General features: G+C 69.3%; 33 protein-coding genes, 2 tRNA genes and 1 CRISPR repeat array. Of the genes, 15 read left to right on the forward strand and 20 right to left on the reverse strand.

The genetic code is table 11. The features are described from left to right. Positions 1-40: 40 nt before the first annotated feature. Positions 41-2,140: direct repeats of the CRISPR family, unit length 29 nt; unit sequence CGGTTCATCCCCACGGGCGTGGGGAATGC. Between the two features lie 104 nt (positions 2,141-2,244). The 8 genes from cas2e to cas3 all read right to left on the reverse strand — a co-directional run bounded on the left by cas2e (position 2,245) and on the right by cas3 (position 11,264). Then, positions 2,245-2,541, reverse strand: a complete 297-nt coding sequence (cas2e, locus tag ABTU92_RS24185) for a type I-E CRISPR-associated endoribonuclease Cas2e (RefSeq protein ID WP_408094173.1) — start codon at positions 2,539-2,541, stop codon at positions 2,245-2,247. Next, complete coding sequence (cas1e, locus tag ABTU92_RS24190) at positions 2,522-3,502, reverse strand: type I-E CRISPR-associated endonuclease Cas1e (RefSeq protein ID WP_408094174.1); 981 nt, start codon at positions 3,500-3,502, stop codon at positions 2,522-2,524. The genes cas2e and cas1e overlap by 20 nt, the downstream gene beginning before the upstream one ends. 3 nt (positions 3,503-3,505) lie before the next feature. Continuing rightward, entirely contained in the window at positions 3,506-4,276 is a 771-nt protein-coding gene (cas6e, locus tag ABTU92_RS24195; RefSeq protein ID WP_408094175.1) for a type I-E CRISPR-associated protein Cas6/Cse3/CasE, read from the reverse strand. Beyond that, positions 4,273-5,070, reverse strand: a complete 798-nt coding sequence (gene cas5e / locus ABTU92_RS24200) for a type I-E CRISPR-associated protein Cas5/CasD (protein ID WP_408094176.1) — start codon at positions 5,068-5,070, stop codon at positions 4,273-4,275. Before cas5e ends, cas6e begins: the two co-directional genes overlap by 4 nt. Positions 5,071-5,073: 3 nt before the next feature. Next, on the reverse strand, positions 5,074-6,174 hold the full coding sequence (gene cas7e, locus ABTU92_RS24205; RefSeq protein ID WP_408094177.1) for a type I-E CRISPR-associated protein Cas7/Cse4/CasC: 1,101 nt from the start codon (positions 6,172-6,174) through the stop codon (positions 5,074-5,076). Between the two features lie 10 nt (positions 6,175-6,184). After that, positions 6,185-6,805 (reverse strand): type I-E CRISPR-associated protein Cse2/CasB, encoded by a 621-nt coding sequence (gene casB / locus ABTU92_RS24210; protein WP_408094178.1) that lies wholly within the window; start codon positions 6,803-6,805, stop codon positions 6,185-6,187. Beyond that, on the reverse strand, positions 6,802-8,475 hold the full coding sequence (gene casA / locus ABTU92_RS24215; protein ID WP_408094179.1) for a type I-E CRISPR-associated protein Cse1/CasA: 1,674 nt from the start codon (positions 8,473-8,475) through the stop codon (positions 6,802-6,804). The genes casB and casA overlap by 4 nt, the downstream gene beginning before the upstream one ends. A gap of 77 nt (positions 8,476-8,552) precedes the next feature. Further along, positions 8,553-11,264 (reverse strand): CRISPR-associated helicase Cas3', encoded by a 2,712-nt coding sequence (cas3, locus tag ABTU92_RS24220; RefSeq protein ID WP_408094180.1) that lies wholly within the window; start codon positions 11,262-11,264, stop codon positions 8,553-8,555. A gap of 1,089 nt (positions 11,265-12,353) precedes the next feature. Here cas3 and ABTU92_RS24225 point away from each other — a divergent pair. Further along, positions 12,354-13,334, forward strand: coding sequence for a tyrosine-type recombinase/integrase (locus ABTU92_RS24225; protein WP_408094181.1), 981 nt, complete (start codon positions 12,354-12,356; stop codon positions 13,332-13,334). A gap of 1,579 nt (positions 13,335-14,913) precedes the next feature. Here the strand turns inward: ABTU92_RS24225 and ABTU92_RS24230 are convergent. Then, a tRNA-Tyr gene (locus ABTU92_RS24230) sits at positions 14,914-14,998 on the reverse strand. A 436-nt stretch (positions 14,999-15,434) separates the two neighbouring features. Between ABTU92_RS24230 and rlmB the strand changes: the two genes are divergently transcribed. After that, positions 15,435-16,316: a 23S rRNA (guanosine(2251)-2'-O)-methyltransferase RlmB gene (gene rlmB, locus ABTU92_RS24235; protein WP_408094204.1), complete on the forward strand. Its 882-nt coding sequence runs from the start codon at positions 15,435-15,437 to the stop codon at positions 16,314-16,316. A 39-nt stretch (positions 16,317-16,355) separates the two neighbouring features. On the opposite strand, the gene ABTU92_RS24240 is transcribed toward rlmB, so the two are convergent. The 3 genes from ABTU92_RS24240 to ABTU92_RS24250 all read right to left on the reverse strand — a co-directional run bounded on the left by ABTU92_RS24240 (position 16,356) and on the right by ABTU92_RS24250 (position 18,325). Further along, positions 16,356-17,030, reverse strand: a complete 675-nt coding sequence (locus tag ABTU92_RS24240) for a hypothetical protein (protein WP_408094182.1) — start codon at positions 17,028-17,030, stop codon at positions 16,356-16,358. A 24-nt stretch (positions 17,031-17,054) separates the two neighbouring features. Beyond that, positions 17,055-17,648, reverse strand: coding sequence for a hypothetical protein (locus ABTU92_RS24245; RefSeq protein WP_408094183.1), 594 nt, complete (start codon positions 17,646-17,648; stop codon positions 17,055-17,057). Between the two features lie 140 nt (positions 17,649-17,788). Beyond that, positions 17,789-18,325 carry a hypothetical protein gene (locus ABTU92_RS24250; RefSeq protein WP_408094184.1) on the reverse strand — a complete coding sequence of 179 codons (537 nt, stop codon included), beginning with the start codon at positions 18,323-18,325 and terminating at the stop codon, positions 17,789-17,791. A gap of 427 nt (positions 18,326-18,752) precedes the next feature. Between ABTU92_RS24250 and ABTU92_RS24255 the strand changes: the two genes are divergently transcribed. Together ABTU92_RS24255 and ABTU92_RS24260 are read left to right on the forward strand one after the other, a co-directional pair. Continuing rightward, complete coding sequence (locus ABTU92_RS24255) at positions 18,753-20,354, forward strand: MFS transporter (RefSeq protein WP_408094185.1); 1,602 nt, start codon at positions 18,753-18,755, stop codon at positions 20,352-20,354. 269 nt (positions 20,355-20,623) lie between these two features. Beyond that, complete coding sequence (locus ABTU92_RS24260) at positions 20,624-22,174, forward strand: ArnT family glycosyltransferase (protein ID WP_408094186.1); 1,551 nt, start codon at positions 20,624-20,626, stop codon at positions 22,172-22,174. A gap of 11 nt (positions 22,175-22,185) precedes the next feature. Here ABTU92_RS24260 and ABTU92_RS24265 read toward each other — a convergent pair whose 3' ends face one another. Together ABTU92_RS24265 and modA are read right to left on the reverse strand one after the other, a co-directional pair. Beyond that, a complete protein-coding gene (locus ABTU92_RS24265) occupies positions 22,186-22,947 on the reverse strand; it encodes a phosphatase PAP2 family protein (protein WP_408094187.1) in 762 nt (253 codons plus the stop codon). A gap of 151 nt (positions 22,948-23,098) precedes the next feature. Next, complete coding sequence (modA, locus tag ABTU92_RS24270; protein ID WP_408094188.1) at positions 23,099-23,887, reverse strand: molybdate ABC transporter substrate-binding protein; 789 nt, start codon at positions 23,885-23,887, stop codon at positions 23,099-23,101. 406 nt (positions 23,888-24,293) lie between these two features. Between modA and ABTU92_RS24275 the strand changes: the two genes are divergently transcribed. From ABTU92_RS24275 to speB, 4 genes are all read left to right on the forward strand, one after another. Continuing rightward, positions 24,294-24,367: transfer RNA gene (locus ABTU92_RS24275), tRNA-Gln, on the forward strand. A 179-nt stretch (positions 24,368-24,546) separates the two neighbouring features. Then, the gene (locus tag ABTU92_RS24280; RefSeq protein WP_408094189.1) at positions 24,547-25,467 is read left to right on the forward strand and encodes a lipase family protein; all 921 of its coding nucleotides are present in this window, start codon (positions 24,547-24,549) and stop codon (positions 25,465-25,467) included. Positions 25,468-25,697: 230 nt separating this feature from the next. Beyond that, positions 25,698-26,261, forward strand: coding sequence for a pyruvoyl-dependent arginine decarboxylase (locus tag ABTU92_RS24285; protein WP_408094190.1), 564 nt, complete (start codon positions 25,698-25,700; stop codon positions 26,259-26,261). A gap of 174 nt (positions 26,262-26,435) precedes the next feature. Continuing rightward, positions 26,436-27,341: an agmatinase gene (gene speB, locus ABTU92_RS24290; RefSeq protein ID WP_408094191.1), complete on the forward strand. Its 906-nt coding sequence runs from the start codon at positions 26,436-26,438 to the stop codon at positions 27,339-27,341. Positions 27,342-27,440: 99 nt separating this feature from the next. Here speB and ABTU92_RS24295 read toward each other — a convergent pair whose 3' ends face one another. From ABTU92_RS24295 to ABTU92_RS24305, 3 genes are all read right to left on the reverse strand, one after another. Further along, complete coding sequence (locus ABTU92_RS24295; RefSeq protein WP_408094192.1) at positions 27,441-29,165, reverse strand: S10 family peptidase; 1,725 nt, start codon at positions 29,163-29,165, stop codon at positions 27,441-27,443. Positions 29,166-29,421: 256 nt separating this feature from the next. Continuing rightward, positions 29,422-29,946 carry a hypothetical protein gene (locus ABTU92_RS24300; RefSeq protein WP_408094193.1) on the reverse strand — a complete coding sequence of 175 codons (525 nt, stop codon included), beginning with the start codon at positions 29,944-29,946 and terminating at the stop codon, positions 29,422-29,424. A 279-nt stretch (positions 29,947-30,225) separates the two neighbouring features. Further along, on the reverse strand, positions 30,226-30,678 hold the full coding sequence (locus tag ABTU92_RS24305; RefSeq protein WP_408094194.1) for a DNA polymerase III subunit chi: 453 nt from the start codon (positions 30,676-30,678) through the stop codon (positions 30,226-30,228). A gap of 106 nt (positions 30,679-30,784) precedes the next feature. On the opposite strand from ABTU92_RS24305, the gene ABTU92_RS24310 reads away from it, so the two are divergent. Beyond that, on the forward strand, positions 30,785-31,066 hold the full coding sequence (locus tag ABTU92_RS24310; protein ID WP_408094195.1) for a hypothetical protein: 282 nt from the start codon (positions 30,785-30,787) through the stop codon (positions 31,064-31,066). Beyond that, positions 31,063-31,503, forward strand: coding sequence for a type II toxin-antitoxin system VapC family toxin (locus tag ABTU92_RS24315; protein ID WP_408094196.1), 441 nt, complete (start codon positions 31,063-31,065; stop codon positions 31,501-31,503). The genes ABTU92_RS24310 and ABTU92_RS24315 overlap by 4 nt, the downstream gene beginning before the upstream one ends. A gap of 2 nt (positions 31,504-31,505) precedes the next feature. On the opposite strand, the gene ABTU92_RS24320 is transcribed toward ABTU92_RS24315, so the two are convergent. Continuing rightward, positions 31,506-32,999 (reverse strand): leucyl aminopeptidase, encoded by a 1,494-nt coding sequence (locus tag ABTU92_RS24320; RefSeq protein ID WP_408094197.1) that lies wholly within the window; start codon positions 32,997-32,999, stop codon positions 31,506-31,508. Positions 33,000-33,493: 494 nt separating this feature from the next. Here ABTU92_RS24320 and lptG point away from each other — a divergent pair, with 494 nt between their 5' ends. From lptG to rsmA, 5 genes are all read left to right on the forward strand, one after another. After that, positions 33,494-34,588, forward strand: a complete 1,095-nt coding sequence (gene lptG, locus ABTU92_RS24325) for an LPS export ABC transporter permease LptG (protein ID WP_408094198.1) — start codon at positions 33,494-33,496, stop codon at positions 34,586-34,588. Continuing rightward, positions 34,588-37,065, forward strand: coding sequence for an LPS-assembly protein LptD (locus ABTU92_RS24330; protein WP_408094199.1), 2,478 nt, complete (start codon positions 34,588-34,590; stop codon positions 37,063-37,065). Before lptG ends, ABTU92_RS24330 begins: the two co-directional genes overlap by 1 nt. A gap of 248 nt (positions 37,066-37,313) precedes the next feature. Next, entirely contained in the window at positions 37,314-38,252 is a 939-nt protein-coding gene (locus tag ABTU92_RS24335; protein ID WP_408094200.1) for a SurA N-terminal domain-containing protein, read from the forward strand. After that, positions 38,249-39,298 (forward strand): 4-hydroxythreonine-4-phosphate dehydrogenase PdxA, encoded by a 1,050-nt coding sequence (gene pdxA / locus ABTU92_RS24340; protein ID WP_408094201.1) that lies wholly within the window; start codon positions 38,249-38,251, stop codon positions 39,296-39,298. Before ABTU92_RS24335 ends, pdxA begins: the two co-directional genes overlap by 4 nt. Before the next feature lie 10 nt (positions 39,299-39,308). Further along, positions 39,309-40,226, forward strand: coding sequence for a 16S rRNA (adenine(1518)-N(6)/adenine(1519)-N(6))-dimethyltransferase RsmA (gene rsmA / locus ABTU92_RS24345; RefSeq protein ID WP_408094202.1), 918 nt, complete (start codon positions 39,309-39,311; stop codon positions 40,224-40,226). Between the two features lie 93 nt (positions 40,227-40,319). On the opposite strand, the gene gmk is transcribed toward rsmA, so the two are convergent. Further along, positions 40,320-40,940, reverse strand: coding sequence for a guanylate kinase (gmk, locus tag ABTU92_RS24350; protein ID WP_408094205.1), 621 nt, complete (start codon positions 40,938-40,940; stop codon positions 40,320-40,322). Between the two features lie 86 nt (positions 40,941-41,026). After that, on the reverse strand, positions 41,027-41,914 hold the full coding sequence (locus tag ABTU92_RS24355; RefSeq protein WP_408094203.1) for a YicC/YloC family endoribonuclease: 888 nt from the start codon (positions 41,912-41,914) through the stop codon (positions 41,027-41,029). Positions 41,915-42,182: the final 268 nt, after the last annotated feature.

The following is a 42,182-nucleotide window of genomic DNA, read 5'->3' on the forward strand; positions in this document are numbered from 1 at the left end:
GGGAATGCCCGCTACCACCCTAGCGGCCCGCGGGATCGCGCGGTTCATCCCCACGGGCGTGGGGAATGCAGGGAGCGGACGACATTCACGGCCGGCGGCGCCGGTTCATCCCCACGGGCGTGGGGAATGCGGCCGGGGCACGAACGACACCAGGTCGCAGACCGGTTCATCCCCACGGGCGTGGGGAATGCTACGTCGGTCCGATCGGCGGGGGCGGGGTGAACGGTTCATCCCCACGGGCGTGGGGAACGCCCCGACGACGCCGGGCTTGATGACGTTCACCACGGTTCATCCCCACGGGCGTGGGGAACGCTCGCTCGCGGAACTCGGCATCCCGGAGCAGTTCGGTTCATCCCCACGGGCGTGGGGAACGCTCGTCCGTCAGCCCGCCAAGCGGGTTCTCGAGCGGTTCATCCCCACGGGCGTGGGGAACGCTGGTGAGGTCGACCTGCATTTCAGCATTCCATCGGTTCATCCCCACGGGCGTGGGGAATGCGCCGTGTGCGCGGTCGTCGACGCCTCCAGCGTCGGTTCATCCCCACGGGCGTGGGGAATGCCCGTCGGTGGTGCGGGGCGGGTCGGCCAGCGCCGGTTCATCCCCACGGGCGTGGGGAATGCGCGGAGTGACGGCCATGGCCCTGCCCCGTCACCGGTTCATCCCCACGGGCGTGGGGAATGCCCGCTACCACCCTAGCGGCCCGCGGGATCGCGCGGTTCATCCCCACGGGCGTGGGGAATGCAGGGAGCGGACGACATTCACGGCCGGCGGCGCCGGTTCATCCCCACGGGCGTGGGGAATGCGGCCGGGGCACGAACGACACCAGGTCGCCGTTCGGTTCATCCCCACGGGCGTGGGGAATGCTCGTAACGTTTCGCCGCGAGCTTGCCGGCCTCCGGTTCATCCCCACGGGCGTGGGGAATGCACGTTGGGACGGGCGCTGGATACGCTGCGGGACGGTTCATCCCCACGGGCGTGGGGAATGCAACTTGCGCCGGGACACGACGGTCCCCTCCCGCGGTTCATCCCCACGGGCGTGGGGAATGCTCATCCCCGGCATCGGACGGCCCGGTGTCGGCCGGTTCATCCCCACGGGCGTGGGGAATGCACGACATGCTCGTCGACCATCTCGGCGCGCGCCGGTTCATCCCCACGGGCGTGGGGAATGCTTGACGAGCGAGAAGTGAACGCGATCACCCTTCGGTTCATCCCCACGGGCGTGGGGAATGCCGAGCAGATTTGCTTGTCGTCACGCCACACGACGGTTCATCCCCACGGGCGTGGGGAATGCTTCTTCAGCTCAGCCGGCGGAATGCCCTGATCCGGTTCATCCCCACGGGCGTGGGGAATGCGTGGAAGCCGCGGGTCAATCATCAAGATCAGCCGGTTCATCCCCACGGGCGTGGGGAATGCGGTCGAGTTCGGCCCCATCAGGTCGATCTCGGCGCATCCCCACGGGCGTGGGGAATGCCTTCTGCCGCGCGAATGCGAGCGGCTGCAGGGCGGTTCATCCCCACGGGCGTGGGGAATGCGATCAGCTCCCGAAGCGGGTGAGGCAGGACGGCGGTTCATCCCCACGGGCGTGGGGAATGCGTCTTCCTTATTCCAATAAAAGATAACAGAAACGGTTCATCCCCACGGGCGTGGGGAATGCGAGGCGCGCCGAGAGGAGGGCGGGCGATGAATCGGTTCATCCCCACGGGCGTGGGGAATGCTCCTGGTCGACGCCGCAGGCCCGCTGCAGCACCGGTTCATCCCCACGGGCGTGGGGAATGCGGTAGGGGAGCGGCATGGTCAGGTCCTGACGGCGGTTCATCCCCACGGGCGTGGGGAATGCATCGCGGCGCGCACCCGGGCGATTACGTCGGACGGTTCATCCCCACGGGCGTGGGGAATGCGATCCAGCCGCGACCTGCCCGCGATGGATCGCCGGTTCATCCCCACGGGCGTGGGGAATGCGACGCAGTACGTCAGGCCGCGAGCGCGGCGAGCGGTTCATCCCCACGGGCGTGGGGAATGCCGGGTCGAGCGGCCGTGCGGGGTGATCTCGATCGGTTCATCCCCACGGGCGTGGGGAATGCGTCTCGCGGACACAGGGCTCGGCGATGTGAGCCGGTTCATCCCCACGGGCGTGGGGAATGCTCTTCCAGCAAGCCATTGAGGGCTCGTGGTTCTTACGATGTCAAACAGCGCACCGACGATTTCGGCTCATCTTCCGCCCGGCGCGGTAGCGACTCCCACCGAGGTCAGGCAGTAGGTCTCGACGCAGGCGACAGGAATTTCACGAGCTTGAAGCCGTCGAAGTCGACCGGCTCGCGCCTGTTCGTCCCGACCGTGTCGAACTCGAATCCGGCGTCCGTCGGCGCGCTCCAGGCGATCACCGCGTTGCCATCCCCGATCGAGGCCTGAACCAGCTTCCAAATCCGCTCGCGGGTCCGTCGAGAGAACACGCCGACATAGACGCCCGCACGAACCTCGAGCAGCCAAACCGCAAGCCGCCCCCGGAGCCGGTCCGGGGCGTTTTCAACCACGATGACCAGCATCCCCGGAGGGCTCCCCGTCGCTGAAGGCCGGCGGCATCGCTTCTTCCGAAGGCTCGGGCATGGGCAAGCCCCCCGCCGACAGCACCTCCTCGATCGAAGGGATGATTCGCGTCAGCAGGTCGGTGCGGCGGAAGGCATCGCGACAGGCACGACGGACCTGCATCTCGATCGAACCGGCAATGCGCCCCTGTCCGGCCTTAGCGGCGATTTCGAAGGCGACCGGCACCACGGTTTCGAACTTGAATAGGTCGGCGATGTCGTAGACGAAGGACAGTGGCTTACCGGTGTGCAGAAATCCGATCGCCGGCGCATAGCCGGCCGCCAGAACAGCCGCTTCTGCAAGCCCGTGCAGGCACGACGTGGCCGCCGAAAGGCATTTGTTCGGAACGTCGGAGGCATCCCACGCTTGGGGGTCGTAATCACGACGCCGCCACGCGACGCCGTGCTGTCGAGCGAGCAGCGCATACGTTTCCCGGACGCGCACACCTTCGATGCCACGGAGTTGGTCGACCGAACGGCGCTCGGGCGCAGCCTCGCCGAAGCGTTTCGCATACATCGCGCGCACGACCTTCAGCCGGGCGACGTCGTCCAGCGCCAAACGTGCCTGATAGAGCAGCCTGTCCGACCGCGCCCCGCCGGGCTGTCCGGATGCGTAGAGGCGCACCCCGGCTTCGCCGACCCACACGAGCAGCGTTCCGGCTCGTGCCGCGAGCGACACCGCGGCATGGCTCACTCGCGTCCCGGGCTCCAGCATGATGCAGGCAAACGCGCCAACTGGAATGTGGACCCGCACTCCATTCGCGTCGAGTGCCACGAAGGCCCCGTCGAGGACGTCGATTTGTGCCCGCTCCACGAAGATGATCGAGGAGCGTTCCTTCAGCGGGAGCGGACGCGGCGGTTCGAGCCCGGGGAGACCTTTGCCGGACCCCGTGGAACCCTGACGTTCGGAGTCTCCCGTCATCGCTCACGCTCGCCGGATCAGCATCAGCCCACAGCCATAGGCCTTGGCCCGACCGAACCCCTTGGAGATCCCGGCGAGGAGTGCCGTCGGATCGGAGACCGTCAAAACCCCGGCGTAGTCGATCAGGCCGAAACGCGCTGTTCGCCTGCCGGGCACCGCCGCCGACTGAAATCCGCTGGCGAGCAGCGCGACCGGCTCCTCGTCTATATCGCAGGCTGCGCGGTCGAAACCTGGCGGAGCATCGGCGTCCGGCTCGAGCTCCGGGTCGAACCGCTCCAGGATCTCGAATCCGGCCGAAAGCGCCTGTCGTCCCAACCAGCGGCGTGCCGCGTCCTCGACAGCGCGCGCCTTCTCCGCCTGAGAGACTTTCTCCGGCAGGCGCATGACGGCCATCGTCATCACGTCGTAGCGCCCCTTGGTCCCCGTCTTCGGATTCTCGGCCTGGATGGTCGGATTGGCGTGGAGCTCGAAGCGGAGCCGGTCACCGGGCGCGAGCTCGGGCGCGAACGGCTTGGTTTCGATCTCGAACAGGCGGGCTTCCGAGCGGGGTGGACGCGCCGAAAGGACCAGGAATGTCGGTCGTCCGCCCGGTCGGGTCGTCTCACGAAACAGGAAATCCCGTCGCGCATCGGCGTCGCCGGCGAACAGCGACCACACGAGATGGTGTGTGGCCTCGAGGCGCCGGTCGGACTCTTCTGGAAGCAGGATCCGCTGCAGCGTGGCGACGTCGGGATCTCGCCTCAGCTTGGCTCGGGTGAGAAACAGGCTGGTCATCGCGTCCGGTCCCCCGTCGCGACGGCCTGACCGACCAATTCCACACGGGGGGCGAATTGCCAGCGCCGGCGATCGGCGACCGCGTCACGTCGGGTCTCGCGACGCGTCACCGTAAAGCCGAGCACCGGAGCGAGACCGACATCCGCAGCGATCGGCATCGGCGCCGGCGCGCTTGCATCGACCGGCCGATCCTTCCGGAACAGCGACTTCAGAGCGGCGCGCTCAGGGATCGCCTCCTCGGCGACGTCGTAGGCCATGAACGCCTCGATCACCGTCGCTGCCTCCACGACGCGGGGTGATGGCGGCAATCCCAGCGGACACGATCGCCGACCCGCGGACAGCCGCCAGGTCGGGCGCTCCAAGGCGCTCGCGACCTCCTCGAGCGGCACCGGGGCGCCGTCCCGCGCCACGATCAGCACCGTGAAGGCCGCATCGGTGAGATAGTCGCGCCGGGTCAGCTTGGTGCCGAGATCGCCGACTGCGAGCTCCTCGGCCCGCGTGGTGGGTCGCCGCCCTGCGCTCTTGGCAGCTTTCGAGACCGCACTGGCCGATGGAACCTGCACGGTGTGGTAGTCGGCCAGCAGTCGCCCCGCCAAGTCGGTGCGCACAGCAATGTCGTAGCCCTCGGCGAGGGCCGCCTGGCGCGGATCCGCCCGGGGTATCCCGAGCGCGGCGGCAAGGAGACCGATCACGGCCGATCGCGTCGGTCGCGACGCGGTCCCCCGACGCTCGTCGACGGCAATCTCGCCGAACGCCATCATCGGCGCGGCGAGCGTGAACACGAGGACCTGCATGGCTCACGGCTCACGCGCGAAGCGGACGAGATCCGCGAGCGTCGCAGTTCCCCCCTCGCTCGGATCGACGCAGTTCATCTCGAGCGTCCGCACGCCCTCGGCACCATAAGCTCGCTCGAACTTTTCACGGGTGGTGCGGAGTTCGCGGACAGAGGCGGCGAGATAATCGTTGACGCCTCGCTCGGCTCCGATCGGCCGCACGAAGGCGGCCGCCAGCGTGCGCGGCGCGGCGTCGCCCTTCTCGGCGAGAATGAACGAGGTGCGAGCGAGGCTCGCATAGCTCGCCCGCTTGCCGGACGGACCGACCTGGGCAGCGGCCTCCACCAAGGCCTCGATCGCCGTGCCGGTCAGTGCAGCATTGCCATCGAGATTGCGTCGGAGCAGGTCACGGTCGACGCAGATGTAGAGATAGAACACGCCCGATCCGAACCCCGCCTCGCCGACGAATCCTGCACCAGCGTCTTCGGAGGGGCGCTTGAGATCGTCGACTGCCGTGTAATAGTCGTCCTCGATCACCACGCGATGAGTGGTGAACGCATGCGACACGGCGACCGCCGCCTCGCGATTGAACTCCGGCGCATCGGCCAGCATTCGGCCGAACATGGCGATATCGGCGGCCGTGTCCGTCTTGCGCAGGAGGGCGAGGACGAGCGCTTTCTTGTCCGGAGCATCCTTCGTCTTGGCCGCACGCGCCTCGGAGAACTCGATCGCGGCCGCTCGCTCCTCCGGGGACACGAATGCGAGCTGCTCGGTGTAGGTCGGATTATCGTCTTTCTCGCTCTTCACCTTGCCGAAGGCGCCGGCGATCTCGCGAGCGATCGCACGCGCCTCCTCCGCCGACGTCCCCTTCGACAGCAGATGAGCTTCCAACACGGCGCCGAGCCGCTGGGTGCGTTCGCCACGGTGTCCGTCGAGCTTCTTGGCGAAGACATCGGAGGTGCGCCAGGCGCGCTTGAGAGCCTGCGACGAGACGCGCAAGCGCGCCTCTCCACCGATCACGGCACTCTTCGGCCGTCCGGTGTCGTCACGGTTGAGATTGGCGGGCGGATAGAACGTCAGCAGATGAAGCTGCAGAAAGCGGGCGGTCTGGGCAGTCGTAGCCATCTAGGGGCCCTCAAGCAGAGACGAGATGTTCGGACGAATGGGATGAAGCCTCCGGGTCGGATGTCGCTCCTCGCTGCGGCGAGGCTATCCCGGCACCGTAGTATTCGAACGCGAAGTCGCGACGCGTCTCCTGCCGATGCCAGCCGAGCACGACGCTTTTGATGTCCTCGACATTGGCCGCGCCACCGAGCAGATCCACCGCGCGGCGGAACTGGCGAGCGAGCTCTGCAAGATCTTCGGACGTCGGATCCGGGCTGTTGGCCGTGCTCATCAGACGCTTGAATCGGAGCACCGAGAGCACCGGCTTGTTGTCGGCTTCGGGCCTCTGCGGATCAGTCGGCATTCTGGAGAAGCCGATCTGCCGAGCGAACGTCTTGTTGCGCCCGGTGTCCTGACGCACGGCGGCGAGCACCATGGCCAGAGCAGCAACCCGTGACAGGTCGTGCCGGCGGCGACGTCCGAGGTAGCGGAACAGTCGCAGCGTGGCCTCGTCGATCACGGCAGCGTCGAAGTCGGCCCGCTTCAGCCGTGCCTTGGCAGCGCGATCTCGCTTGTCCAGGTCACGCCACCAATCCTGCGCCCTCGTCGTCTCGACTGGTGCGTTCAGGTCGCCAGCGGTTTCGTCGCTCATGATGTCGGCTCCTCGGCGCCTTTGCGGCGGCCCTTACGCGGTTTCTTCTCGGCCGAGACTTCCGTTGGAAGCCCGAGTGCACTGAGCAACGCAGCGCCGTCCCGACCGTGTCCCTTCAGCATGAGGGTCAGCGACAGTCGGGCGCGCACTGCCTTGGCGAGCGAGCGAGTGTCTATGTCCGAGAGCGGCACCGCCTCGTCGAAGAGGCGCGTCGCCGTCGGCTGCAGAACGTCATCGAGAAATCGTCGCGCCAACGGCTCGGCGAAATCCGGTTGATCCGGGTCGGATTCCAGTCGGCCGGCCGCATCGTCGATCACGCCGAAAAAGGCCGTCTGAGACTCGGTGAACAGCCTTTCCCGTAGAGACGCCCGTGCGGTGGCATCGGACTTATCGATGCCGAGCGCGTCGCCGACGAACCTCGCCATGGACAACGCCACGACTTCCGCCGCCGAGACGAGACGTCGTGCGAACATGTCCAGACGCTGGGATCCTGGGCCGGCAAACAATGGCATCTCGGCTTCGACAAAGCCGCGAGCCTTCATGTTGTCCATGTCGTAGCCGCAGGCGAGCAACCGGGCCGCTCGCGATTGCCGCAGCAACCCGAGCCGGGCTCGCGATGCCGCGACACACGTTGCTCGCCGGCGAGACGCCGTCGAGTCGCTGTCGGCGACGAGATCGACCCAATGCCGGTAGGTGATGCCGTCCGGCTGAGGGTGCGTGTAGAACCACGCGACGTCCGTGGGTTTGGGCCGATACATGGGCGAGAGGGGATGCGGCACTGCCGCGTAGCTCACGCCCCAAGGACGCGCCCGATAGGCCTCGACCATCACCGCGTCCTGGCCACCCGTCAGGGCGCAGAGCTCGTCGGTGGCCGCAGGACGAAAGTCCAAGCGAATGCGCCGCGGCATACCCCAGAAGCACTGGCGGCCATCCGGGTCGATATCGGCCGGCGTCGTCGGCGGCTTCTTGTCCTCCGAGGTTCGGGTCGGCGCGAGCCAGGGGAAGACCAGATGCAGGTCGCCGTCGGCGGGGCCCGGGTAGCTCGGAACATTGAGCCAAAGAAGATGCCAAAGTGAGGCAGGCGTCGCAGGGAGTGCGAGGGTCGTGAGTGGACCGCCGCCTCGCATCGACACTCGGTTCCCGGCTCCACCAGCCGGAGCCTGACTTTGCAGGGTGAACAGGGCAATTGCCGCGGTCGCACGAGCCAGCGCAGGAATTCGGCCGCGCTTCGTGAAGAGGTCGAGATTCTTCTCGACCGTGTTTTCGCCCGGACTGTCGATCAGAAGGCCAGCAATGCTCTGCGGCTCGGCGACGAGGTCCTCGTGATCTTGCAGGAATCGAGGTCCCTCGCCGTCGAGCACGAAGGCATGCGCGAACGGTGCGAACGACGCCTCCAATTGATCGGGCGACGGTGGCGATCGCCAGCGATCGATCCACTCGTGATCATCGCTGGGTGGGCACGCGGTGGCGAGAAGCCCGATCATGAGCTCGCGGCTCGCGGCGTCGAAGTCCGCGCGCTGCCAGTCGAACGCGACCACCGGCTCTGTCTCGATGCGGTCGGTGATGTCGCAAGGGCGGATCCAATCCCGCCGAACGGCCCCACTCCTCGAGTCTCGTCGCACAACAGGGAGCCAAGGTTGATCGAGAAGCGAGAACGCTTTCGCTACCATTGATTGACAATTCCGCCTGGACAATGCCGGACTGGCCGTGAGAGGGTCGCGAAATACGCGAAAACGTCAAGCCAAAGCTAGGCTTTTCCCCGGCTTCCCTTGTCTGGCGCGGCGCCTACCGAAAGCCCGGTTTCATTGTGATACCTCGCTGAAACGATGCGATTTCGTCCATCGATCAACGATATTCCCCAATCCGGATCGACCAGGGGGAGAACGACGGCCAAATCGTGCCGCCCTCGCCAAGACGCTTCGATTGCTGCGGCAGCAGCCTCGGCCGGCGATCCCGGCGCTCGTCCGGCTGCGCGAGCCGTGAGCACCGAGAGCTCGGACAAGCGCCATGCGTGCCGCTCGTCTGAATCGGCGATCCAAGGACGCAGGACATGCCCGTCCCAGCGCGCCAGTCGGAACGTCGTCATGGGCTCGGCCAGACGCGTCGGGACGTCGAGATCGTCACGCCAGACGTGAGCACTGCCCCGCCAATAGCCGTCACGGAATTTGAGGACGTTCTGGCCAGCGTGACCGGCTGCCGCCAGCGCTTTACCCAACGAGTCGTTTCGCTGCCGGATCAGCCCCGCGGGTATCCGCGCGTCGGCATCCGGCCCGTAGACCCCTTCGACCAACGGCCGCAGATCATCCGGCACCTTCAGCATGCCGCGGTCGAACAAGTCACGGGCGGAGAGCCACAGGAGTGCGTGGTCGCGGTAAACCCACTGCGCCCTCGGGAACATGGCACCCAGCCAATTTGGTGAGGGGTCGTCATGCGGCAACGGAGAGACGACCTCGAGGACTGGCCCATCGAGCACCCTAGCCCGGTTGCTGTGGCGCCAAAGCCGCCCCGCGCGTTGGATCATTAGGTCGATGGGCGCGAGGTCGGTCACCATCGCATCGAAATCGAGATCGAGCGACTGCTCGACCACCTGCGTAGCGACTAGCACGCGCCCACGTCGATCGGCTGCATTGCTGTCTCGTCCGAACCGCGCGACCACCTCCCGCTCAATTGCGAGGCGATCCCCAAGGGCGAACCGGGCGTGGAATAGCTGTGCGGCGACCCCCTGCTCTGCCAGCAGCGAAACGGTGTCGATGGCGTCATCGACGGTGTTGCGGATGTAGGCGACGGCGGCCCCGGCCCGGGCGTGCTGGACGACCCGCTGGACTGCAGCCTCGGGACCATCGATCCGGGTCACCGCGATGGTGCGGGCGAGGTCGGGACGGAGCACGATGGGGAGCTCGTGGGCCTTGTCGCCGACTGCAGTCGCGAGCGGATACTCGGAGGACCAGATCGAGACGCACGCCTTTTTGGTTCCAGTTCGGCCCGCTGAGAAGGCCGTTGCGAGCTTCGACTTGATGACGGTCGGCAGGGTCGCCGAGAGAACGACGGTCGAGCCGCCAAGGGCCGCCTGAAACTCGATCAGTGTCGCAAGCTCCTCCTGCATATAGCTGTCGTAGGCATGCGCCTCGTCGATGATCAGGATCCGCCTCGACAGGCCCAACTGCCGGATCGGTGCGTGCGTCGCCGGCAGCACCGCCATGAGGGCTTGATCGATCGTCCCGACACCTAGGTCGGCAAAGAAGGCCCGGCGCCTGTCCTCCGCGATCCAGCGGGTGCATTGCGCGCTTGCTGTCTCATCGCCTGCGTCGCCACCGTAGCCGCGGTCCTCGCGGCTACCGAGGTCGAGCACTGGACGGAAGCCTGGGTGCAGGGCGGCAGCCGAATGGGCGAGCGCCAGGCTCGGGGTGCTCTCGTCGGAGAATAGGCGGCGATAGAGTTCCGCCATCCGGTCGAACAGCGCATTGGCCGTCGCCATCGTCGGCAGAGCCACGAACACGCCGCTGCCGCGTCCAGACTGCATCAGCCGATGCGCGAGCACGAGCGCGGCTTCTGTCTTCCCGGATCCCATCGCGTCCTCGAGCACGTAGAGGCCCGCGCCATCCACGAGCTCGATGGTCTCGGCCCAGATCTGCGCCGAAGTTGCTGCAAACGACGACCTCGTCAGACCCGCGAATCCTGAGATCGATGAAGGCTCCGCTGCGACGAGTCCGGCTTCCGCGATAGCTTTGTGCGCCATGGGGCGGGCGATCTCGGCCAGATAGTCTTCGAGGGAGCGATTACCGGGCGCATAATCGAACCAGCGGACATTCGAGCCGAGCCAGTCGGCAAGCGCCACCAGCCCGGCGAGCCGCCACGACAATGTGCTCGCGGCACCAGGTCGAAGGCGAGGCAATGCGGCGGCACCGAAGAGCTCGCGAATTGCCGACGTGAAGCTGCGTGCTGCAGCTGCACCTTCCGGACGAAAGACGGTGATCAGATCGTAGCTCGCATCGCGGATCCGACCATGATGAAAAAAGATCGGGTCGAGCACCGCGGTCGCGTCAACCGGATCCGCGACAAGCGTGTCGAGAATGGCGCGCAGACCCTCGTCCTCGGCGGACAAGAGAGCTCCCCCGAGGTCGTGCCGGTAGGGACTCGGTCGCGCAGTTGTTTGGAATACCGCGGGGAGAAGATCGGGAACCTTCGCCTGGAACGCCCAGGCGAACTTTCCGACGTCATGGAGCGCGACGAGTGCCGAGAGAGTTCGAATGATGTCGGAGTGCTGGTCCGGCGAAGCACTGAACGCCGCCGCCAACGATCGCGCGACGTTTTCCCATTTCCCGAGCAGCGCCTCGAATGCGGCCGCAACATCGAGGGCATGGTAGGCCAACGGGTGATACCGAGGACCAGACTCGTTGCACGGCGACGCCTTTCCCCAAAACGTTGTGAACGAGCAGTCCATCCTCTTGCCTTCAGCCATCGCGGGAGAGAACGCAGCAGGAGCGAGCCCTTGCGCATCGCAGCAGCCCAGCTGTGACGCAGGTCATGTGGAGGATCAACCTCAGGCTCAAGGCTGCGAAAACAACAATCCCCAGATCAAGTCGATCTGCAAATCAAGACTTTCCAGAGAAGCTTTCTCCCCCCCGGCCCACAGATCTAAAATCGTAGGCAAGGAGGAGAATGTTAGACTTTCCGTCGAAGGTGGCAGGGAATCTTGAAGCATTCGTCATGCCCGACTTGGCGATGTCCATTGACCAAGTCATCAATTCCGTTTCCCGATCCAGAGGATCACATGGTCGTCGGCGAACCGACGCCCGGCCAGTCGCATGCCATCTCAACGACTGGTCGGAGGAAGATGCGGCAACGCAGAGCTTCCATCTTTTTTGTGCGTTCGCAGTCGATGACTGCCGGTGCGACCGCCACAAGGCGTCCTGCCAGGCAGGGGAGCGCATGTCGCGATGGCCGTTCGCCTGCGGGGGCTCATAGCCGGCGTCCTGTATTCGCCGTGCCGTCTTCTCAGACCCGCTATGCCGCCGTCAACGCATCGACGACAGTCAGACATTCAGTTCTTACTTATTATGAATGCGGCACTCTCGAGCCGCAAGCACGAAGTCGAGACTGAAGGCGCAAGTGATGACTATACTAGGTCACTCGCTCAGCCTCGGCAGAGTTCGGCATGATGTGGTTTTAAGCTCCCGTATCCGCCATAGGCACCGGGAGGCGCGAGCTCAGAATTTTTTTTCATCAGCCCGGCGCGTCCGACGCTATAGATCGGAGATGTCTGGTCGCCCTGCGAACATCACCCAAGCCGATATTGCTCGGGCAATCCGCGCTGCGAAGAAGGCTGGCGCATGCGCGCTGGAGGTCCGCCCCGACGGATCCATTCTGGTCTTGCTCACCGACGCTCCGCCGATCAGCGGATTGCGACCTGAAGCCTTGGACGATCTTCCCGAAGTTGTGCTCTGATCGCGACATGCCTCGATCTCGTCCCCCTCGCCTGCATCGTGAGACGACACGCCACGGCAAAACTGTCTGGTATGTCCGCGTCGGGCACGGACCGCGAGTCCGTTTGCTGGTCGCGCCAGGGGAGCCCGGGTTCGACGAAGCCTATCAGGCCGCGATCAAGGGCGAGGTCGCGGCTCAGTCGCAAAGCAAGACGTCTGCTGGCACTCTCGCGTGGTTGATTGCGCGCTATCGAGAGACGTCGGCATGGACTGAGCTGTCACTGGCGACACGTCGGCAGCGAGAGGCCATTTTCAGGCAGATCCTCGAAACCGCCGGGCACGAACCGATCACACGCATCACTCGCAAGGCCGTCGTTGCCGGACGAGACCGACGGCGGGACACGCCTGCCCAGGCCCGGCACTATCTCGACACGATGCGCGGCCTGTTCCGGTGGGCAGTCGATGCCGATTTCTGCAAAGACGACCCGACGGCGGACGTGAGACCGCCGAAGGCCAAGCGCAGCGACGGCTTTCCGGTCTGGGAGCCCGAGGATGTCGCCAAGTTCGAAGCCCGTTGGCCGATCGGGACACGCGCGCGGCTCGCATTTGATCTCTTACGTTACACTGGCCTGCGACGCGGTGATGCCGCGCGCCTCGGAAGGCAGCACGTTCGCGATGGCGTGATCCGGATCAAGACGGCCAAGACCGGGCAGATTGTCACGATCACGGTGCTCCCCGCACTCGCCGAAACCTTGGCGGCCGGGCCTGTCGGGGACCTCGCCTTCATCGTGGGAGATCGAGGGCGTCCCCTGACCAAAGAGAGTTTCGGAAACGAGTTCCGCGAGTGGTGCGCTGCCGCCGGTGTGACAAAGTCGGCGCACGGGCTTCGCAAACTCGCGGCATCCGTGATGGCCGAAAACCGCGCAACCGTTGCCGAACTCGAATCCGTGTTCGGTTGGTCCGGTGGCAGAATGGCGTCGCTCTACACTCGGTCGGCGGACCGCGAGCGTTTAGGCCGTGCTGGTTCAGTCAAGCTCGCCAGAACTGGAAAGGCTCAACCTGGTAAGACGGATGGCGCCCGAGGCGTCCGTCGAGACAGTGAGTAGCCTCGAGCTCCGAAGCTCACCCGCCTCGGCGCCTGGTTCAGGGCGTGGTGCCGCCATGGTGCCCGCTGGCGTCTCGGCCGCCGAAGAGCGGGACTACACGAGGACGTCGTCAAAGACGCCTGCAGCGCTTCCTGGGCCTTCAAAAGCACCACGCCACCCGGATGCGTCTGGGTGATCTTTTAGCGGCTCCCGTGCCAACGGCCCCGGGTCCCATGGACCCCACCGGTTCCTAAATCCCTTCGCCCGACCCAAGCTACGCGCGGCCATTCCTAAGCCGCGGAGCGCTGCACCGCGTGGCAGCGATTGTGGCCGCATAGGGGTCCGGGGTGTTTCGCTCCACGGCCACTGCGACCCAAGCCGCCCAGAACCGCAGTGTTTTGCCGAACAGCCTCAGCGCGGCCCGAACTCTCCGAAGCTCGAGAGCGTTCCCCGGAGCTCTCCGTCACGTGCCGCGGAGTGTCCCTCGACGTCCGGAGCAATCGCCGCTTCGACGTCGGCGAAGTTGGCAGCCCGTTCCTAAATCTCCGGACGTGGCAGCTCGGATGGGAAAGTTAGACTCCAGCACGTCACCTCTGTTCCGGGTCGCCGTTGAACTATCCGGGGCTCCGACGTCGCACGCGGGGGTCTCGCTGGACGATGCTCGCCAGGCGGCATGGGTGCGGCGTGTCGCTTTGGCGACGAGTTCGAAATCGCTCTCTCTCCAAGCGGTGAAATAGATCCGGCTTGTATTTCGTGACTCGCCCTTCTGTCGGCGTGCAGGGGTGGCGTGGGCCCCTCCCTCGGGGCCGAGACCAGACCTTTCGGCCTGGCAGGCCGTCGGCCATATCGATGGACTAGGAACTACTTTCGGCTTTCCGATGACAGCAAAATTGCAGGCGGATTACAGTAATTCTCTGGACAAACGACAAGAGACTAACGCGTCTCCGACCGGAACACAGGACGCCTTTCTGTAATAATTACAGTTGGCTGGCCGCGAAGCGGTCGACCGCGCCGATCGTGCCGGCTGGTGCTTGAGACCTACCTGTGACGCCCGAGTTCGCCCCCGGCGTCGACCGGGAAATCTCCTTGAAAGTCTCGGTCAATCGACTATCTTCTCGCTCGTGCGGCGATCGAGCAATCGATGCGACCGTTTCCCCGCAAGGGGAGGGGCTTACCCGTAAGGGAAGCCATCTTGTGGCGACCGGGCGACCGGTGTGTCCATTGCCCCGAAAGGGGCGCACTCAAACCAAGGCCGTCCCTGAGGGCGGCCTTTGGTGTTTCTGGAGCTCGCCGGGGCGTCACTGGTGCGTCCTCCCCACGAAGCGTCTCTCTTCATGAGTATCGAGTTCTGGGGCACGACCGGCGGGCTCGGGAGGGGCATCTGGGGCCGAAGGAGGCCAGGCCTACGGTCGTCGTCGTCGAGCCCGACGCCAGGGCCGGACTTAGCTCGGAGGGGACTTCAGATCGAACTCCCGCCCCGAGTATCGCGAGCATTCCGATGTCGGCGGAACGGAAGTAGCACATTCTATTCCCGCACCCACCGCAAAGGTGCGGGATCCAGCTCGATTGTCTCAATGAAATCAGGAGGTTAGAAAGCGGATGGTGGGGGAGGTAGGACTCGAACCTACGAAGGCATAGCCAGCGGATTTACAGTCCGCCCCCTTTGCCGCTCGGGACACTCCCCCACGTCGCGCTCGGCAGCGTCTCGGTCCACGGTCCGGCCACGGTCGAGGTGTCCGGAAGACCGGCGGGTGCGCCGCGCGTCGGGCCGTTCTTATGGGTGGCCGTCCCCCGGGTGTCAACACGAAAAAGCCCGGTCCGCAAAGCCGGTCCGCACAGTCCCGCGGACGGTCCGGGCGGCCCCGCCGATCGACGGCCGCCACCTTCGGCGATCCCACAGTGGCGCCGTGCGCCCCGCCCCGCTATGCAGTCCCGACCCATCCGTTCCAGAGACCCGAGCCGGACCCGACCATGACCGACCGCGACCGCCCGCATAAGCCGTTCCGATCCGGAGGCGGGTCGGCCGGAGCCGGATCGCGCGGTGGCGGCAAGCGGCCGTGGCGGCCCGAAGGCGGGCGGCCCGAAGGCGGGCGCGGCGAAGGCGCGCGCGCCACCGGCGCGGTGACGCCCTGGCCCAGCAAGGACGATTCCCGCAAAGACGATTTCCGCAAGGACGGCGCGCGCAAGGCCGGGCCCGGCAAGGACCGCAAGGCTCGTTTCCCCAAGGACGGCTCGCGCAAGAAGGCGGCGTTCGCCCGGCGCGGCCGGCCGGAGCCGCGCGACCGCGACGGGCCCGTGATTCTCTACGGCTGGCACACCGTGAAGGCGGCACTGGAAAATCCGGCGCGGCGCTTCCGCCGCCTGCTGGCCACCGAGAACGCCGCCCACCGTCTCGCCGAGGAGGGCGTGCCGACGCCGGTCGCTCCGACCCTGGTGCGGCCCGACGAGATCGCCGCGATCGTCGGCCCCGAGGCGGTGCATCAGGGCCTGCTCGCCGAGGCCGACCCGCTCGACTCGCCCGACATCGCCGAGCTGCCGGCCGAGGGCCTGGTGCTGGTGCTCGACCAGATCACCGACCCGCACAATGTCGGCGCCATCATGCGCTCGGCCGCCGCCTTCGCAGTCGCCGCCGTCGTCACCACGGCGCGCCACAGCCCGGAGGCGACCGGCGTGCTCGCCAAGGCCGCCTCGGGCGCGCTCGACATCGTGCCGATCGTCACGGTCGGCAATCTCGCCCGCGCCCTGACCACGCTCAAGGACAACGGCTGGATGACGGTCGGGCTCGACAGCGAGGGCACGGCGGATCTGGCCGATACGGCCCTGCGCGGCCCGCTGGCACTGGTGCTCGGCGCCGAGGGCAAGGGCCTGCGCCAGCTCACCCGGCAGACCTGCGACGCGGTCGCCCGCATCGACCTGCCGGGACAGATCACCAGCCTCAACGTGTCGAACGCGACGGCGCTCGCCCTCTATGTCGCCCACACGCGGCTGAAGGCCGGCGCCTGACCGGGCCGGCCGGCGCGCCGGCCGGCCGAACGGGCCGCCTCACCACGGCTCCACCGTGAAGAACGCGATCGGCCCGGCACCGAGGAGCGCGAGCTTCGCCCGCGCCGCGAGGGGGACGGCGAGCCGCCGGAACGCCGGCCGTCCGACGAACAGCGCCCAGCCGCGCGGATTGACGTAGACGATCCGGATTGTTCGTGGCTCGGCCGCGGCTGCCTGCTCGAGCCGGTCGGCGACACGGTCGAGCACGTCGCGGCCGAACGGATTGTAGAAGAACAGCACGAGGTCGCCGTCGGGCGGCTCGAACGCGGCCGCGTCCTGGTGGACCACGCTCAAGTCGCGGCAGGCGAGCTTCTCGGCTGGCCAGGCCGCGATGTTGTCGCGCGCCTCGGCCACCAGGCTCGCCGAGAACTCGACGCCGATGCAGCGGCGGAACGGCCGCCCGGCCGCGGCGAGCAGCGCCCGGCCACGCCCCGCCCCGTAGTCCACGAAGGTGGTCTCGGCCGGATCGATCGCCAGCGCGTCGAGCGCCCACAGCAGCGGCAGGCGCGGAAACGCCTCGTAGCGACGGTCCTGGACCGCCGCAGGCGCCCCGACGACGTCGGCCGCCGCGACCGTGCGGGCGCGCCCGCTCGGCCAGCGCTCGAGCTTGTCGCGGGCGCGGTCGTAGACGGCGTGATGCAGCAGAACCCGGGCCTGGCGCCAATAGTAGCCCACGCGACGTGCCGGCTCCGTCGATCCTCAGCGACCGGGCGAGCGCGGCGCCTTCGCGGCCGGGCTCTTCGACACCGAGCCGGTGGCGACCGGATCGCTCGCCGGGCCGTCGATCACCTCGGCGCGGGCGACCTTGCTCACGTCGATCACCTTGGCGCGCGGCGCCGGCCGCACCTCGTAGGCGCCGTAGGGCGGCGCCCCGGCGACCCGCTCGGCGACGCCGAGATCGCTCGGGCCGACATAGCCGTAGCGACGCGGCCCGGACCATCGCTTGTAGGGGCGGTGAGCCGGTCCCCAGGTGTAGGGATAGCGGATCGTGTAGGCGTAGCCGCCCTCCGAGAAGGTCGGCACCGCATAGATGCCGGGCCCGCGATAGAGCGGTCCCTGGTCGACGACATACATGGGACGGCGCGCATCGGAGGGGTCGAGGACGTAGCCGGTGGGCGGAACCGCCGGCGGTACCGGCGCGGCGCCGTAGACGACCACGGGTCCGCCGACGCAGCAGCCCTGAGCGAGCGCCGCGCCGCTTCCGACCACCGTGACGGCCCCGACCACCGTGACGGCCCCGACGGCCGCCGCGGCGACGACCCCGAACCTCAGACCCTGAACGCTGCGACGCATGACCCGTCCCTCTGGTCGTCACTGTGGCCGGCGGACTCGACTCCGCCGCCGCAGAAAACCCTACGCCGGACCGACCGGCTCGCAAAGCGGCCGCTTCGCCGCGCCGCCCTGCCCTGAACTGCCCCGACCTGCCCTGCGGCTCAGCGCCGCCCATCCGACCGCGGCCGCGGTCGCGGCGGCGGCCAGGGACCGGGACCGGGCGCCGGACCCGGACCGCCCCAGGGCGGCGTCACCACGAGGCCGCCCGGCATGTTGTACGAGTAGTCGGGCGGCATGATCGTGACCGGATTGTCCTCCGACTTCGCCGACCAGCCCTGATGGAACTCCTGCGCCGGCTTCGGCGGCTTGCCTTTGTCGGGATCGTATTCGAGCCGGCCGAGCCGCGGCAGCTCGCCCGAGCTCGGATAATAGGGTCGGTGACGCCCGACATACGGTCCGGGGCTGCAGCACAGCGGCTGGATGACGGTCGGCCCGATCCAGCCGGCCCGGTAGAGCCCCCAGTCGCCCTCGACCACTGCGTAGGACGCCTCACGCCCGTTAACGAAGACCGGGACGTCGCGCCGGCCCGGAATGACGATCACCGGGCCGTTGTCCTGGGCGACCGCGGGCGTCGCGACGACGGCTGTCGACAGAGCGAGCCCGACGAGCCCCGCTTCGATGATCCGCCTGCGATCCATGCCCCCTCCTGTCGCCATCGGCGCGTCGGTCGTCGCGACAGGCGTCGCGCGACACTCCCGGCGCGGATCCCGCCCGCTCGTCCAGCACAGCGGACAACTTTTGAGATTCCCCTCGGTTCACCTCGCAGGGGCGGCGATTTCACCCTTTAACCCTAACGATTGCAGACCTTTCCCGGCCTGCACGAGGGCGCGCGCGGCCCGCCGGGCCGGCGCCGGGCGAGCGGCCGCGGCCCGCGGCGCACGGCGGCCGCTTCGACTTTCGACTATCCCGCGAAGATCCGGAGAGACTTTTCGGCCCCGCGCGTCCTACACCTTGGGTCGGGCGGACCGGTCCGGCCGACCGCTCCAAGCCAGAAGAAACGACACGTCGGAAACGCCGAGGGCCAGGACGATGCATAGGAGCCGGATTTCGGCGCGCGGCGCCGGCATGACGAAGGACGAGAAGTTCGTCATCTTCGCCTCGTCGCTGGGCACCGTGTTCGAGTGGTACGACTTCTACCTGTACGCGACGCTGGCGCCGTTCTTCGCCGCGCTGTTCTTTCCGCCCGGCAACGACACGGCCGCCCTGCTCTCCGCCTTCGCGACCTATGCGGCGGGCTTCCTGGTGCGCCCGTTCGGGGCCCTGGTGTTCGGCCGCATCGGCGACCTGGTCGGGCGCAAGTACACGTTCCTGGTCACCATCTTCGTGATGGGCGGGGCGACCTTCCTGGTCGGCCTGCTGCCGACCTTCGAGACCATCGGCTGGGCGGCACCCGTGCTGCTCGTCGGGCTGCGGCTCATCCAGGGCCTGGCGCTCGGCGGCGAGTACGGGGGCGCCGCGACCTACGTGGCCGAGCACGCGCGGCCGCGCAACCGCGGCTTCGCCACGAGCTTCATCCAGACGACCGCGACGCTCGGCTTCTTCATGGCGCTGCTGGTGATCGGCATCGCCCGCCTCGCCATGGACGCCGACAGCTTCGCCTCGTGGGGCTGGCGCATCCCCTTCGTCGTCTCGTTGGCGCTCCTCGTGCTGTCGATCTGGATCCGGCTGCGGCTCAATGAGACGCCGATCTTCCAGCGCATGAAGGAGGAGGGCAAAGGCTCCAAGGCGCCGCTGACCGAGAGCTTCTTCCGCTGGCCGAACAACAAGTACGTGATGCTGGCGCTGCTCGGCGCCACGGCCGGCCAGGGCGTCGTCTGGTACACGGGCCAGTTCTACGCGCTGTTCTTCCTGCAGATCACGCTGCAGCTCGACTACGTGCTCGCCTACATGCTGGTCGGCCTGTCCCTTCTGATCGGCACGCCGCTGTTCATCGCGTTCGGATGGTTGTCGGACCGCGTCGGCCGGCTGAAGATCATCCTGCTCGGCTGCCTGCTCGCCGCCGCGACCTACATCCCGCTGTTCCAGGTGCTGACGCAGGCCGTGAACCCCGACCTCGCCGCCTTCCAGGCGCGCTCGACCATCACCATCTCGGCCGACCGGACAGACTGCCGCGTCCACGTCTTCGTCGGGCCGTGGTCGGACTTCTCCGACTGCGACCGCGCCCAGGACTTCGTCACCAAGCGCGGCGTCTCGTTCCAGAAGGCCGACGCGCCGGGCGGACCGGTGACGCTGATCATCGGCGAGACGCGGGTCGAGGGCTGGGACCAGCCGCGCTGGGAGGCGGCCTTCGCGACCGCCGGCTACCCGCCCTACGCCGACCCGGCGAAGGTCGACTGGGTGATGGCGGAGCTCGTGCTGCTCGTGATGGTGCTCTACGTCGTCATGGTCTACGCGCCGATGGCGGCGTTCCTGGTCGAGATGTTCCCGACCCGCATCCGCTACACCTCTATGTCGCTGCCCTACCACATCGGCAACGGCTGGTTCGGCGGCATGCTGCCGTTGCTGGCCACCGCCATCGTGGCGTCGACGGGCGACATCTATGCGGGCCTGTGGTACCCGATCGCCGTCGCCGGCATGACCGTGCTGGTCGGCGCCATCTTCCTGCGCGACACCAAGGACGTCGACATCGCCACCGAGTCGGGCGTCGACATCTCGCGACGGGGGTGAGCGCCCGTGTCCCGGACGCGGTGCGGCGCGCAGCGGTGCACCGTGAGCCGGGACCCAGGGGCGGTACGACAAGCGGCCGACGAGGCCGGAACGGCAGGTGATCTGCCGTGCCGCCCCTGGGCCCCGGCTCTGCGGCGCATCAGGCCTTTGGCCTGCTGCGCCTTGTCCGGGGCACGCACGCCCCGGCACGACCATGCCGTCGCCCCTTCATTGAATCGCCCGGACCCGGCTGGTAGACGGGGCGGCCCGACAACGCCGCGACCGGACCGATGCCAAGCGCCCTCTCCCTCAAGACGCCGATCGACGCCGTGCGACCCGCGACGGGCGTTCCCGCGCCGGCCCGCAAGCCGCTCGACCATCTCCCGCTGCTGGTCGTCATCCTGCTGGCGCTGACCGCGCTGCGGCTGGTCGGGCTGCGGCTGTCGATCGTCGACCTCTTCTACGACGAGGCGCAGTACTGGTCGTGGGCCCAGAACCTCGCCTTCGGCTACTACTCGAAGCCGCCGCTGCTCGCCTGGATCATCTGGGGCACCGAGCGCGTCTGCGGCGAGGCCGAATGGTGCGTGCGGGCGCCGGCGCCGATCTTCTATTGCGGCACCAGCCTCGTCGTCTACGCGATCGGCCGCGCCCTCTACGACGAGCGCACCGGCTTCTGGGCCGCGCTGATGACGGCGCTGACCACCGGCGCGGCGTTCTCCTCACGCATCGTCTCGACCGACGTGCCGCTCCTGTTCTTCTGGGCCGTGGCGCTCTACGCCTATGTGAGGCTGCTCGAGGCGCCGCGCTGGCGCCACGCGCTCCTGATGGGCGTCGCCACCGGCCTCGGGCTGCTCGCCAAGTACGCGATGATCTACATCGTGCCCGGCCTCGTCATCGCGGCGATCGTCAGCCCGCGCGCCCGCGCGCTGCTGCGCGGTCCGCATGTGTGGGTGGCGCTTCTCGTCGCGCTCGTCGTCGTCTCGCCCAACCTGATCTGGAACGCGGCGACCGGCTTCATCACGTTCAAGCACACCGGCGGCCTCGTCATCGGCGAGGAGGTGCGCTGGAGCGCGCTCCGGGCGCTCGAGTTCCTCGGCGCCCAGTTCGGCGTGTTCGGCCCCGTCATCTTCGGCGTGATGATCGTCGTCACGGTGCGGCTTCTCCGCGGGCGGCTCCCGGAGGCCGACCGGGTGATGATCGCCTTCTCGCTGTTCCCGATCGCGCTCGTGACCGCCTTTGCCGTCACCGTGCACGCCTATGCGAACTGGGCCGCCGTCGCCTTCGTGTCGGGCGTCGTCGTCGCCGCGGCGACGCTGGTACGCGAGCGCGCCTTCGGCTGGATCACGACGAGCCTCGTGATCGGCGGCGTGACGCAGGCGCTGCTGCTGGTCGGCGACGTGGTCGCCGACCGCGTCGCGCTGCCGCTCCTGAAGAACCCCAATCCGTATTCGCGCACGCTCGGCTGGCGCGACTTCGCGGAGAAGGCCGGCGCCGCGGCGCGCGCCGCCGGCGCGACCGCGATCGTCAGCGATTCCCGCGGCGATCTCGGCGCCCTCCTCTACTATCTGCGCGACGCCGGAATCCCGGTGCTGTCGTGGCGGACCGAGGAGATTCCCTCGTTCGATCTCGGCACGCCTTACGGTCCGCGGACCTCCGGCCCGGTGCTGCTCGTCACCGTGTGTCGCGACCAGGCGCGCATAAGGCCGCATGTGGCGACCGTCGAGCCGCTCGGCCTCACCCGCACCGGCGAAGGCACGGGCGGCCCGCGCGGCTTCCATGCCTTCCGGCTCACCGGCCCGAAGGACCCGCTGCCGCCGCTCGCCGTGTGCCCGTGGCCGTGACCGACTGATCGTCAGGCGGTCCGCTCGCCGGGCCGCACGATCAGGGCGTGCAGCACCCACACGGTCAGCGCCGTGATGACGGCCGACATCAGCACGTCGGACGTGAAGTGCCCGCCCATGGCGATGCGCACGCCGCCGACCGCGAGCGCCCAAAGAAGCACCGCGACGATGCCGAGCGGGCGCCAGCGCGCCGGCAGCAGCACCGCGACGGCGAGCAGCCACATCGCGCTCGACATCTCGCCCGACGCGAACGAGCAGTTCGAATCGCAGCGGCCGAACGGGCTCCACCACGGCACGAAATCGAGCGTGCCGCCGAACTGCGTCACCTCGATCGGCCGCGGCCGCCCGCCGAAGGGCTTGAGGATGCCGTTGATGATCAGGCCGGGCGCCACCGCGAGCGTCGCCAGCACGAACAGCGAAGCGCGCAGCGACAGCGCCTGCGGCAGCCGCGCCGCGGCGACCCGTGGGACCGCGAGCCATAGGATCAGGATCACGCCGGCCGAGATCGCGACGGCCCGCACGATCGTGTCGTTGACGTCGCGGATCGCTTGCAGGGACGGCGTGTAGGTGTGGGTGAACATGCGCTGTGCCTGGTCCCAGCCGAGCGCCGTGACGGCGAGATCGAGCCGTGGCCACAGGCCGAACACGATCCCCACCACGACGCCGGTGCCGAGGATCGCGACGAGCGCCAGGGCGGCCCGCCGCCGCGGCGGCAGTGCCGGAGCGAGCGCGCCCGCGGGCACCTGCAGGGACGGGGCGGACAGACGAGACATCGAACCTCCGGCGGGCCTTTTCGGGCACGGCCGGAGCGCGACGTCGGGGCGCTCCTCTCCGGCCGCCGCCCTTGAAGCAAATCCGGCGCGGCGACGCAAAGGTCCGCACCGGCGGCGCGACGCCGCGGCGCGGACCGGACCGTCGGGCAGCTCAATGCCCGGCCGGCTTCAGCACCGTGAAGCCGCCCGCCTCGAACACGGCGCGAGCCTTGGGCTGCGACAGGTAGGCGAGGAACTTGGCCGGGGCGTCGCCCTTGGCGGTCGCCGTCAGGGCGAACGGATAGACGATCGGCGGGTGCGACTCGGCCGGGAAGACGGCGACCACTTTTACGCGCGGCTCCACCTGGGCGTCGGTCTCGTAGACGATGCCGAGCGACGCCTCGCCGCGCGCCACCAGCACCAGCGCGGCCCGCACGCTCTCGGCCTGGGCGAGCTTCGGCTCGACCTCGCCCCACAGGCCGAGCGTCTCGAGCGCGGACTTGGCGTATTTCCCGACCGGCACCGAGGCGACCGCGCCGGTGGCGAGCCGGCCGTCGCCGAGCGCCGCCTTCAGGCCGTCCTTGGTGAGATCGACCTTGGCGACCGTGCCGTCGGTCGGCGCCACCACGACGAGGCGGTTGCCGAGCAGGCTGAGGCGGGACTTCGGATCGATCAGCTTCCGCTGCTCGGCCCAATCCATCCATTCGAGGTCGGCCGAGGCGAACAGGTCGGCCGGCGCGCCCTGCTCCATCTGGCGGGCGAGCGTCGAGGAGGCCGCGTAGGAGAACCGCACCGGCTGCTTCGTCTCCGCGGTGAACTGCTTGGCGATGTCGTTCAGGACGTTCTGCAGCGAGGCGGCGGCGAACACCGTGACGGGCGCGCTGTCCTGAGCCGCCGCGGAGAAGCCGGTCGACACGGCGAGCAGCGCCCCGACCAGGGCGTTAACGAGCGGACGGATCATGACGGGCACCCCTGCTGGGCGACGCCCGTCCGGGCGGCCCGGTGGACCGACCGGGCCGCGGATCCCGCGACGGCGCCGTGCTGTATCTGATACGATATAGCTATGCGGCCCGTGGCGGGTCAAGCGAGCGGCTGTCGACGGGAGCAGCGGCGCCGGTTTCGCGACCGACCGCCCACGCCCGTCGCTCGCGCGGAGCCTTCGCGCGCACCCGCCAGCGCCACCGGCCCGACCGCCCGTCCAGTACGGGCGGCGGGATACCGGCCGGCCCCACATCCCGCGCCAGCGATAGACCCCCTAGACCCGGCGACGGAGACTCGCTAAAAGAACCGCCGCCGACCCCGATCCCGGACCACGTTTCGGGAACGGACGATTTCCGAGTGCAGCGACTGATGCCGCTCGGGAGTCTTGGGGGATAGTTTAATGGTAGAACAGCGGACTCTGACTCCGCTAGTCTTGGTTCGAATCCAGGTCCCCCAGCCACTCCCTCCGACCACCGCACAGACCGACACGATGGCGCCGTCCGACACGATGGCGCCGTCCGACACGATGGCGCCGTCCGACACGGTCGCGCCGTCCGGCTCTTGGCCGGCGGGGCGGCTCTGGTCATAGTCGCGGATCATGGCTCCGGCGATTCCCGTCGCACGCTCGGCGGTGGGGTGATGACGTTTCTGGTCCGCCTGCCGCTCGAATTCTATCCGGCCGACGCGCTCGACGGCCTCGCGCCGCACGAGGGATTCGACCTCGGCACCGCGCGGGCCACCGCCTGGGCCGCGCAACTCGCCTACGAGGACGAGCCGGAGAAGCTCGATGCCGTCGCGGCGCGATGGCGGGTCGCGCTCGCCGCCTTCAGCCCGCCGACCGGCGCGGCGCTGCCGATGCCGCAGACGCGCGGGATCGTGCTGCGGCGCCCCGGCACCACCATCCTGGCCTTCGCCGGCACGGACCCGCTGGTGCTGGCGAACTGGCTCACCGACCTTCTCTTCTTCGTCAACGACGACGGCCTGCACGGCGGCTTCGCGGCGGCGCTGGCGGCGGCCTGGACCGACGTCGCCGCCCTGATCGCCGACCACGACCCGTCGCATAGGCTGCTGATCACCGGCCACAGCCTCGGCGGGGCGCTCGCCGTGCTGGCCGCCCAGCAGGCCGTGATCGAGCACCTGTTGCTGCCCGAGGTCTACACGTTCGGCATGCCGCGGGTCGGCACCGAGGCCTTCGCCCGCGACTACGACGCGGTGCTGGGCGCGCGCACGTTCCGACTGGTGCATGGCGAGGACCTGGTGCCGGCCGTGCCGCCGAGCGGCCTCGGCTTCCACCATGTCGGCTGCTGCCTTTCCTGCCCGCGCCACACCCGCTTCGACGCGGCGCTCCTGAAGCCGCCGCCCTGCGACGACCCGCAGCTCGTGCCCGGCCTGCAGAGCGCGCTGCGCGAGGGGGTGCGCCGGCTGGTGTCGCTGTCGCTCGATCCGCTGATCCGCTCCGACCTCAAGGGCCAGGCGTCGCGCCTCCTGGCGCCGGCGCTCGGCGACCACCTGCCCGATCGCTACTGGCAGGCGCTGGAGCCGGAGCCGGTCGCATCCTGACGGCGACGGCCGACGGGCGGCCCGCCGGGCGCGAAGGATGCCCCGCGCGCTCGCGCAGACCGTCCGGACGGTCGTTCCGTGACGGGGCCGACCCGGGTGCGGACCGCTCGCGCGGTCCGCCTTCGCGGCGGTCTTCGCCATGTCGCCTGGCGAGGTCTCCGCGTTGTCGGACTGTCGCCATTGTGGTCCATTGTTTTCCGCCGACCGACGGACCGTCCCAAGGAGGCGCGATGTTTCCGGTTCCGACCCAGGTTTTCCTCACCCGCGGGGTGGGCATCCACAGGCAGCCGCTCACCGCTTTCGAATATGCGCTGCGCGACGCCGACATCGAGCAGCAGAACCTCGTCACGGTCTCGTCGATCCTGCCGCCGCGCTGCCGGCTGATCTCGCGCGACGAGGGCGTGCCGACGCTCGCCCCCGGCGAGATCACCTTCTGCGTGATGGCGCGGGCCGAGACCAACGAGCCGGGCCGGCGAATCGCCGCTTCGATCGGCCTCGCCCGTCCGAAGGATCCGGCCGTCTACGGCTACATCTCGGAGCACCACGGCTACGGCATGACCGAGCACCAGGCCGGCGACTATGCCGAGGATCTGGCCGCCACCATGCTGGCCTCGACGCTCGGCATCGAGTTCGACCCGAACGCCGCCTGGGACGAGCGCCGCAAGCTCTATGCGACCACCGACCTGATCGTCGACACGCTGTCGATCACGGCGGCGGCCAGCGGTGCCGACAACGGCGACTGGACCTGCGCGGTCGCCTGCGCGGTGTTCCGCTTCGCGCCGCTCGCCGCGTGAGGCGAAACCGATGATGTCGCCTCACACTCCGCTCATTCCCGCGCAAGCGGGACTCCAGGGCCGCACGTCGAGCCGCACGTCGAGCCGCCCCCGGGTCCGCGCCTTCGCGGGGACGAGCGGAGATCGGGCCGTCTCGTCGCAAGCGCGACCTGCGCCGAAAAGCGGGCCCCGCGCATGAGCCTCTCGCCCGCCACCTTCGCGTTGCCGGCGACCTTCCTGGGGCTGGCGGCCTACGATCGCGCCGCCACGTATTGCGTCGCCGGCATCCCGCTCGATGTCGGCACGACGAACCGCTCCGGCGCCCGCGATGGACCGGCGGCGATCCGGCGCGCGAGCCGCATGCTGGTCGACGGCGCCCACCCGGTGCATCGCATCGAGCCGGCCACCCTGCCGGTCGCCGACATCGGCGACTTCTCCATCGCGCTCGGCGACATTGCGAAGAGCCTCGATCTGATCGAGCGCCAGGCCGCCGCGGTCGGCCACCTGATCGCGCTCGGCGGCGAGCACGGCATCACGCTGCCGCTCCTGCGGGCGCTCTCGAAGCGCACCGGGCCGCTCGCGCTCGTCCACTTCGACGCCCATGTCGACACCTGGCCGGACAATTTCGGCCAGCGTTACGCGCACGGCTCGGTGTTCTTCCACGCCATCGAAGAGGGCCTGATCGACCCGAGGAAGACCATCCAGATCGGCATCCGCTCGCCGATGGGCACCGACGTCCACGACTGGACTCTCGCTCGCGGCGTCCGGATCGTTCCGTCCGAGGCCGTGCACGAGATGGGGCCGGCCGCCGTCGCGGAGGAGATCCGCGCCGTGGTCGGCGCTGCGCCGACCTATCTCTCGGTCGACGTCGACGTGCTCGACCCGGCCTTCGCGCCCGGCACCGGGACGCCGGAGATCGGCGGGCTCGCGAGCTGGCAGCTCCTCGCCGTCCTGCGCCGGCTCGGCGACCTCGACTTCCGCGGCATGGACGTGGTCGAGGTGGCGCCCGCCTACGACGTCGCCGAGATCACGGCGCTCGCCGCCGCCACGGTCGCTTGGGAGTATCTGGCCCTGATGGGGAAGAAGGCCGCCACTGCGTAGCGCGGTAGGGTGGGCAAAGGCGCGGAACGCGCCGTGCCCACGCTGTCTGACCATCGGCGGGAAACCGCGTGGGCACGCCGCTGCGCGGCTTTGCCCACCCTACCGAGCAACCCCCAGCGCCCCGCGAAAAAACGCCTCGGCGTCCTGGCGGAAGGCTTTTCGCGACACGTCCTCCGAATAGAACATGTGGCCGCCGCGATAGACCTTCAGGGCCAGCCGGTCGGCCTCGCCCCAGACCGGGAGCTGGTCGAGGATCTGCTTGGTGGCGAAATACGGCGTGACGAGATCGCTCGCCCCGTGGACGACCAGGATGCGGGCGGCGCGATCGGCCGACAGGATGGTGCGCACCTCGTCGACCACCTCGGGCGGCGCGCGGCCGCGGCCCCAGTTCCACTGCCCGTTCACCTCGCCGTTCAACAGCCGATAGGGCTGGTCGTGGCTCCATTTCAGCGGGCCGCGATAGAGCTCGGTCATCGCCGCCGTCAGCGGCGCCTTGGTCGAATCGAGCACCGGGTCCGGAAACTGGGAACGGGCCGCCGAGGGCGTCGGATCGTAGGCCGTCACGGTCGCGTCGTAGGCGCTGCCGACCAGGCCGCGGTCGCGGAACAGCTCGCGCTGGAACGTGCGGGTGTCGATGCGGCCGGCGAGCCGGCGCACCAGCGCCGGGTCGAGGCCGGTGAGCGCCGCGACACGGGCCGAGAGGCGCTCGACCGCCTCGCGGTCGCGCTCACCCTTGACGAGATCGGCCAGATAGTCGGTCGCGGCATAGTGCTCGGCCTCGGCGAGCGCGGCCGGCGAGAAGGCGCCGCGCGCCTCCAGGGCGGTCGCCGCCATCGACGGCAGAGCGTAGGTCCAGGTCGCCGGCAGGTGGCGGCGCTGGGCGAGTGTCGCGAAATCGAGCACAGGCGAGATCAGCACGAGGCCGCGCACCCCGACGCCCTGGTCGGAGGCGAGCTCGCGGGCGAGCTTCGGCACCCGGAAGCCGCCGTAGCTCTCGCCGACGAGAAACGTCGGCGCGCTGCGCCGGCCGGTCTGGTCGATCCATTTGCGCAGGACCACGGCGAGCGCCTCGGCGTCGCCGTCGACCGACCAGAACTGCCGCCGCGCCGGCTCGCCGCCGACGATCCGGCTGAAGCCGGTGCCGGGCGGGTCGACGAAGACGAGGTCGGTGAAGTCGAGCCAGGTCTCGGCATTGGGCACCAGCACGGGCGGGGTCGAGATCGAGGCGCCGTCGAGCGGCAGCCGCCAGGGGCCGACGGCGCCGATGTTGAGATAGGCCGAGGCGGCGCCGGGGCCGCCGTTGAACAGGAACGTGACGGGGCGCGAGCCGGCGGCCGTGCCGGCCGGCGGCGCCATCGTGAAGGCGACGTAGCCGACCTCGGCGCGCAGCGGGCCGCCCTCGCCCTCGAACAGCGGGATCGACCCGGCCGTCGCCTTGAAGCGCAGGGTGCGGCCGCCGACGTCGAGCGTGTGCTCGGTGGTCGAATCGCTCGGCAGACGGCGGACATTGGCGTCGCGCTCCGGCCGCGAGTCGGGCCGGGCCTCTGGGCGCACTTCGGTCTTTGGCGCCGTGTCGCCCCCCGGGCGGCTCTCCGCGGGCCGGCTCTCGGCCGGTCCGCCCGGCCGCTCGCCGTGCTGCACCCGGCCGTCCGGCGCCCGGCCCCCCTCGCGGAGGCCGACCCGCCCGTCCGACCGCGTCACCTCCTGGGCCGGAATCGGAGCACCGCTGCCGACGACCGCCAGGGCGGCCAGGACGGCGGCGGCGGTCGCAAGGCTGGCGCGCCGGAGGTTACTGGCGGGCAGAAGCGGCAGGGGTCGGGTCATGAGCGTCTCCGGTCCGGAGGCGAGAGGGCGCGGACGCGAGCGAGAGGACATCGACGCGAGAGAGCAGGTCGCGTGGGCATCGGCACGGAAGAGCGGCGCGGCACCGGCGCTCCGACAACGCCCGCCTCCGGCCCGGAGGGACCACCGACAGGGGCATGCGGCGCGATGCCGCCTTCGGGCCGACGGCGCATCGGACAGTGCCGCAGCCGACCGCGGTGGCAGCCGTGTCGGTTCGGAGGCCGCAGCGGGCCGGCGGTCAGCTCGCGGTCCGCCGGACCGGCTTGCCGCGCGCCGGCTTCTCGGGCGCCGGCGGCTCCGGACCCCGCTCGATCGTCGTCAGGCGGCCGTTGGTGAAGTGGTAGATGCCGGACCGATCGGTCGTGGCATAGGTCATCACCACGGTGCGCTCGCCGCGCTGGTTGGCGCCGATCTGGGTCGAGCCCGGGGGTCCGATCACCTGGACGACCTCGCATTCGGTCATGTCGAGGCCGACGCCCCGCATGGCGGTCGCGCCCGGCTCGCCGCTCGCCGAGACCGCACCGGCGCACATGCCCTGGGCGTCGACCAGGTCGCCGGGCGAGACCGGCCGGTTGGTGTTCACGGCCGACTTGGCGAACTCGCCCGCCGGGGTCGGCACGAGATTGCTGACCGACGGGAGGAGCTTCACGTCCGCCGCGTCGGGCATGCTCGAGCACCCGGCGAGCGCCGCGGCGACCGAGGCCGCCAGCACGGCCACGACCGCACGACCGCTCCGCCGGCGTGGCGCCGGGTCGGAGGACATGCTCGTGACCGAGCCGGATCGTGCCTGAACCAAAGCTGCCTGACGCATGGGGGCCCCCTCCCCGAACTGTCCCTCGACCTGTCCCGGACGCCGATCACGGCGGCGCGTCGGATCGCCACCGAGGCGGGCGCGATCCGGCGGTCGCGTCGTGTTTCGACTGGAAACCGCAAGGTTTCAAGCCGTTTCTTGCGTCCGAAGATGGCGCGAGAATGACCTGGCCATGAGGGGTCCGGCTTCGCCGACCGGGACGCCGCTCCGGGAGGACGTCGATACCGCCGCTCAACCGCGCTTCTGCCAGCGGCCGCGCTCGTCGCACTGCCAGTAGGTCACCACGAACCCCTCGGCCTTCTTCTCGCGCCAGGTGACGCGCGCCTCGGCCAGCGCCTCCTCGTCCTCGCCGTCGAACATGACGACGATCCGGTCGTAGGTCGCGGCGTCGGCCGGCATCGGGGCGCGCTCGATCAGGAACCGGACATTGGCGCGGTTCGGGTTGTGGTCCCGCACGGTGACGAGCACCGGATGCTCGGCGGCCAGCCCGTCGCGATCGGTGCCGTGCGGCAGGAAGGAATCGTCCCGATAGGTCCACAGATGCGCGTCGAGCGCCTCGACCCGCTCGTCCGAGGAGACCTGCACGACCACCCGCCAGCCGCGCTCCAGCGACTTCTCCAAAAGCGACGGCAGCACCGACTCCGGCGGCCGGCGCTGCAGATGGTAGAAGAGGAGCTCGGTCATGAGCGGATGAAAGCCCGCAGTGCCGGCGGTTTGCAAGTTCGGCTAGTTTCCGGATAATATCCGGAAATCATTGACGTGACCCTCGGACCTGCGCCGGAGCCCCGACATGCCGTCGACCAATACGAAGGCCCTCACGGCCTATCGGCAGCGTCAAAGCCGGAAGGGCGTCGTCCGCCTCGAGCTCCAGGTCCGCCAGGAGGACGCGGCGCTCCTGCGCAACATCGCCCGCGCACTCTCGGATCCCAGTCGAGAAACTGCTGTCAGGTCATTGTTGAATCAGGAATTTGGAGATCGCCGGAACGATGCACTGAAAGCCCTGCTGGCGTCCGCGCCGATCGATCTCGACCTCGCGCGGAACGAGGACCGCGGCCGGGACGTCGAGCTGTGAGCCTGCTGATCGACACCAACGTCATCTCGGAGCTGCGCAAAGGCGCGCGCTGCCATCCGGCCGTCGCCCGCTGGTACGCCTCGGTCGACGGGGCGGACCTCCACCTCAGCGTGCTGGTGGTCGGCGAGATCCGCCGCGGAATCGAGAAGGCGCGGCGGGCCGACCCGGTGCGGGCGGACGTGTTCGAGGCCTGGCTGGCGTCGGTGGTCGCGGGCTTCGGGACCCGAATTCTCCCGATCGATCGGGCCGTGGCGGACGCCTGGGGCCGAATGGCGGCGATCCGGTCGATCCCGGTGGTCGACGGGCTGATGGCGGCGACCGCGCTGGTGCACGACCTCACCTTGGTGACCCGCAACATCGCCGATGTCGGGGATCTCGGCGCGCGGGTGCTCGACCCGTTCGCGGCGGAGCCGGAGGCCCCGCCGCACGAATCATAGCCTCACGGCTCGTAGTAATCCGCCACCAGGCGGTCGAGCAGGCGGACGCCCCAGCCGGAACTCCAGCTCTTGTTGATCTCGGTCTGCGGCGAGCCGAGCGCCGTGCCGGCGATGTCGAGATGCGCCCACGGGGTCTTGCCCACGTAGCGTTGCAGGAACTGCGCCGCCGTCACCGAGCCGCCGTAGCGGCCGCCCGTGTTCTTCATGTCGGCGAACTTCGAATCGATCAGCTTGTCGTACTCGGGCGCGAGCGGCATGCGCCACACCCGCTCGGCCGTGGCGAGACCGGCTTTCGTCAGATTTTCCGAGAGCTTGTCGTCGTTGGCGAAGAGCCCGGCATGCTCCTGGCCGAGCGCCACCATGATGGCGCCGGTGAGGGTCGCGAGATCCACCATGGCCTGCGGCTTGTACTTGGTGACGACGTGGTGGAGCACGTCGGCCAGCACCAGCCGGCCCTCGGCGTCGGTGTTGATGATCTCGACGGTCTGGCCCGACATGGTGGTGACGATGTCGCCCGGCCGCTGGGCGGCGCCGTCCGGCATGTTCTCGACGAGGCCGATGGCGCCGATCGCATTGACCTTCGCCTTGCGCGCCGCCAGCGCGTGCATCAGGCCGACCACGCAGGCGGCGCCGGCCATGTCGCCCTTCATGTCCTCCATGCCGGCCGCCGGCTTGATCGAGATGCCGCCGGTGTCGAAGCACACGCCCTTGCCGACGAAGGCGATCGGCTTGTCGGTCGGCTTGCCGCCGTTCCACCGCATGATCACCACCCGGCTCTCGTGCGCCGAGCCCTGCCCGACGGCGAGGAGCGCGTTCATGCCGAGCCGCTTCATCGCCCGCACGTCGAGGATCTCGATCCCCACCCGGAGCTTGCGCAGCTCCGCGGCGCGTTCCGCGAAGGCGACCGGAAACAGCACGTTGGGCGGCTCGTTGACGAGGTCGCGGGCGAGCACGACGCCGTCCGCCACCGCCTCGCGCTCGGCCCCGAACCGGCGCGCCGCGGCCGGGTCCTTGACCGCGACCGTGAGGGTGACGGCCTTCTTGGGCGCGTCGTCGTCCTTCCTCTTGGTCTTGTAGCGGTCGAACGTGTAGGCGCGCAGGCGCGCACCCAACGCGAGATCCGCGGCCGTCTCGGCGTCCATGGCGCCGGTCGCGAGCTCGGCCAGCATGGTCACCTCGGCGGCCGAACCGACCTTGCCGAAGGCGGCGCCGCCGAGCTTGACCGGATCGTTCGGGGTCCAGTCCTTGGGCTTGCCGAGGCCCACGACCACCAGCCGGTCGACAGGCAGGTCCGGCGGGGCGACGATGTCGAGGGCGGCGCCGAGCTTGCCCTTGAAGTTGTCCACCGCGGCCGCGCGGGCCACCAGCGCCGCCGTCTTGCCGAGAATCGCCCGGGTCTGCGGACCCATCCGAAGCCCGTCGTCGCAGAATACGACCAGCACACCCTTGGCCGGCGGCGCGAACGTCCCGAACCTGATCCGAAATCCCTCAGACATTCCAGCTATCCTCTTGATCGATCGGCCCCGCCTCTGTGGCATGGACGCCACGGTTCCGGCAATTCCCCCGTGACGGTAGTGACCCGTGACCGAAAGCTTGGCATAGCATTGGAGGGGCTCCCTCGGTCATTCTTGGTTAACCACCCCGAGGAGCTGTCCAGGGTGCAGGCAGGAGGACGGCCTTTTTGTCGACAGATCGGCCCGCCAATCTCGTGTATCCTGGGACCTCGCGGTCGACCGCCGGAGGGCGGCCGGTCGCAGGCGTGACGGCTCGGGGGAGCCGGGGACGTGGGGGGAATGGTGACGTCGACCGGTCGCAGCGCATCATCGCCGCGCCGATGCTCCTGGCGGGCATCGACGTGGCGGGCATCGACGCGGCGGGCATCGACGGCCAGCTGCGCGCACCGCTCTGCCGCCCTGCACCCGCACCGTATCGGATTTGGTCAGCCCGGCGGGCCCGTGCACCCGCCGACCGGACAGTGAGAGCGTAGCGAATGGTGGCGGGTCGCCTCTCGCGCTATTTCGGCCGGCGCTTCCTCGGCGCCTCTCTCACCGTGTTCGTCGGTGTGTTCGGGCTCGTCCTCCTGGTCGACTACATCGAGCTGATGCGGCGCAGCGCCGGCGAGGCCAACGCCTCCGCCCTGCTCGCCGCCGGCATCTCGGTGACGCGCGTCCCGCAGATCATGGAACGCATCATGCCGTTCGCCGTGCTGGTGGGCGCCATGCTGTGCTACCTCAACCTGTCGCGCCGGCTCGAGCTGGTCGTGGCGCGCTCCGCCGGCATGTCGGCCTGGCAGTTCGTCGCCCCGGCCGTGATCGCCGCGTTGTTCGTCGGGGTGATCGCGACGGCGGTCTACAACCCGATTGCCGCGACCCTGCAGGAGCAGTCGAAGCGGCTCGAGGACAAGGCGTTCAACAACGCCGCCCAGTCCGGCCTGCAGGCGACCGGCACCGGCTTCTGGGTGCGCCAGCGCAGCGTCGACGGCCAGTCGATCATCAACGCCGCGTCGAGCACCGATCAGGGCGTGCGGCTCGGCGGCGTCACGGTGTTCATGTACGACCTCGCCGGCGAGTTCGTGGAGCGGATCGAGGCGAAAGCCGCGGTTCTCGAGGAGGGCTACTGGCGCCTCGTCGAGGCGCGGCGCTATCCGGTCGACGCCCCGCCCGAGAAGCTCGCCGACCACCGGCTGAAGACCAACCTCACCCTCGCCCAGGTGCGCGAGACCTTCGCGACGCCCGAGACGGTGTCGTTCTGGGACCTGCCCTTCTTCATCGAGATGGCCGACCACGCCGGCCTCGCCGCGGCCGGCTATCGGCTGCAGTACCAGAAGCTGATCTCGCGCCCGGCCCTGCTCGCCGCCATGGTGCTGGTGGCGGCGGCCTTCTCGCTGCGCTTCTTCCGCTTCGGCGGCGTCCAGAAGATGGTGCTGAGCGGCATCGTCGCGGGCTTCCTGCTCTACGTCCTCTCCAAGGTGACCGAGGATCTGAGCAAGGCCGAGCTGATGCATCCGGCGGCGGCCGCGTGGCTGCCCGTCTTCATCGGAGTCCTCACCGGCCTCGTGCCTCTCTTGTACCTGGAGGACGGTTGATGCCGGCCGTGCGTCCGACCGTCTCCCTGTCGATCGCCGTGCGGCGGCGCACGCGGCGTCTCGCCGCGGCGGTGACGCTCGGTGCGCTCGGCGGCGTGCTGATGCTCGGTGTCGCGCCGACGCAGGCGCAGACGCTCGACTTCCGCACCCAGGTCCGCCCGACCGCGCCCAAGTCCAAGCCCGCCGCGGACCCGCAGATGCTCGTCCAGGCGGCCGAGATCCAGTACGACTACACGAACGAGCGCGTCGTCGCCGCCGGCAACGTCCAGATCTACTACAAGGGCTCGTCGATCGAGGCCGATCGCGTCGTCTACGACCAGAAGACCAAGCACCTGCAGGCCGAGGGCAACGTCCGGCTGACCGAGCCGGACGGCAAGATCACCTACGGCACCCTGCTCGACCTGACCGACGACTACCGCGACGGCTTCATCGATTCGCTGCGCATCGAGACGCCCGACCAGACCCGCTTCGCGGCGGCGCGCGGGCAACGCTCGGCCGGCAACTACACGGTCTTCGAGAGCGGCGTCTACACGGCCTGCGAGCCTTGCCGGGACAATCCGAAGAAGCCGCCGCTGTGGCAGGTGAAGGCGGCGCGCATCATCCACAACCAGTCCGAGAAGATGGTGTATTTCGAGGACGCGAAGATCGAGTTCTTCGGCGTCCCGCTCGCCTACATGCCGTACTTCTCGGCGCCCGACCCGACCGTGAAGCGCAAGAGCGGCTTCCTGATGCCGCTCGCCACGACCAGCACGGTCTACGGCTACGGGCTGGAGACGCCCTACTACTTCGCGCTCGCTCCGAACTACGACCTGACGGTCTCGCCCCGGGTGATGACCAAGCAGGGCCTGCTGATGCAGGGCGAGTGGCGGCACCGCCTCGAGGACGGCTTCTACTCGATCCGCGCCTCCGGCATCTATCAGGCCGACAAGGACTACTTCTACCGGACCTACAACAGCACGACGACGCCGGGCTTCCGCGACTTCCGCGGCAGCATCGAGACGACCGGCCGGTTCAACCTGTCGCCGCGCTGGACCTGGGGCTTCGACGGCATCCTGGTCAGCGACGAGAGCTACTTCAACGACTACAAGATCAAGTCGCTGCAGAGCCGCGTCGGCAGCGAGTTCTTCAGCAACCTGACCGAGGGCGTGTCGCAGCTCTTCCTCACCGGACGCGGCGAGCGCAGCTATTTCGACATCCGCGCCCTGCACTTCTACGGCTTCTCCGAGCAGGACGTGCAGAACACGTTGCCGATCGTGCATCCGGTGATGGACTACAACACGGTCCTCAGCCAGATGGTGTTCGGCGGCGAGCTGAGCGCCCGGGCCAACCTGACGAGCCTGTCGCGCCAGACCGCCGAGTACAACGCGATCAGCCAGACCGCCTACAACAACAACACCTGCTCGACCTCGGCCGACACCGCCAAGACCGCCAAGGACTGCCTGCTGCGCGGCATCCCGGGCACCTACTCGCGCTTCTCGAGCGAGATCGACTGGCGGTCCCGCTACGTCGACACCTTCGGCAACGTCTTCATCCCGTTCGCCTCGGTGCGGGCCGACGCGGCCCAGATGCACATCAACTCCGACCCGAGCGTCGGCAACTTCATCCAGACCGGCGACTCCTCCGACCTGCGGGTGATGCCCACGGTCGGCCTCGAATACCGGCTGCCGCTCATCTCGGTGCATTCGTGGGGCACCCAGACGCTCGAGCCGATCGCCCAGGTGATCGCGCGCCCGAACGAGACGCGCATCGGCAAGCTGCCGAACGAGGACGCCCAGAGCCTGGTGTTCGACGACTCGAACCTGTTCCGGGTCGACAAGTTCTCGGGCTGGGACCGCGTCGAGGGCGGCGGCCGCGCCAATTACGGCCTGCAATACACCGCCCAGGTGAACCAGGCCGGCGCCGTCAACGTGCTGTTCGGCCAGTCCTACAGCCTGTTCGGGACGAACTCCTTCGCGGTCGGCGACACCGCCAACACGGGCCTCGACTCGGGCCTGGACAAGCGCGCCTCCGACTACGTCGCCCGCTTCGCCTACACGCCGAACCGGATCTTCAGCCTGATCTCGCGCTACCGCTTCGACCAGTCCGACTTCACCCTGCAGCGACTGGAGATCGAAGGCGCGATGGCGGTCGACCGGTGGAACGTGTCGCTGATGTACGGCAACTACGCGGCGCAGCCCGAGCTCGGCTTCCTGGAGCGGCGCGAGGGCGTGCTCGGCAGCGGCTCCTACAAGATCGACGCCAACTGGCAGATCAACGGGGCCGCCCGCTACGACATCGAGCACAACAAGCTCAGCCAGACGCGCGTCGGCCTCGGCTACATGGACGACTGCTTCCTGATCGGCCTGAACTACATCACCGACTATCAGTACAGCGGCAACGTCACCTCGAACCACACGGTCATGCTGCAGGTCGGCCTCCGCACGATCGGAACGACGTCGAGCTCGTCCACGGCCGCCTCGTCGCTCGGCACACAATAATTTTGCCCATTTCGCTTCCTATGGCTCGACGGTCCGTCGCCGGCGTGGGTCGCGGCCTCGCTTCGGCCGGGCCGTCCCGGCGGCGCGGCCGGCGATGACGCCCGGCCCCGCCCCCGATCGAGCCCGCCTCCGACCGGCCCCTGTCGCGGATCGGACGCGGTCGCGGATCGGGCCCTGAACCGGGCCGGTGGGGAACCGGCCGGCGAGAGGACGGACGGGAGATGAAACGACTTCGGATGGACGGTGCCATGGTTCGTACGCGACGGAACTCCGCTCTCGGTGCCCTGCTCGGCGCCGCCGCGATCGTGCTGTCGATCGGTTCGGCCGTGCCCGCCGCCGCCCAGAACGTCATCGTGATGGTCAACGGTTCGCCGATCACGTCGTTCGACATCGAGCAGCGCCAGAAGTTCACCCTGCTGGTCACCCGCAAGTCGACGACCCGCGAGGAGGTGATCGAGGAGCTGATCGACGAGCGGATCAAGATCGACGCCGCCCGCCGCTTCACCATGAACATCACCGATTCCGACGTCGATTCCTCCTACGCCGACATGGCGCAGCGGATGCGGCTGTCGCCCGAGCAGCTCACCGCCACCTTGGCTCAGAACGGCATCCAGCCCGGAACCTTGAAGTCGCGCATCCGCGCCGACATCACCTGGCAGCAGATCGTCCGCGGCAAGTTCCAGTCGAGCTTCCAGTTCCGCGACCGCGACGTGCTCGCCGCCGCCGAGGCCAAGCACAAGGGCGACGCGCCGCTCTCCGACAAGATCAGCGCCACCGAGTACGTGCTGCGGCCGATCCTCTTCGTGGTGCCGAAGGGCGGCTCGGCCGAGGCGCGCCGGCGCGACGCCGAGACGCTGCGGGCGCGCTTCGAGAGCTGCGACACCGGCCTGCCCTACGCCCGCCATCTGCGCGACGTCGCGGTGCGCGCGCAGATCGTCAAGACCTCGACCGACCTGCCGCCGGCGCTGCGCGAGATCCTCGACAAGACCGGCGTCGGCCGGCTGACCAGCCCGGAGACCACGCCGAACGGCATCGAGATGTTCGCGGTGTGCATCAAGCGCGACACCAAGGTCGACGCGCCGTTCCTCAAGGAGGTCCGGCAGCAGATGTTCGCCGACACGTTCCAGGCCAAATCGAAGAAGTACCTCGCCGAGCTGCGCCGCAGCGCCATGATCGAGCGGAAATGACCGGCGCCGGTCCGCCGCTCGCCCTCACGCTCGGCGAGCCGGCCGGGATCGGGCCCGACATCACGCTTCTCGCCTGGCAGCGTCGCGCCGCCACGACCCTTCCTCCTTTCGCGCTGCTCGGATCGCCGGACCTCCTCGTCGCGCGGGCGAAGGCGCTCGGGCTCGCCGTGCCGATCGAGTCGGTCGAGCTGCGCGCGGCCGCCGCGGTGTTCTCCCGCGCCCTCCCCGTCGTCGACCTCGGCCTGCCTGTCGGCGCGACGCCCGGCCGGCCCGACGCGAGCAGCGCACCGGCCGCCATCGCCGCGATCGACCGCGCCGTCGCCGCCGTCACGGCCGGCGAGGCCTCGGCCGTCGTCACCAATCCGATCGCCAAGCACGTGCTCTACGCGGCCGGCTTCCGCCAGCCGGGGCACACCGAGTATCTGGCCGAGCTCGCCGGCCGCCTTGCCGGGCGGGCGCCGGACGACGCGCCGCCACGGCCCGTGATGATGCTGTGGTCGCCGACGCTGGCCGTGGTGCCGGTGACCATCCACGTGCCGCTGGCGCGCGTGCCCGAACTCGTGACCCGCGACCTGATCGTCGCGACCGGCCGCATCGTCGCCCGCGACCTCGTCGCGCGGTTCGGTATCGCACGGCCGCGCCTCGCCGTCGCCGGCCTCGACCCGCATGCCGGCGAGGGCGGCACCATCGGCACGGCCGATCGCGACGTCGTGGCGCCTGCCGTGGCGGCCCTGGTGGCGGCGGGGATCGCGGCGACCGGACCGCTGCCGGCCGACACCCTGTTCCACGAGGCGGCGCGTAAAAACTACGACGCGGCGCTGTGCATGTATCACGACCAGGCGCTGATCCCGATCAAGACGCTGGCCTTCCACGATGCCGTCAACGTGACGCTCGGCCTGCCCTTCGTGCGGACCTCGCCCGACCACGGCACCGCCTTCGACATCGCCGGCACCGGCACGGCCGATCCGTCGAGCCTGATCGCCGCGCTGCGGCTCGCCGCCCGGCTCGCCGGGCACGCGCCCACGGGCGAGGCCGCGGTCGCATGAGCACCTTCGGATGAGCGCCATCGACGACCTGCCGCCGCTGCGCGACGTCATCCGCCGCCACGACCTCTCGGCCAGGAAGTCGCTCGGCCAGAATTTCCTGCTCGACCTCAACCTCACCGGACGGATCGCGCGCGCCGCCGGCCCGCTCGCCGGCGTCACCGTGGTCGAGGTCGGTCCAGGCCCCGGTGGCCTGACGCGGGCGCTGCTCGCCGAGGGCGCCGGCCGGGTGGTGGCGATCGAGCGCGATTCTCGCGCCGTCGCGGCGCTCGCCGAGGTCTCGGCCCGCTATCCGGGCCGCCTCGCGGTGATCGAAGGCGACGCGCTGGCGATCGACCCGGCGACGCTCGTCGCCGACGGAACGGACGCGGCCGGCCCGGCCGGCAGCTCGGTCCGCATCGTCGCCAACCTGCCCTACAACATCGCGACCGCGCTGCTGATCGGCTGGCTCTCGGCCGAGCCGTGGCCGCCGTGGTTCGACCGGCTGGTGCTGATGTTCCAACGCGAGGTGGCCGAGCGCATCGTCGCCCCGGTCGGCGGCAAGAGCTACGGCCGGCTCGCCGTGCTGGCGCAGTGGCGGTGCGAGACGAGGATGCTGTTCGACATCGCGCCCTCCGCTTTCGTGCCGCCCCCGAAGGTGACGTCGACGGTCGTCCAGCTCGTTCCGCGCGCCGCGCCCCTGCCTTGTCGGCTCGCCGCGCTGGAGCGGGTCACGGCCGCCGCCTTCGGGCAACGCCGAAAAATGCTGCGGCAGGCGCTCAAGGCGCTGGCGCCCGACCCGCTGCCGCTGATCGCGGCCGCCGGCCTCGACCCGACCGCGCGGGCCGAGACCGTTCCGGTCGACGGCTTCGCGGCGCTCGCCCGGGCGCTCGACGTGGCCGCCCTGCCCGCCGCCGGAGCGGCGTCCGCGCTCGCCGAAAGCCCGCCTTGACGCCGCTCGATGGCGGCCGCGCGCGCGACGAGCCGGCACGGCGCACCGCGACGATCTCGCCAGAGACGCGACGGGCCGTGAGTCGAACGGTCGCTACGTCGTGATGTCCTTCAGCCCGTCCAGCAGGCCGCCGACGAAGCGCTCCATGTCGTCGCGGTGGACGCGCTTGAGGCGCTCGGCGGTGAGGATCGAGCGCAGCCGCAGGAAGCTCTTGTCGAGATCGCGGTTGACCAGCACGTAGTCGTATTCGGGCCAGTGGGCGATCTCCTCGGCGGCGTTCTTCAGCCGCTTGACGATGATGTCGTGCGAATCCTCGGCGCGGCGCTCCAGCCGCGCCTTCAGCTCGGCCGCCGAGGGCGGCAGCACGAACACGCTGACGACGTCGTCGCGCATCGCCTCGTAGAGCTGGCGGGTGCCCTGCCAGTCGATGTCGAACAGCACGTCGCGACCGGCGGCGAGCGCCTGCTCGACCGGCTCGCGCGGCGTGCCGTAGCAGTTGCCGTGCACCTCGGCCCATTCGAGCAGCTCGCCGGAGTCGCGCATGATGTCGAACCGGCGGCGCGGGATGAAGTGATAATGAACGCCGTCGATCTCGCTCGGCCGGCGCGTCCGCGTCGTCACCGACACCGACAGCGTGATGTGCTTCTCGGTCTCGATCAGGTTGCGGGTCAGCGTCGTCTTGCCGGCGCCCGACGGCGACGACACGACCAGCATGATGCCGCGCCGCGCGATCGTCGCGGTCGTGCCCGCTCCCGTCGTGCCCGCGCTCGTCTTGCTCGCGCCCTCGGCCGGCATCGTGATCACTCCAGGTTCTGCACCTGCTCGCGGAACTGCTCGACCACGCTCTTCAGCTCGAGGCCGATATTGGTGAGCTCGAGGTCGTTCGACTTCGAGCACACCGTGTTGGCCTCGCGGTTCAGCTCCTGCGACAGGAAATCGAGACGGCGGCCGACCGCGCCGCCCTTGGCGATCATGCTCTTGGCCTGCGCGACGTGAGCGACCAGGCGGTCGAGCTCCTCGCGCACGTCGGCCTTGGAGGCGATCAGGATCGCCTCCTGGTGCAGCCGGTCGGCGTCGAACCGCTCGCTGGTCTCCAGAAGCGCCGCGACCTGGTCGGCGAGGCGCTGGCGGATCGCCTCCGCCTTGCGGCCGGGCGCCGCCTCGGCGCGCGCGACCAACCCCGTGATCTCGTCGAGCCGCTGGCCGAGCAGGCGGCCGAGCGCGGCGCCCTCGTGCCGGCGCATGGTGGCGAGCCCGTCGAGCGCCTGCGCGAAGCCGACGACCAGCGCGGCCTCGGCGGCGCGGCGGTCGTCCTCGCTCTCCTCGGCCTCGGCGACCTCGACGACCCCCTTCACCGACAGGATGCCGTCGAGCCGCGGTGGCTCGGCGGTGACGCGACCCGCGAGGCTCTTCAGCGTGTCGAGCACGGCGGCCAGCACCGCCTCGTTGACCCGCACCACCGGCTGGGCGCCGGGGCGGTCGAGCGTCAGGTTGGCGTAGACGGTGCCGCGGGACAGCACCTCGGCGGCGCGGGCGCGCACCGGCGGCTCGACCGCGTCCCAGCCGGGCGGCAGGCGCAGCCGCACGTCCAGCCCCTTGGCGTTCACCGACTTGATCTCCCAGGCGAAGGAGTACGGCCCGCTGGTGCCGTGGCTGCGGGCGAATCCGGTCATGCTGGAGAGGGCCATGGGGTGCTCTTTTTCGCGCGCTCGTTGTGCGCGTGCTCGGTCGTGCGGGCGCGTGTCGGCGCGTCCGCACCGGAAGAACCGCGACGGCCGCGCCGCGGCACGCCGTCGCGACGGCATAGAAGACCGGGCGAGTCCCGACAAGCCGTCCCGGTGCCGGGCTGCTGCCCGGGATGGGTGTTTCTGATTCCGCTCGTCCCCGCGCAGGCGGGGATCCAGGGGCGAAACGGCAGAGAAACTCTGGATCCCCGCTTTCGCGGGGATGAGCGGA

This window comes from Rhodoplanes sp. SY1 (assembly GCF_046000175.1).
Lineage (GTDB): Bacteria > Pseudomonadota > Alphaproteobacteria > Rhizobiales > Xanthobacteraceae > Rhodoplanes.

What these genes read in the sequence shown, in the direction of transcription:
- cas2e (WP_408094173.1), bottom strand. Translation starts at nt 2,541, where the DNA reads ATGCTGGTCATCGTGGTTGAAAACGCCCCGGACCGGCTCCGGGGGCGG.
- cas1e (WP_408094174.1), bottom strand. Translation starts at nt 3,502, where the DNA reads ATGACGGGAGACTCCGAACGTCAGGGTTCCACGGGGTCCGGCAAAGGT.
- cas6e (WP_408094175.1), bottom strand. Translation starts at nt 4,276, where the DNA reads ATGACCAGCCTGTTTCTCACCCGAGCCAAGCTGAGGCGAGATCCCGAC.
- cas5e (WP_408094176.1), bottom strand. Translation starts at nt 5,070, where the DNA reads ATGCAGGTCCTCGTGTTCACGCTCGCCGCGCCGATGATGGCGTTCGGC.
- cas7e (WP_408094177.1), bottom strand. Translation starts at nt 6,174, where the DNA reads ATGGCTACGACTGCCCAGACCGCCCGCTTTCTGCAGCTTCATCTGCTG.
- casB (WP_408094178.1), bottom strand. Translation starts at nt 6,805, where the DNA reads ATGAGCGACGAAACCGCTGGCGACCTGAACGCACCAGTCGAGACGACG.
- casA (WP_408094179.1), bottom strand. Translation starts at nt 8,475, where the DNA reads ATGGTAGCGAAAGCGTTCTCGCTTCTCGATCAACCTTGGCTCCCTGTT.
- cas3 (WP_408094180.1), bottom strand. Translation starts at nt 11,264, where the DNA reads ATGGCTGAAGGCAAGAGGATGGACTGCTCGTTCACAACGTTTTGGGGA.
- ABTU92_RS24245 (WP_408094183.1), bottom strand. Translation starts at nt 17,648, where the DNA reads ATGCGTCGCAGCGTTCAGGGTCTGAGGTTCGGGGTCGTCGCCGCGGCG.
- ABTU92_RS24250 (WP_408094184.1), bottom strand. Translation starts at nt 18,325, where the DNA reads ATGGATCGCAGGCGGATCATCGAAGCGGGGCTCGTCGGGCTCGCTCTG.
- ABTU92_RS24255 (WP_408094185.1), top strand. Translation starts at nt 18,753, where the DNA reads ATGACGAAGGACGAGAAGTTCGTCATCTTCGCCTCGTCGCTGGGCACC.
- ABTU92_RS24260 (WP_408094186.1), top strand. Translation starts at nt 20,624, where the DNA reads ATGCCAAGCGCCCTCTCCCTCAAGACGCCGATCGACGCCGTGCGACCC.
- ABTU92_RS24265 (WP_408094187.1), bottom strand. Translation starts at nt 22,947, where the DNA reads ATGTCTCGTCTGTCCGCCCCGTCCCTGCAGGTGCCCGCGGGCGCGCTC.
- modA (WP_408094188.1), bottom strand. Translation starts at nt 23,887, where the DNA reads ATGATCCGTCCGCTCGTTAACGCCCTGGTCGGGGCGCTGCTCGCCGTG.
- ABTU92_RS24280 (WP_408094189.1), top strand. Translation starts at nt 24,547, where the DNA reads ATGACGTTTCTGGTCCGCCTGCCGCTCGAATTCTATCCGGCCGACGCG.
- ABTU92_RS24285 (WP_408094190.1), top strand. Translation starts at nt 25,698, where the DNA reads ATGTTTCCGGTTCCGACCCAGGTTTTCCTCACCCGCGGGGTGGGCATC.
- speB (WP_408094191.1), top strand. Translation starts at nt 26,436, where the DNA reads ATGAGCCTCTCGCCCGCCACCTTCGCGTTGCCGGCGACCTTCCTGGGG.
- ABTU92_RS24295 (WP_408094192.1), bottom strand. Translation starts at nt 29,165, where the DNA reads ATGACCCGACCCCTGCCGCTTCTGCCCGCCAGTAACCTCCGGCGCGCC.
- ABTU92_RS24300 (WP_408094193.1), bottom strand. Translation starts at nt 29,946, where the DNA reads ATGTCCTCCGACCCGGCGCCACGCCGGCGGAGCGGTCGTGCGGTCGTG.
- ABTU92_RS24305 (WP_408094194.1), bottom strand. Translation starts at nt 30,678, where the DNA reads ATGACCGAGCTCCTCTTCTACCATCTGCAGCGCCGGCCGCCGGAGTCG.
- ABTU92_RS24310 (WP_408094195.1), top strand. Translation starts at nt 30,785, where the DNA reads ATGCCGTCGACCAATACGAAGGCCCTCACGGCCTATCGGCAGCGTCAA.
- ABTU92_RS24320 (WP_408094197.1), bottom strand. Translation starts at nt 32,999, where the DNA reads ATGTCTGAGGGATTTCGGATCAGGTTCGGGACGTTCGCGCCGCCGGCC.
- lptG (WP_408094198.1), top strand. Translation starts at nt 33,494, where the DNA reads ATGGTGGCGGGTCGCCTCTCGCGCTATTTCGGCCGGCGCTTCCTCGGC.
- ABTU92_RS24330 (WP_408094199.1), top strand. Translation starts at nt 34,588, where the DNA reads ATGCCGGCCGTGCGTCCGACCGTCTCCCTGTCGATCGCCGTGCGGCGG.
- ABTU92_RS24335 (WP_408094200.1), top strand. Translation starts at nt 37,314, where the DNA reads ATGGTTCGTACGCGACGGAACTCCGCTCTCGGTGCCCTGCTCGGCGCC.
- pdxA (WP_408094201.1), top strand. Translation starts at nt 38,249, where the DNA reads ATGACCGGCGCCGGTCCGCCGCTCGCCCTCACGCTCGGCGAGCCGGCC.
- rsmA (WP_408094202.1), top strand. Translation starts at nt 39,309, where the DNA reads ATGAGCGCCATCGACGACCTGCCGCCGCTGCGCGACGTCATCCGCCGC.
- gmk (WP_408094205.1), bottom strand. Translation starts at nt 40,940, where the DNA reads ATGCTGGTCGTGTCGTCGCCGTCGGGCGCCGGCAAGACGACGCTGACC.
- ABTU92_RS24355 (WP_408094203.1), bottom strand. Translation starts at nt 41,914, where the DNA reads ATGGCCCTCTCCAGCATGACCGGATTCGCCCGCAGCCACGGCACCAGC.